Here is a 57,671-nt window from a genome sequence, read left to right as displayed (position 1 = left end):
TGTTGATGAAGTAAGGAGACAGGTAACCACGGTCGAACTGCATACCTTCAACAACATCTAGCTCGTCGTGTAGCGCCTGGCCTTCTTCAACAGTGATAACTCCATCACGGCCAACTTTTTCCATCGCTTCAGCAATGATGTTACCTACGGTCGCATCAGAGTTAGCAGAAATAGTACCAACCTGGGCAATCGCTTTGGTGTCGGCACATGGTACAGACAGGGCTTTTAGCTCTTCTACTGCCGCAACAACAGCTTTGTCGATACCGCGCTTCAGATCCATCGGGTTCATACCCGCAGCAACCGCTTTAAGACCTTCGTTTACGATAGCCTGTGCAAGAACTGTTGCCGTAGTTGTACCGTCACCCGCCGCGTCATTCGCTTGTGAGGCAACTTCTTTAACCATTTGTGCGCCCATGTTCTGGAACTTGTCTTCCAGCTCGATTTCGCGCGCAACAGATACACCGTCTTTAGTGATAGTCGGTGCACCGAATGATTTGTCCAGTACCACGTTACGGCCTTTAGGGCCCAGTGTTACTTTTACTGCGTCAGCCAGAACGTTGACACCTTCTAGCATTTTGATACGTGCGTCGTTACCAAATTTAACGTCTTTTGCAGCCATGTCTTTCTTCCTTTCTTAATTCTTTATTCGAGGTGAACGGATTATTCAACGATTGCCATGATGTCGTTTTCAGACATGATCAGGACTTCTTTACCGTCGATCTTTTCAGTCTTCGTGCCGTAGCCTTCAGCAAAGATCACAGTATCACCAACTTTAACGTCCAGCGGCTGAACCGTGCCGTTCTCTAGAATGCGGCCATTGCCTACAGCCAGTACTTTACCGCGAGTCGATTTTTCAGCAGCAGAGCCTGTTAGCACGATGCCACCAGCAGACTTAGATTCAACTTCTTGGCGCTCAACGATAACTCGGTCATGTAAAGGACGAATGTTCATCGGTCGTCTCTCCTGATTTTGGTAATATCCATAGATTAATAAGGTAAACGCAAAACGTTTACTTTTTCTGATACATAAACATGTTGGGTCTTTTTTTGAGAACCCAAGTCCTGCAGCGCTATTTTTTCAAAATTTTCTGACAGAATTTTTGCCCGATCACACTCTTTGCATTAGGGTAAGCGGGCATTCTTTTCCCGAGACGACCATGGCAGACAACAACCAGCCAGATTTGACACGGGCTCAGAGCAGCAGGCCTGACAAACACGGGCTGCTCTCCGAGCCAATCCCAGATGTCCTCAAGCGCCTGACGGTACCGATGATCTTCGGTATGGTGGCGATTTTAATGTTCAATCTGGTCGATACCTTTTTTATATCCCTGCTTGGCACCGAAGCGCTGGCAGCGGTAAGCTTTACCTTCCCGATCACCTTTGCCATCAACTGTATTACCATGGGGATCAGTGTCGGGATTTCCACCAGCATCGGCCGCCTGCTCGGTAGCGGTGATACCCGCAGCGCGGCTCGGCTGACCACCCACGGCCTACTGCTGGCCGTGATTATGATGGTACTTGCCTCGACGTTAGGTGTGCTGACTATCGTGCCGCTGTTTAGCCTGATAGGTGCGCGGGCGGACTTGCTGCCTATCATCAACGACTATATGTCTATCTGGTACCTGGCGATTCCGCTACTGGTGATCCCGATGGCGGGCAACAGTGCTATCAGGGCTACCGGTGATGCCAAAACCCCGGCCAAGATCATGATCCTTGCCGGTGCGATCAACGGCGCGCTGGATCCCTTATTGATCTTCGGCATCGGGCCATTTCCTGAACTTGGGGTGAAAGGGGCGGCCATTGCTAGCGGGATCAGTTGGGCCTTTGCCCTAGCCGGTTCGCTGCATGTGCTTATCAAGCGCGAGAAACTGGTTGCGCCACCGCAGTTATCCCGCCTATTGAATGACTGGCGGCAAATCCTGCAAATCGGGACCCCGGCAGGGCTATCCAATGCCCTCAACCCGCTGTCAGGAACCTTGCTGATGGCCCTGCTGGCTATCCAAGGCACCACTTCCGTGGCAGCCTATGGCGCTGCGATGCGGATAGAGTCCATCCTGATCACCGTGATGATGGCTTTGGGCTCAGCCCTGATGCCATTCATGGCGCAGAACCTCGGCGCTGACAAGCCGCTGCGGGCCTTTGCAGCCCTGTTTACGGCAATGCGCTTTGCCATTATATTCCAGCTGCTGATTTTCATCATGATGGTGCCGCTGAGCTGGCCGCTGTCATCGATGTTCAGCCAAGACCCGGCGGTACAGTCGCAGCTGTGGCACTATCTGGTCGTTGTCCCGGCTAGCTATGGCCTGCAAGCGGTCTGCATGTTGCTGATCAGTGCCCTCAACGCGATGCACCGCCCGGTAGATGCCTTGATCTGGAACCTGCTACGCCTATTTGCCCTACTGCTGCCGCTGGCTTGGCTAGGCAGTGCCCTTCACGGTACCAAGGGGCTGTTTGCCGGCATTGCAATCGCCAATGCGCTAAGCGGCCTGGCAGCCTATCTATACGCCCTCAGACTTCGCCGGCGCTGGCATCAAGAGCCAGCCAACAAATAGGTAAATTAATCCGCTGTTACAAATATGAACAGCATTAACAAAAAAGACAGCCGAGGCTGTCTTTTTTTATGTCCTTTGTTGCAATGTACTATGGCACTTAGCGCAGACGCGGTTTGTCGTCATCATCCTTGTTGCCGTCTTTGCGTTCGAACTCTCCGTCGAACACATCTCCGTTCTGGCCACGGTCTTGGCCATTAGGGCCAAATGGGCCGCCTTGCTGACCAAACGGGTCTTGCTGATCGAACCCTTGGCCCGGACCGAAACCAGCACTGAAACCGGCACCGGATGACATGCTTTGCACCTTGACCCGGCTCATCAATTGCTTGGCGAGCCAAGCACGTGGGCCCGGTAGCAATACCGCCATACCCATCGCATCGGTCATGAACCCCGGCGTTAGCAACAGCACACCCGAGACGGCAAGCATCACCCCTTCCACGATTTGCTGGGCAGGCAACTCCCCTTTCTGCAAGCGGCTTTGCACCGACATCAGAGTCGCGATGCCCTGGCTACGCACCAGCGAAGCACCGACGACCGCCGTCACCAGCACCAGTCCCACTGTCGGCCACAGGCCGAGGAAACCACCGACCTGGATGAACAGGGCGATTTCGACAATCGGCACGACAATAAACAAAAACAGTAATATCGGAAACACAGTTTTCCCCTTGCTGGTGAGCAGTAATTTGAGTCAAGTTGTAACACATTGGTGTCACACTACAGAAATCTCTTCGGCTTATAACAAATATTGGGAGCAGACAGCCATTTTTCAACTCTTTTCTATAGGGTTTCAATGTAACGATTGATTACAATAAAACTGCTGCGATTAATCCAACACCAATTTCACATTTTGTCATATTTGGTCATTTTTAATCATAAAGCATGGGTGAGTTATTAACAGTGTTTGTGAGCAAGATCTCGTTTCTGTGCAAATGTTTTCAGTCCATTTAAAAAAGTGATCTGGGTTATGTTTTTACCCCTAAAGGGGAGTATTATCGGCAGCAGACAATAGGTGTCAGGTACGATCATCTAGCCAAACTCTCTGCGGAATGGATTCTAAAGTTTCAGAATTGGCTCAATATTTGAATTTAATTAGCAGATTCCACTAAGGCTACGTCATGTCTCAGATGATTGATCTAGAAAAAAATGAAGCAATGGTAAACAACGTTGCAACTCGTATCGAAGAAGATCTACTAGGCGAACGCCAAGTTCCAGCCGACGCTTACTGGGGTATCCACACCCTACGTGCTGTAGAGAACTTCAATATCTCTAAAACTACAATCTCTGACGTTCCAGAGTTCGTTCGCGGTATGGTTTTCACCAAGAAAGCAGCTGCAATGGCGAACAAAGAACTGGGCGTTATCCCATCAGAAGTTGGCGAATACATCGTTAAAGCGTGTGATGTGATCCTTGAAACAGGTAAGTGCATGGATCAATTCCCGTCAGACGTATACCAAGGCGGTGCCGGTACTTCTGTAAACATGAACACCAACGAAGTTATCGCAAACCTTGCTCTTGAGCTAATGGGCAAAGAGAAAGGCGAGTACGACATCGTTAACCCGAACGACCACGTTAACAAGTCTCAGTCGACTAACTGTGCTTACCCTACTGGTTTCCGTGTAGCGGTATACAACAGCATCATGACTATGCTTGAAGCTCTTGAGTACCTAAAAGGTGCTTTCGATGCGAAAGACAAAGAATTCGCTGATGTACTGAAAATGGGCCGTACCCAGCTTCAGGACGCAGTACCTATGACTGTAGGCCAGGAATTCCACGCGTTCGGCGTACTAATCAAAGAAGAAATCAAAAACCTTCAGTACACAGCGCAACTGCTTCTAGAAGTAAACCTAGGTGCAACCGCTATCGGTACTGGCCTAAACGCGGCAACAGGTTACCAGGAACTTGCAGTACAGCGCCTAGCTGAAGTGACTGGCCTACCTTGTGTACCAGCAGAAGACCTAATCGAAGCAACCTCTGACTGTGGTGCTTACGTAATGGTTCACGGTGCACTTAAGCGTACCGCGGTTAAACTGTCTAAGATCTGTAACGACCTGCGCCTTCTTTCTTCAGGTCCTCGTGCTGGTCTTAACGAAATTAACCTACCAGAAATGCAAGCTGGCTCTTCTATCATGCCAGCGAAAGTAAACCCAGTTGTGCCAGAAGTGGTAAACCAGGTTTGCTTCAAAGTCATCGGTAACGATACAACCATCACTTTCGCGGCAGAAGCGGGCCAGCTACAGCTGAACGTTATGGAGCCAGTGATCGGTCAGGCACTGTTCGAGTCTATCGAAATCCTGAAGAATGCGTGTATCAACCTACGTGACAAGTGTATCGACGGCATCACTGTGAACAAAGAAGTATGTGAAAGCTTCGTGTTCAACTCTATCGGTATCGTGACTTACCTAAACCCATTCATTGGCCACCACGAAGGTGACATTGTAGGTAAGATCTGTGCTGAAACCGGTAAGAGTGTCCGTGAAGTGGTTCTAGAGCGTGGTCTTCTAACTGAAGAGCAGCTAGACGACATCTTCTCGGTACAGAACCTGATGCACCCAGAATACAAGGCTAAGCGTTACAACTAAGTTGTAACCAATAAACAGCCCGGCGGATTTTCAGGATGAGGATCCGCCTTTTTTTGCTACAGATTTCCCCCTTTTATTTTTTTAACTTTAAGACAGGACAATCATATGGTTGGTGTAGAACTATTAGTCGTTCTCGCGTTCATTTTCTTGGGCGCCCGAATTGGTGGTATTGGTATTGGTCTGGCAGGTGGCGCCGGTGTTATCGTGCTTTCCCTGCTGTTGGGTATGCCAACAAGCCAAAGCTATATCCCAATTGACGTAATCCTTATCATCATGTCTGTTATCACTGCAATCGCTGCTATGCAGGTTGCCGGTGGTATGGATTGGCTGGTTGAACTAGCCGAAAACTTCCTACGTAAGAACCCGAAGCGTATTACTTTCTACGCACCTATCGTGACTTACCTGATGACCCTAATGGCAGGTACTGGCCACACGGCGTTCTCAACGCTTCCAGTTATCGCTGAAGTAGCAAAAGAGCAAGGTATCCGTCCTTCACGTCCGCTATCTATCGCTGTTGTTGCTTCTCAAATCGCGATCACCGCATCGCCTATCTCCGCAGCGGTTGTCTTCTTCTCTGGCATTCTTGAACCGCTCGGAGTGGGCTACCTAACCCTACTGGCTATCTGTATCCCAACAACCTTCATCGCATGTATGGTTGGTGCGTTCGTTGCTAACTTCCTAGGTTGTGAGCTAAAAGATGACGTTGTTTACCAGGAGCGTCTGGAGAAAGGCCTGATCAAGCTACAGGGTTCAACCAAGCGTGAAATCCCAGCTTCTGCCAAGAAAGCGACCTTCATCTTCCTAGGCGCTATCCTAATCGTTGTTGCTTACGCTGCGGCTATCTCTGGCTCTGTTGGCCTAATCGAAAACCCAGCCCTAGGCCGTAACGAAGCTATCATGACATTCATGCTGGCGGCAGCAGCGGCTATCGTGTTCACGACTGGCATCGATGCAGCGAAAATCCCAGCGGCACCAACATTCCGCTCTGGTATGACAGCATGTGTATGTGTACTTGGTGTTGCATGGCTTGGCTCTACGTTCGTAAACGGCCACGTTGACGGCATCAAAGAAGTAGCGGGCTCCCTACTGAGCGACTACCCATGGATGCTAGCACTGGTTCTATTCTTTGCTTCTATGCTGCTTTACTCTCAGGGCGCAACGACAACTGCGCTAATGCCTGCAGCATTGGCTATCGGTGTTGCTCCGCTAACAGCTATCGCTTCTTTCGCGGCAGTAAGTGCGCTATTCGTACTACCGACTTACCCAACGCTACTTGCAGCCGTTGAGATGGATGACACAGGTTCTACCCGTATCGGTAACCTAGTCTTCAACCACCCATTCTTCATCCCGGGTGTGGTTACTATCGCAACGTCTGTAGCGCTAGGCTTCGTATTCGGTGGCATCATCCTGTAATTAAGGATAATTGCTCCCTATCAAGGTCGCCTACGGGCGGCCTTTTTTATTGCCTGAGGCATTAGGCATTAGGCATTAGGCATTAGGCATTAGGCATTAGGCATTAGGCATTAGGCATTAGGCATTAGGCATTAGGCATTGTGAGCACCTACTAACAGCAATCAAGTAATAAATGAATTTAGTCAGGCAGTGTATGATTTAGGCGCACGAAAATAACTCGGTTTTGACAACCAAGAGAAGCGAAAGTATAGGATATGAAAAGTGTGGTTCAGGATTCGAACCGAGAAGAAAGGTTACAATAGAAATTTAATGTCTCCGCCCCATCCTAGGGCGAAGACAGAGAACAAATACGGATTCCCGACGTATTTGCTCATTCCGGTGGTGACGTCAATCCCAACATCCCGACCGGATTCATGTCTCTTTTTGCTACAGAGCAGGCCAAGACAGGAAAGCCTGCCCACTAATAGTAGTCATTGAGGCAACTTGGTGATAGAGGTAAAAGCGTTATGCAGCGATGCAAAAATGGTATGAAGTTAGACGACCTGCGCACCCTGATTGCGATTGCCCAACACGGAAGTTTCAGAGCAGCCGCCAGTGCATTAGATATTCCCCCAACGACCCTGAGCCGAAGGCTCCAGCGGTTGGAAGATACCCTGGGTAGCCAACTGGTGATCCGGGACAGCCGCAATGTGTCGCTGACCCCGCTTGGCCGCGACTACTTCGAGCGTTGCCAACCGTTGCTGGCACAACTCGAGTCCGCGACCGCCGAGCTGCACGACAGCAGCCATAAAGAACCGCAGGGCGCGCTGCGCGTCTCCGCGCCGGTCGGCCTACTGACGTATCGGCTAATGCCGCTATTCAACCAGTTCCTTGCCCAGTACCCGGCAATCTCCCTGTCTCTGACCCATCTGTCCAACCAGCACCATGACTACAGCCCAGAGCAGTATGATGTGGTCTTTCGTGTCGGCCAGCAGCCAGACTCCAGTTTTGCCGCCGCCAATATCGGCGAGTCACAGCGGGTACTGGTCGCCAGCCCGGCCTATCTTGCCAGCCAGGGAGCACCGGCCCATCCGGACGAACTCAACGACCATGCCCGTCTCGCCAGCGTACCGGAGTTTGAGTGGGCACTAACTAACAAGAAGAACAGCCAGGAAACCATCTGGATTAACTCACCAGTCAAGATGGCTATTGCCGATCTCAATAGCATCAAACAAGCCGCCATCCAGGGGCTGGGGATCGCCAGCCTGCCCAACTATGTCGTCGCCGATGCCATTGCCACAGGCCAACTATCGAGCATGATGGAAAACTGGTACTCGCCGCCCCGTCCTATCTACATGCTCTACCAGCGCTTGGGCTATGTCCCTGCCCATATCCAGATCTTCACTGACTTCATGCGTGATGCGCTCGACAATAGCCAGCAGGCTATCGCAAGCAAATGAAACCAAACACTGATTAACTCGGTCTGACAGAGTATAGTTAATTCATGGCGCACGATTTCGCTGCGCCAAACTAGCTGTTCTTTCCCTGCCGCCGCTTTTGGTAGGGCAACTCATAGACGAGCCAGATTTAATGACGCTATTACAAAGACTTCAATGTGCAGCAGGCCAGTTCGCATGGCGCCGGACATTACCCCTGCTTGCCTTGCTCAGCCTGTTGGTGCTCAGCCTACCGGCTTCGGCCCTAAAACTGCCGGGCTTCAGCAGTTCACCCAATAGCTTTGTTGCTGTTGATGAAGCCTTCAGCTTCAACTTCACCCAGCAAGGCGATCAAGTTTATCTCGACTGGCAAGTCAAGCCAGGCTACTACCTCTACCAACACCAGTTGTCTGTCAGTTCGGACACGGCAACCCTGGGCACGGTTTATATCCCCGCAGGCAAGCCTTACCACGACGAGTTCTTTGGTGAGGTCAACATCTATACCGAACCACTGACCCTGACTGTCCCTGTGGTGCAAGCCGCCGATACCGATACCCTGATTGTCCGCTACCAGGGCTGCGCCGAAGCCGGCTTCTGTTATCCGCCGGAGGTCCGCCAAGTTCCGCTTAGTGCCGTTATGGCCGCCGCCAATGCCGCACCTGTTACACCACCTGCAACAGGCAACCAAGCGCCTCAGCAAACCGGCGCCGAAAGCAATGTAAGTACAAACTCACAGCCTATGTCCGCAACCAGCGCACCAGCTTCCGAGCAGGACAAGCTAGCCAGCGACTTGGCCGATCAATGGTGGACGCCGTTGGTCTTCCTAGCACTGGGGATTGGTCTTGCTTTCACCCCCTGCGTGCTGCCGATGTACCCAATCCTAAGCGGTATCGTGCTTGGCAACGGGCAGCTCAGCCACGGCCGGGCCTTCCGCCTTGCCTTTATCTACGTCCAGGGTATGGCGCTGACCTATACCCTTCTCGGCTTGGTGGTCGCCTCTGCGGGGATGCAGTTCCAAGCCGCGCTGCAACACCCGTATATCCTGGTTGGCCTGAGCGTACTGTTCGTCGCGCTGGCAATGTCGATGTTCGGCATGTACACGCTGCAACTGCCGAGCAGCGTCCAGACTTGGCTCAACGGCCTGAGCAACAAACAGCAAGGCGGTAGCAGTGGCGGCGTATTCGCTATGGGGGCTATCTCCGGGTTGGTCTGTTCACCATGCACCACCGCGCCGCTGTCCGGTGCCCTGATCTATGTCGCCCAGAGTGGTGATTTGCTGACGGGGGCTGTGGCTCTTTATGCTCTCGCTATAGGTATGGGGATCCCGCTCATCCTTGCCGCGATGTTCGGCAACAAGCTGCTGCCGAAAGCGGGCAACTGGATGAACCATGTCAAAGCCTTCTTCGGCTTTGTCCTGCTGGCCGTACCGCTGTTCCTGCTTGAGCGTATCCTGCCGGGCTTCCTGATGCCTTACCTGTGGTCGCTGCTCGGTATTGCCGCCTTTGGCTGGCTCTACCATGTCAAAAACACTCTGGCAGTATCATGGCGCAGCAGCACGCTAGCCGTGGTAGCGATTGTCGGCCTGTTTATCTCGGTTCAACCGCTATATCCATTACTTACGGGCAACAGCCCCCCTGTCGCTGCCAAAGAGGAAGTGAAAGTAGAATTCAGGCGCGTCAGCAATATCGATGACCTGGCCCTCGCGCTTGAAGAAGCCAAAGCCAGACAGTTACCGGTGATGTTGGATTTCTATGCCGACTGGTGCGTAGCCTGTAAAGAATTCGAGAAGTACACCTTCCATGACCCGGCAGTGGCCAAGCAGCTTGGCAACTTTGTCTTGCTGCAAGCCGACGTCACCCAGAGCTCGCCGGCCGATATCGAGCTGCTGCAGGAAATGGATGTACTCGGCCTGCCGACTTTAGATTTCTGGGATAGCCAAGGAAACCGGATGGAAGGCGCCCGCCTAACCGGCTTTATGAAAGCCGAGCCTTTCCTTGCACACCTAACCAACCACCAGCTAGCCCGTTAAGCGTAGCGGGCTAACAGCCACGATTTGAGCAGCGGTTTCCTCTCCCGGAAACCGTTTCTCACAGCTCCGAAATACCCTACTCCGCCTGCTTACCCTAACGCTTTGACCACCTTTTCTCTCGCTACGGCACTGCCGGTTACACCGCACTGACAAACTGGTCTGATCCAGTTCAGATCTTGAGTGTTAACAAATTGATCTAGTCTTAAGGCAGTGATAGCGTTATTAAAAACAACAAAATGTGATTGCCATGGACGCCCAGTACACGATAGTGATTGCCGATGACCACCCGCTGTTCCGTAATGCACTGTTTCAATCCGTGCATATGGCGATCAGCGGGGCCAACCTGCTCGAAGCTGACTCGCTCGACAGCCTGCTGACCTTGCTCGACAAAGAGGACGATGTCGACCTGCTCCTGCTTGATCTGAAAATGCCCGGTGCCAACGGCATGTCGGGGCTGATCCAGCTCCGCAGCCAGTACCCTGACCTGCCAATTGTAGTGATTTCCGCCAGTGAGGAACCCAGCGTGATCCGCCAGGTACGCAGCCACGGCGCGTTTGGTTTTATCCCCAAATCCAGTGATATGCGGGCACTGATCAGCTCGCTCAACCAGGTGCTTGATGGCGAACCGGTGTTCCCGGAAGGGCTCGGCGAGGATAACGATGAATTGACCGAGCTAACCGATAAAATTGCCGCCCTCACCCCGCAGCAGTACAAGGTACTGGGGATGCTGTCCGACGGCTTGCTCAACAAGCAAATCGCCTATGAACTCAATGTCTCCGAAGCAACCATCAAAGCCCATATGACCGCCATTTTCCGCAAGCTTGGGGTCAAGAACCGCACCCAGGCAGTAATCTTGCTGCAGCAGATGGACATTAACCCGTAATTTTTTTCATTACCCTGTTAGACTTTTGGCTAATGTAACATTTTCACAACATCCTCAATTTCCGCCTGACTTCACAAAATCGCTGCTAAGCCAGCGATTTTGCCGTTTTTTCCTCGACTAAAGTTGCACTGTTTCCTTGACCATTCATTGCTATTGTCAATGCGTAACATTTCATTAACGTGATTTATGACGACGTGGAAGGAGAAGGCAATGGCGTTCGAATCAACAGAACATGCTCAAGCCTACTGGAAGGAAAACTTGGGAATTATGGGCACGCTGCTGGCCATCTGGTTTGTAGTGTCTTACGGCGCAGGCATCTTATTTGTCGATGCGCTCAACACCATTCAACTGGGCGGCTTCAAGCTTGGGTTTTGGTTTGCACAACAGGGGTCAATCTATACCTTTGTTGCCCTGATTTTTGTCTACGTAGCGCGTATGAATGCGCTCGACAAGAAATACAACGTACAAGAAGACTAGGGGTTTAGAACATGGATATTCAAACTTGGACGTTTATTCTCGTCGGCATCACATTCGCACTCTACATCGGTATCGCTGTCTGGGCCCGAGCCGGGTCAACCAGTGAGTTCTACGTCGCCGGTGGCGGTGTCCACCCGGTCGCCAATGGTATGGCGACAGCGGCAGACTGGATGTCGGCAGCCTCTTTCATTTCGATGGCCGGTATCATCTCATTCGTCGGTTACGATGGTGCGGTCTACCTAATGGGCTGGACAGGTGGCTACGTACTGTTGGCGCTATGTCTGGCACCTTACCTGCGTAAGTTTGGCCAGTTCACCGTGCCTGATTTTATCGGTGAGCGTTACTACTCCAAAACTGCGCGTATGGTGGCGGTCTTCTGTGCCATCTTCGTTTCCTTTACCTATGTTGCAGGCCAGATGCGTGGCGTGGGCGTGGTATTCTCACGATTCCTCGAGGTGGATATCAACCTAGGTATCATCATCGGTATGGGGATTGTGTTCTTCTATGCCGTACTTGGTGGCATGAAAGGCATCACTTATACGCAGGTGGCTCAGTTCTGTGTTCTCATTTTCGCCTTCCTTGTCCCGGCTATCTTCACTTCAATCATGATGACCGGCAATCCGTTCCCGCAAATTGGTATGGGGTCGACCATCTCAGGCACCAATGTCTACCTGCTGGATAAACTTGATGGCTTAACCGAGGAGCTCGGGTTTACCGCCTATACCGAAGGTAACAAGAGCATGGTGGATGTGTTCTTCATCTGTGCTGCCCTAATGGTTGGTACCGCAGGCCTGCCACACGTTATCATCCGCTTCTTCACGGTACCGAAAGTGCGCGATGCACGTATCTCTGCTGGTTGGGCACTACTGTTCATCTCATTGCTATACACCACAGCACCAGGTGTAGCTGCGTTTGCCCGTGTCAACATGATTGAGACCATCAATGGTCCTGACATGCAGGGTGTTGCTGCTGCAGATGCGCCAAGCTGGTATAAGAACTGGGAAAGTACCGGCCTAGTTGGCTGGGAAGACAAGAATGGCGACGGCAAGATGTTCTACTCGGGCGATGAGCGCAACGAGATGACCATCAACCGTGACATCATCGTACTGGCTTCTCCTGAGCTGGCGAAACTACCGAACTGGGTGGTTGCATTACTGGCAGCCGGTGGTCTGGCAGCCGCACTATCAACCGCAGCAGGCTTGCTACTGGTTATCTCGACCTCGATATCCCATGACTTGCTGAAGAAAGGCTTCAAGCCCAATATGACCGACAAACAGGAGCTGCTCGCCGCACGTCTCGCTGCCGTTGTCGCCATCGTGGGTGCGGGTTACCTCGGTATCAACCCGCCGGGATTCGTGGCACAGGTCGTAGCCTTCGCCTTCGGCTTAGCAGCAGCGTCCTTCTTCCCTGCGATTATCCTAGGCATCTTCTACAAGAAGATGAACAAAGAAGGGGCGATTGCCGGTATGCTGACAGGTATTGCCTTCACAGCCAGCTACATCATCTACTTCAAGTTCATCAACCCAGCAGCGAGCACACCGGAAAACTGGTGGTTCGGTATCAGCCCTGAGGGTATCGGTACGCTAGGTATGTGTGTGAACTTCGTGGTCTCGATTGTCGTGAACAAGTTTACGGCTGAAGTACCGAAAGATGTGCAGGATATGGTGGAGTCTATCCGCTATCCGAAAGGTGCTGGTGCTGCGCATGATCACTAATCAAACATCCTGAAAAGTAAACCAAAACGGAGCCTTTGTGGCTCCGTTTTTTTCGTACACAAATAACACTCTCTAACATGCAATTGAGAGCTACAGTTTTGCGCTCGCCTTCTGGTGCTGGTTAAGCAGTGCCCTCAACTTGAGTGGTTTGACCGGCTTACTGATAAAACTAAAACCGTGCCCTTCAATCATGGTCTTTGTCTCCTCGGTCCTATCGGCACTGATCACCGCGCCACGGAAACACTTACCGAGTTTCAGGGTGCATTGCTGCAGCACCTGCAAGCCAGTTTCTCCGTCGGTAAGGTGGTAATCACTCAAGATGAAATCAGGCTGCCAACCGTCAGCCAACTGCTGCATCGCGGCGGTGACCGTTTCGGCCAGGCGGATCTCGCACCCCCAGCGGGCCAGCAGGGTTTCCATCCCCAGCAAAATATCCGGCTCGTTATCGACGCACAGCACTTTGAGCCCAGCCAGTGGGGCAGGTGCTTTTTCTGCCAGCGCTGGTTTCTCCGGCGCTTCAACCAACACACCCCGCCTTACCCCGAGGGCAAATACCGTGCCCTTGCCCGGCCATGAGCGCAGCGACAGGGAGTGATCCAGCACCCGGCTGATCCCGCGGGCAATGGCAAGGCCTAGTCCCAAGCCGTGATCAACACCGCTGCGTTCGATGCGGGTAAACTCATCAAAAATATGGGCCTGCTTTTCCTCAGGAATCCCCGGGCCGTTATCCCACACCTCTACCTGCAACACACTGCCACTGCGGCGAACGCCTAACACCACCTTACCCTTCGGGTTATAGCGGAACGCGTTGGTCAGGAAGTTCTGCAGTGCCCGGCGCAGCAATTTTGGATCCGAGTAGATCACGGCATTGCAGGGGACAACTTCGAAGGTGATCCCCTGCTCACGGGCCAAGGCGCCGAATTCGGCACTGAGGGTATCAAGCACCTCGCTGATCCGAAACGCATGGACATTGACCTGCAATTTGCCGGACTCCAACCGGGAAACATCCAGCAAGTCTCCAATCAAGTCTTCCGCTGCACCAAGCGCGCTTTCAATATGGCGAGCCAGCTTGGCCGCTTCTTGCTCCTTTGCCACTTCCGCCAGCGAGGACGAAAATAGCCTTGCGGCATTGAGCGGCTGCATCAAATCATGGCTCACCGCCGCCAAAAACCGCCCTTTGGAATGGGCCTGCAGTTCAGCCTGCTGGGTGGCACTGACCAACTGGCGGTTAAGGCGTTCGAGTTCACTAGTCCGCTGCCTTACCCGCTCTTCCAAGGTTTCATTGGCTTCTTGCAGGGCTTTCTCAGCATTACGGAACTCGGTGATATCGGTAAAGCTCATCACGAAACCGCCGCCTGGCATCGGGTTGCCCTGCACCTCAATCACCTGCCCATCGGGACGAATACGTGAGGATGTATGAGCCGTACCGCGCTGCAGGTGCTCGACCCGCTTGGCAACATGGCCTTCAGGATCGCCCGGGCCACAAAGGCCTAGCTCTGCATTGTGGCGGATGACATCGGCAATCGGCCTACCAACCTGAATGAGGCCCGGCGGGAAAGTGAACATCTCGGTATAGCGCTGGTTCCAGGCCACCAGCCGCAGCTGCTTGTCGACCACGGCGATACCCTGGCTGATATGCTCAATCGCCCCCTGCAGCAGGCCTCGGCTGAAATCAAACAATTCCGAGGCCTCATCGACAATTGTCGCGACTTCTTCCAGTTGCATCTTGCGCCCCTGCAGCGCCGATGTCAGGACCAAGCGGGCAGAAGACGCCCCGAATACCCCAGCCAAAACCCGTTCGGTATGTCGGATCAGGGTAGAAGGCGCTTGCTGTTGTGGTAGAAGCGCTTCATGGCGCTGCTCACCAAACTGGCGGAAGGCATGGCGAATGCGTTTGCGGCCAACAAACCTTGCTGCCAGCATTTCCAACTCGGCGACCGTTACGCGGGTCTGGTACAAGCTGCTGTCACCACTCTCCGGCAACGGTGCGCCGACAAACGAAGCAGCCTGAAGCCTTTCAGTCAAACTTGAACGGGTCAGTAAGGACACACTTACATATAATCCAATATTGACCAACAGGCTCAGTAGCATGCCCCAGTCAACACTCGATAACTTACCGAGCACCGGCCAATTCGGCGGCGCCAGTAGCCACAGCAAGATATTGGTCTGTGGTGTGCCAGCCAGCATATTGGTCTGGCCCATCATGGTCACGCCCCAAATGGCGATACCGCCCAGCAGGCCTGCATAGACACCATTACAGTTACCCTCACGCCAATAGATCCCGCCCAGTAGCGCTGGGGCAAACTGGGCAATCGCCGCAAATGACAGCAAGCCAATGGCTGACAACGACGGGATTTCTCCCAATATCTGGTAGAAGCCCCACGCTGCCAGCAACAAGAGCAGAATGAGACCACGGCGAATGTTGAGCAAGATCCCCGAGAAGGCGTGGTGGTTACGGCCGGAGATCCGCATCCGGCGCAGCAGCATCGGTAGCACGAGATCGTTGGAAACCATGATGGCAAGGGCGATGGTCGAGACAATCACCATCCCGCTCGCTGCCGAGGTCCCGCCGAGGAAAGCCAGCAAGGCAATGCCTTCGGCACCATGCAACAGTGGCAAATTAATCACATAGGTATCGGCGGCGATATGGGGCAGCCATACCTGACCAGCCAACGCCAACGGGATAACAAAGATCCCCATCAGCACCAGGTAACCCGGGAATACCCAGCGCGCCCGGTGCAAGTCCTGCGCTCTTTCATTTTCGACTACCGTGGTATGGAACTGGCGCGGCAGGCAGATAATCGCGGCCATGGTGAACAGGGTATGGATCAGCAAACTACCAATATGGGGAGTAGTAGGTTGAAGCAGTTCACGGCTTGCCGTTGCCAGATCCGGAATATCAAACAGCAAAACGACGGCGAATACCCCAACCACCAAGAACGCCACCAATTTGATAATGGATTCGAATGCGACTGCCATCATCATGCCGCGGTGGTGCTCGGTACTGTCGATATGGCGGGTACCAAACAAAACAGTGAAGACGGCTAACGCCACCGTTACCACCCAAGCCGTATCGAGGGAGCCTTCTGTGCCCCCCATCTCCTGACCGAGGTTCGGTGCAACCAACTCCAACCCCATGGTGATACCACGCAGTTGCAGGGCGATATAGGGCAGTATGCCGACGACGGCAATCAGCGTAACCAGAACGGCAAGCCCTTGCGATTTACCGTAACGGGCCGCAATAAAGTCAGCAATAGAGGTAATGTGTTCGCGCTTGGCGATCAGTATTAGCCGGGCTAGCACCCGCCAGAAGAAAGTGAACACCAAAATCGGCGCGATATAGATAGGAAGGAAGGACCAGATATTCTGGCTGGCTTGGCCAACCGTGCCGTAGAAGGTCCAGGAAGTGCAATACACGGCAATCGACAGGCAGTAAATCCAAGGCCGCCAGCGTGACATCCACTGTTTTTTCCGGTCCCCGTACCAGGCTATCCAGAACAACAGTCCCAAATAGGCCAGTGTGACCGGCACGACAATCCATCCCTGTGCCATGCTTTATCTCCAACTAATTGATTATACCCAAATGATTTGAATATATTGTGAGCACCAGTGTAACCAAACCACTGGCACTCACCAATCAGCAGGATCACAGTTCTTGGCTGCAGCGTGCTACAACCAAGGCTGAATTACTGGTTATCGGCCACTTCACCCGCTTGGGCAAACTGGCGCCGGGCCTTGGGCTCGACTTTCATCAACAGCGCCGGGATCCCCATCGCCGCCATCAGCCAGAAGATGTTGGCACCCCACAGACCGTAGAGCCAGCCGCTCAAAGCGGTCATCAGGGCCATGAAAGCCCCCATCGGCAAGGCGTTATACAATGCCTGCAGGGCGACCATCTGGTTGCTCTGGGCTTTCTGGATATAGCGGATAGTGGCCAGGTGACAGGCGGCGAACGTCACCCCGTGCAGCGCCTGGGCGGCTACCAGCAAAGGGAGTTCTGTCATGCTGGCCGTGATCCCCCAGCGGATCAGCACACCAACAGCGGCCAGACGGAACATACCGACCACCGACCAACCAGCAAAGAGGCGCTTGCTCATAGCAAAGACGGCGACTTCCGCGACCACCGAGAAGCTCCATAGGTAACCAATCACATCTTCGCTGTAGCCCACTTCCTTCCAGTAAATGGCACTGAAGCTGTAGTAAGCGGCATGGCTGCCCTGCAACAAGGCGATAATGGTCAAAAAGCGAAGGACTGCCGGATCACGCATCAACTGCATCAAGGCAGGACGTGGCTGGTCGTGGCTACCTGGCTCTGAGACCGGCAGGATAGTCGGCTGGCGCATACCCAGCACCAGTGCCCCGACCAAACCCGCAGCCGCTACCCAAGGGATCACATCCGGGCTGTATTGCGCCGCCAGCAAACCGACCACGGTAGAGCCTGCGATAAAGGCAACCGAGCCCCATAGGCGTGTTCGACCATAGTCGAGGTGGCCTTCTTTGGCGTAGTGGTTTGCCAACGCATCCGACAGCGGCACGATAGGCCCGACCATCATATTATAAATTACCGTCATGACAGTAAGTGCCCACAAACTACCACCACAATAGATATAGGCGATACAACTGATGAGCGCTGCCAAACCGAAGCCACGCAGGGCTGGGATAAGATGCTCGACTTTGTGGATACGGGGAGTAATAACCAGGTTAGCTAGGCAACGGACACCAAAGCCCAGCCCCAGCAACAGGCCAATATTGGAGGCACTGACCTCGAGATGCGCCAACCACAACGCCCAGAACGGAAGATAAACACCATAATTAAAGAAAAACCCCAGCAGGTACTGTGAGGTCCAACCGTAAGGGCTACTACGAAACATGCCTTGTCCTATCGTACTGAAAAAATCTGGGCGTTATTATGCCTCTAATGGAACATAGCCCCAATGAAATTATCCGCCCTTTTTCTTTCCCCCATTTCATTGCCGGCTGTACTTTGCAGGACAACCTTTTTTTTGCCGATAGTAGACTAAAGTCGTCTGGAGCTTTTGCGTTATCAAGCAGACACTGCATACAGTGCCCATCGTTCCGGAGAGCCGACATGTCCGACAGCTTTGATACCTCCCTGCCCCCTTTTGACCGTCTCAGTAGCGAGCAGCAACAACGCCTGGTCGACTCACTGGATGTGGCCTACTACCGCCATGGGGATATCCTGGTTGAGGCCGGCAAACCCAGCGAGCAATTGCACATCATTATCAAGGGCAGCGTTGAGGAAAGTGCTGCGGACGGCAGCGAAATCTATGCCCATTACACTAGCGATGACCTATTCGATGTCCGCTCCCAGCTAGAGCCATCATGCCGCCACCGTTATACCGCACTGGAAGACACCTTGTGTTACCTGGTTCCCAAGCCACTGTTTCTCGACCTCTATCATGGCAACAGCCAGTTCGCCGCCTACTTCGACACTAGCCTGGCCCGCCGCCAAGAATTACTGGAAGAAGCCCAGCGCCAGCAGAATTTGGCGGAATTCATCCTGACCCGGGTCGACAGCAGCAATATCCAACCTTGCCTGCTCTTACCGCGCAGCTGTGATTTGCACGCTGCGACGGTGAAATTGCAGCAACATGGCATGGATGCCGCCTTGGTCGAAGCGGGAGACGAGCAGCCTTACGGCATCATTACCCGCACCAATTTGCTCCATGCTGTTATGCTCGACAACCTGCCCATCTCCACCGCAATTGGTGAGGTTGCTACCAGCCCGGTGATCAGTGTCAGTAAAGGCGACTACCTGTTCAATGCGATGCTGGCGATGACCCGGCACAAGGTCAAACGGGTATCGGTCACCGACGGTGAGGAATTGGTGGGTATGCTGGATCTGACCCAGGTACTGAGCCTGTTCTCCACCCACTCCCATGTCCTGACCTTGCGGATCGCCCGTGCGACGACTGTTGAGGAACTCTCGCTGGCTGCGAGCAGCCAATCCCGTTTGGTGGCAACCCTATTCAACAATGGCATCCATACCCGTTTCGTGATGGAACTCATCGCGGCTGTCAACGAGCAGATCATCGAGAAAGCTTTCCGCTTGGTGGTCCCGCAGGCCCTGCAAAACCATTGCTGCTTGGTCGTCATGGGCTCGGAAGGACGTGGCGAGCAGATTCTCAAGACCGATCAAGACAACGCCCTGATCATCGAAGACGGTGTCGAATGGCCGGGGTTGGCCGATACCATGGAAGCCCTTACCCATACCCTGCACCAACTGGGCTACCCGCTCTGTCCGGGCAAGGTCATGGTCAATAACCCTAAATGGGTCAAGCACCAAAGTGAGTGGTTACATACCTTGCAAGGTTTTGCCCGAAAAGGGACCGAGAATGAAATGATGGATTTGGCAATCCTTGCCGACAGCCATGCCGTAGCCGGTAACCCCGAACTGTTACGCCCAATCAAACAGCAGCTGCACCGGCAAATGGCCGAGCAAGAATTGCTGCTGACCACCTTCACCCGCCCAGCCCTGAGGTTTAGCGTCCCGCTGTCATTGTTTGGCAAGCTCAAAACCGGAAAGGACGGGCTGGATATCAAACGCGGCGGGATCTTCCCGATTGTCCACGGAGTAAGGGCACTGGCACTTGAGCATGGCATCGAGGACAACAATACCTTCACCCGCCTCGAACAACTGGCCCAGCGTAAGGTGCTGGAGAATGATACTGCCTCCAACCTCAGCGAAGCCCTCAAGCTGTTCATCAAATTGCGCCTGCGCCAGCAACTGGATATCCCTGCCGGTGGGTTGCAGCAGCACCTCAATGTCGAGCGACTCAACCGCGCCGACCGTGACTTGCTGCGCCACAGCCTGCATGTGGTGAAAAAGTTCAAGGAATGGCTCGGGTACCACTACCAGATCCGCGACTAACACCAGCCAAGGAGCATGATGATGATTAATACCCTGAGACGCTGGTGGTACCGCCATAAATTCAAGGACAGCCAGTACCATGACCTATTCTCCCGCTACCGCGGCACCGAACTGGTTTCACTCGATTGCGAAACCACCAGCTTGGATCCGCACAGCGCCGAACTGGTCACCATTGCCGCGACCCGGATCCAGGACAACCGTATCCTCACTAGCCAGTCTATCCACCTCACTTTGCGGGCACCGGCCAGCCTTGATGCTGGCTCGGTGGCGATTCACCGCATTCGTCATCAGGATCTCAACCAGGGGCTGGAAGAAGGCCAGGCACTAGAAAAATTACTGGCCTTTATCGGCAACCGCCCACTGGTTGGCTACCATATCCGCTATGACAAAACGATCCTCGATCGCTACTTCCAGCGTCACTTCGGCTTCCCGTTACCCAACAAAACGATCGAGGTCAGCCACCTCTATCACGAGCAGCTCGAGCGCCAACTGCCCAATGCCTATTTCGACCTCAGCCTCGAGGCAATCAGCCGCCCCCTCGACCTGCCGGTACCGCCGCGCCACGATGCCCTGCAGGATGCGATTGCCGCTGCGATGATCTACGTTCGGCTAAAACACGGTGATCTGCCTCACCCTGTTGCTAGGCAAGCTTAACCGCCAGCGAAAGAAAATAAATTAATCAACACCTTACAGGGCAATCAAGTTGCGTTTTATCAGCGATAAAGCGCAAGTTTTTGACTGCAACAACACTGCAAAACGGGCCTTTTCCCCACATTTTGCCCGCTCTCATCCTAAAGTCTAATTGAGACCTGCGGCGATCTGTCGGAAGTTATTAATCACGCAAGCCAAAACCTGCATACAGAATAATCCGGTCCAGTACGGACATTAACGGAACACAAGGAGAAAGAAATGAGTGAGGTTCATGTGTATCCAGTAAACCAGGACATCGCAGCCAACGCCCATGTTACCGATGAGCAGTACCGTGAAATGTACCAGCAGTCTGTGATCAACCCGGAAGGCTTCTGGCGCGAGCACGGCCAGATTGTTGACTGGATCAAGCCATTCAGCCAGGTCAAGAACACCTCGTTTGATACCGGCCATGTCAGCATCAGCTGGTTCGAAGACGGCACCCTCAATGTGTCAGCCAACTGTATTGACCGCCACCTCGCGACCCGTGGCGACCAGCCAGCGATTATCTGGGAAGGCGATGACCCATCTGATGATGCCACCCTCACCTATAACGAGCTGCACGAGCAAGTGTGCCAGTTTGCCAACGCCCTGAAGAGCCAAGGTGTACGCAAAGGCGATGTGGTTTGCCTTTACATGCCGATGGTTGCCGAAGCCGCTGTTGCCATGCTGGCCTGTACCCGCATCGGTGCCGTCCACACGATTGTATTTGGTGGTTTCTCACCGGAAGCCCTCGCTGGCCGTATTACTGATTCCAATGCCAAAGTCGTGGTCACTGCCGATGAAGGGATCCGCGGCGGCCGTGCGGTACCACTGAAGAAAAACGTTGATGATGCGCTGGCCAACGACGAGGTCACCAGCGTAGAGAAAGTGATTGTTTTCAAACGCACCGGCGGCAACGTTGAGTGGGACAGTAGCCGTGATGTCTGGTGGCATGAAGCCACAGCGGTTGCCTCTTCCCATTGTGAGCCTGAAGAAATGAATGCCGAAGACCCGTTGTTCATTCTCTACACCTCAGGTTCAACCGGCAAGCCAAAAGGCGTGCTGCACACTACCGGTGGCTACTTGGTGTATGCCACTATGACCTTCAAATATGTCTTCGACTACCAGGAAGGTGATATCTACTGGTGTACCGCGGATGTGGGCTGGATCACCGGCCACAGCTATCTGGTTTACGGCCCGCTGGCCAACGGGGCAACCACCCTGCTGTTTGAAGGTGTGCCAAACTACCCTTCGACCAGCCGCATGAGCGAAGTGGTCGACAAGCACAACGTCAATATCCTTTATACCGCACCGACAGCTATCCGTGCCCTGATGGCAAAAGGTGACGAGGCGATTGCCGGCACCAAGCGTTCATCGCTACGTATCATGGGTTCGGTCGGTGAGCCTATCAACCCTGAAGCATGGGAGTGGTACCACCGTACCATAGGTGACAGCCGCTGCCCGATTGTCGACACCTGGTGGCAAACCGAAACCGGTGGCATCCTGATCACCCCACTACCTGGGGCAACAGCCCTTAAGCCGGGGTCGGCAACCCGTCCGTTCTTCGGGGTACAACCAGCATTGGTCGACAACATGGGTAACATCCTTGATGGTGCTACCGAGGGTAACCTGGTGATGATCGATTCCTGGCCGGGACAAATGCGTACCCTATGGGGCGATCACGATCGCTTCGAGCAAACCTACTTCTCGACCTTCAAGGGTATGTACTTTACCGGAGACGGTGCCCGCCGCGATGAAGACGGCTACTACTGGATCACCGGCCGTGTTGATGACGTACTGAATATTTCTGGCCACCGAATGGGGACGGCTGAAATCGAGTCGGCACTGGTAGCCTTCGACAAGATTGCTGAAGCGGCAATTGTTGGGGTACCGCACGATATCAAGGGCCAGGCCATCTACGCCTATATCACTCTCAACGATGGTGAAATCCCATCGGCGGAACTGCACAAAGAAGTCAAAGACTGGGTCCGTAAAGAAATCGGCCCGATTGCAACACCGGACTTCCTACACTGGACCGATGCACTGCCGAAAACCCGCTCGGGCAAAATCATGCGCCGTATCCTGCGTAAGATTGCCACCGGCGACACTGCAACATTGGGGGATACCTCCACCCTGGCTGACCCAAGCGTGGTAGAGAAACTGATCGCCGAAAAGCAGAAAGTACTGTGATTTTTCGCTTTCAATGAATAAAAGCCGCCCCAGTTCACATTGCGGGCGGCTTTTTTGATCCAGTGCTAAAAGTTACATTTCAGTCGCAACTAGCTATTGTCACCTGCCTCAGGGTCACGCATAGTGCTAGCTGCTACATATTCCATTCTTCCCCCTCAATCGCCAAACAGCGTACATATGTACAAATTAAAATGTGGTGATTAGACCAGTATTTTGCTGCGATTTGCGGTGAATTCTCTATAATTGCTCATCAAGCATGTTTTGGCAGACAACATCGGAACACAGGGAAGCAACATTTCAGCTTTTTGCACGTTGCTAGAGTAAAACCTCAAATACAAGTGATATAACGTCAAGATGTCGACCGTTCAACGAATTTTACTGATCAATGGCCCGAACCTGAACCTACTGGGTTTGCGTGAGCCGGGACATTACGGCCAGCAGTCTCTGGCCCAGATCGTAACGCACTTAACTGCCAAAGCCTCCGAGTTAGGCGTGACGCTAGACCACATCCAATCGAATGCGGAACACGAAATCATCAATGCAATCCACCAAGCCCATGGCAAGGTCGATTTCATTCTGATCAATCCCGCTGCCTTTACCCACACCAGCGTTGCTATCCGCGATGCCCTGTTGGGGGTCAGCATCCCGTTCATTGAAATACACCTGTCTAATGTTCATGCCCGGGAACCATTCCGCCACCACTCCTACCTGTCAGATAAGGCTGTCGGGGTGATCTGCGGCCTGGGCCCAGATGGTTATGAATTCGCCCTGCAAGCTGCGGTACGCCGCCTGCAAGCAGACGCCAACTGAACATAAAAGAGAAAGATAAATGGATATTCGTAAAATCAAAAAACTGATTGAGCTAGTAGAAGAGTCTGGTATTGCCGAGCTAGAAATCTCTGAAGGTGAAGAGTCAGTGCGCATCAGCCGTGCTACTGCCCCAGTCGCAGCACCAACTCAAGTGTTTGCTGCTCCTGCACCTGTTGCAGCTCCTGCCGCTCCGACTGCCGCTCCGACTGCCGCACCAGCCGCTGCTCCTGCAGCTGAGGCTCCAGCCGCAGCTGCAACACCTGCTGGCCACCAGGTTCTGTCGCCAATGGTAGGTAGCTTCTACCGTGCGCCAAGCCCAGATGCGAAACCATTTGTTGAAATCGGCCAATCTGTCAATGCGGGTGATACCCTTTGTATCGTCGAAGCAATGAAGATGATGAACCAGATCGAAGCTGACAAAGCCGGTACGGTTGTAGCTATCCTGGCAGAAGACGGCGATGCCGTTGAGTTCGACCAGCCGCTAGTTATCATCGAGTAACCGGGGCCTTTTATGCTAGATAAAATTGTAATTGCTAACCGAGGCGAGATTGCGCTGCGTATCCTGCGCGCATGTAAAGAGCTCGGTATCAAGACCGTCGCGGTGCACTCAACCGCTGACCGCGATCTCAAGCACGTACTGTTGGCTGACGAAGCGATCTGTATTGGTCCTGCCAAGAGTACCGAGAGCTACCTGAACATCCCTCGCATTATCAGCGCAGCGGAAATTACTGGCTCGGTGGCTATCCACCCAGGCTATGGTTTCCTGTCTGAAAACGCCGATTTTGCCGAGCAGGTTGAGCGCTCTGGCTTCATTTTCGTCGGCCCGAAAGCAGACACCATCCGTATGATGGGTGACAAAGTTTCTGCTATCACCGCGATGAAAAAAGCTGGCGTTCCTTGTGTACCAGGCTCTGACGGCCCACTTGATGACGATGAAGCCAAGAACAAAGCCTTTGCCAAGCGTATCGGCTACCCGGTTATCATCAAGGCATCAGGCGGCGGCGGTGGCCGTGGTATGCGTGTGGTCCGTAGCGAAGCAGAGCTTATTGAAGCTATCCAGATGACCCGTGCCGAAGCGAAAGCGGCCTTCAACAACGATATGGTTTACATGGAGAAATTCCTAGAGAATCCCCGCCATATCGAAGTTCAGGTACTGGCTGACGGCCAGGGCGGAGCTATCCACCTTGGTGAGCGTGACTGTTCTATGCAGCGCCGCCACCAGAAGGTTGTGGAAGAAGCGCCAGCGCCGGGTATCACCGAAGAAATGCGCAAGTACATCGGTGAGCGTTGTACTCGTGCATGTATCGAAATCGGCTACCGCGGTGCCGGTACCTTCGAATTCCTGTACGAGAACGGCGAATTCTACTTCATCGAGATGAACACCCGTATTCAGGTTGAGCACCCAGTGACCGAAATGGTTACCGGCGTTGACCTGATCAAAGAGCAGTTGCGTATCGCCGCTGGCCAGCCTCTGTCGTTCACCCAAGATGACATCAAGATCAAAGGCCACGCCGTTGAGTGTCGTATCAACGCCGAAGATCCTGAGCGCTTCCTACCTTGCCCTGGCAAGATCGAACGCTTCCACGCTCCGGGCGGTATGGGCGTACGTTGGGAATCGCACATCTACACCGGCTACAGCGTGCCACCGTTCTACGATTCAATGATCGGCAAGCTGATCACCTTCGGTGAGAACCGTGACGTGGCTATTGCCCGCATGAAGAACGCCCTTGGTGAGATGATCATCGACGGTATCAAGACTAATGTTCCTCTTCAGCAGGAAATCATGGCGGACGAGAACTTCCAGCACGGTGGTGCCAATATCCACTACCTCGAGAAGAAACTCGGCCTTCAGTAAGGTTGATACCTTCAAGTAAAAAGCTGCTTCGGCAGCTTTTTTTATTTCTTTGCACCGCATTTGCCCTCCCTTCCTAGCGCTCCCTGCTAACTTTTGCCACAATAGCCCCCTTATATTTGTATGAAGAATGAGCAATGGGACACACCTGCGCTGCCCCCTTGCTGCCCATCAACCGGAAACAACACCATGAAAACGCTGTCTGCGCGCTATCGCCAGGCCCACAAGGAAGCCAAATGGGCTGTTGGCCTCGCTCTGGCCTACTTCGCCTGGTGGTATTTCTCGGCCTATGCTTTTGCCCCTAATGGCATAGACGAAAGCCTGCCTACCCTATACTGGGGATTCCCGTTATGGTTCCTACTGGCCTGTATTATCGGCCCGATCCTGTTCACCGTGCTCTGTGGCCTGATGGTGAAATATATCTACCGCGACATGTCGCTCGAGGTCGAGCAGGAGGCCGGTGATGAATAGCCAACTGCTGATCCCCCTCGTCTTGTACCTGATGGCCGTGTTCGGCCTTGCCATCTACACCCGCCGTCACCGTAGTAATGGCAGCGGCTTTCTCAACGAATACCTGGTCGGCAACCGCAGCATGGGCGGCTTTGTCCTTGCCATGACGCTGGCGGCGACCTATGCCAGTGCGAGCTCATTCATCGGTGGGCCGGGAGCCGCCTACAAAATGGGCCTTGGCTGGGTGCTGCTGGCAATGATCCAGCTACCTGCAGCCTGGCTGACTCTTGGGGTACTCGGCAAGAAATTTGCCATCGAAGCGCGCCGCCACAACGCATTGACGTTGAACGATATTCTCTATGCCCGCTATAAAAACCGTGGGGTGGTGATCTTCGCCTCGCTGGCCCTGCTGCTGGCATTTTTCGGTACCATGGTGGTGCAGTTTGTCGGCGGTGCCCGATTGCTACAAACCGTCACCGGCCTGTCCTACCATCACGGCTTGATCCTGTTTGCCGCCACCGTCGGTCTCTACACCACTATCGGTGGCTTCCGTGCCGTAGTGATGACCGATACCGTGCAGGGGATCATGATGATCATCGGTACCATTGCACTGCTGGTCGGTATCGTCCATGCCGGTGGCAGCATCGGTGAGATGATGGGCGAACTGCACCGTATTGATCCGGCACTGGTCACCCCGTTCGGCCCGGACAACTTCCTCAGCCAACCTTTCATGCTCAGTTTCTGGGTACTGGTCTGCTTCGGCGTCATCGGCCTGCCCCATGCTGCGGTGCGCTGCATGTCCTATAAATCCACTGGCTCCTTGCACAAAGGCATGGTGATCAGCACCGCGATGGTCGCCTTCCTGATGCTCGGTATGCACCTTGCCGGCGCGCTGGGCCGTGCCATCGTGCCGGACATCGCTAGCCCGGATCAGATCATGCCGACCCTGATGATGACGGTGCTACCACCGGTCGTTGCGGGTGTATTCCTAGCCGGGCCGATGGCCGCCATCATGTCGACCATCGACTCCCAGCTGATCCAAGCCTCCGCCACCCTGCTCAAGGATTTGTACCTCAACTACATCAATCCGAAAGCCGCTGAGGGGCCGGAAGCTGAAAGCCGTCTGCCGAAATTATCGCTATGGGTCACCGGTATTTTCTCGCTGCTGGTCTTTGTTGCCGCGACCAACCCGCCGGATATGATCATCTGGCTCAACCTGCTGGCTTTTGGTGGGATGCAGGCCGTCTTCCTGTGGCCGCTGGTTTTGGGCCTGTACTGGAAAAAAGCCTCGGCGACCGGTGCCTTTGCCTCTATGGTCAGCGGACTGGCCTGTTATATCGCTCTATCGCTGCTCAAGCCCGATTTGGGCGGTATCCATGCCATTGTACCAACCCTCGCGATTGGCCTTGTCACTTTCGTCCTAGGAAGCCTAGTAAGGCCGGTTCCGCAACAGACCTTGCAACAGGTCTAAAACAACCTCCAGATAGCACCTTCGGGTGCTATCTTTTTTTTAACTGGCTAAAAATCATGCTAGACTCCGCATCCTTGAATTTAGCTAACCTAAAAGCGAAATAACCATGCCTTGGATTCAAATCAAACTGAACGCGACGGCTGAGAATGCTGAAGCTATCGGCGATATGCTGATGGAAGAGACGGGCGCAGTCTCGGTTACCTTCCTTGATGCCCAGGACACACCTGTTTTCGAACCACTTCCGGGTGAAACCCGCCTGTGGGGCGATACCGATGTGGTCGGCCTGTACGATGCAGAAACGGACATGAATTTTGTCCTTGAGATGCTCAACAACAGCCCGCTGATTGCCGACGATTTTGCCCACAAAATCGAGCAGTTGGAAGACAAGGACTGGGAGCGCGAGTGGATGGACAACTTCCACCCAATGCGCTTTGGCCGTCGCCTGTGGATTTGCCCAAGCTGGCGTGAAGTCCCTGAGCCGGATGCGGTGAACGTGATGCTGGACCCGGGCCTTGCCTTCGGTACCGGTACCCACCCAACCACATCACTTTGCCTTGAGTGGTTGGACGGCCAAGACCTGACAGGCAAAACCATCATCGACTTTGGTTGTGGCTCCGGCATCCTGGCCATTGCTGCCTTGAAGCTGGGCGCAAAGAAGGTGATCGGTATCGATATCGACCCACAGGCTATCCAAGCCTCCCGCGACAATGCCGAGCGCAACGGCGTGGCAGAAAACCTGGAGCTGTACCTACCTCAGGACCAGCCTGAAGGTATCCAGGCTGACGTGGTTGTCGCCAACATCCTGGCCGGCCCGCTACGCGAGCTATCGCCGGTGATCAAGAGCCTGGTCAAAGACGGTGGCCTGCTGGCGATTTCTGGCGTGCTGGAGAGCCAGGCTGAAGACGTTGCGACCTACTACAGCGACGAGCTGACGCTTGACCCAATTGCGGCCCGTGAAGAGTGGTGTCGCATCTCTGGGCGCAAAGCGTAATAGACTTTTTCCTCTTCGATAAACAGTCAATTGATTGAAAAAAGTACAGTTTTGAAAATCAAAACCTAAATGCTCAATTATTGGCCTTTTCAGGAGGGGAAAAAATGCGTAAAATGCGCGCCCTTACTGGCATAGTCAGGAATAGACGTTTGAAGATCGGTCCTTATCAACTTAACAACCAGCTGATAGTCGCCCCAATGGCAGGTGTGACCGATCGGCCATTTCGCGAATTATGCCTGCGCTACGGGGCAGGTATGGCTGTGAGCGAAATGATGTCGTCTAACCCAGACCTGTGGAAAACGTCCAAGTCCCAGAACCGCATGGTACATGAAGGCGAGTCAGGGATCCGCTCGGTGCAAATCGCTGGCGCAGATCCCAAACTGATGGCCGAGGCGGCGCAGTTCAGTGTTGAAAACGGTGCGCAAATCATCGATATCAACATGGGCTGCCCAGCCAAGAAGGTCAACAAACGCCTGGCAGGCTCTGCCCTGCTGCAGTACCCAGATCTGATCGAAGATATCCTTCGAACGGTGGTCGATGCGGTTGATGTCCCGGTGACGCTCAAAACCCGTACCGGCTGGGATCTTGAAAACCGAAACTGTGTCGATATTGCCAAACGTGCCGAACAATGTGGCATCCAGGCATTGGCCCTGCATGGCAGAACCAAGACCTGTATGTACAAAGGCGAGGCAGAATACGATTACATCAAGGCAGTGAAAGAAGCGATCTCGATTCCGGTGATTGCGAACGGTGATATCGACTCACCGGAGAAGGCACGCTTTGTACTGGATTACACCGGTGCCGATGGCTTGATGATTGGCCGCCCTGCGCAAGGTCGGCCGTGGATTTTCCAGGAAATCCACCATTACTTAACAACTGGCGAACACCTGCCGGCTCCATCATTCGATGAAGTTGGTAGCATCATGCTGGGCCACGTCCAGGAGCTCCACCGTTTCTACGGCGAGTACCTGGGTTTGCGTATCGCGCGCAAGCACGTGGGCTGGTATTTGAAAGAGCATGCCCCAGCAGGTGATTTCCGCCGGACCTTCAACGCACTCGAGGATGCCCAACAGCAACTCGATGCGCTGCAAGGCTACTTCGACAACGTTGCATAAATACGAGAAGAGCTTACAGAATATGTTCGAACAAAATCTGACTTCCGAAGCATTGACAGTAACTACTGTTACTTCACAGGACCAAATCACACAGAAGCCACTTCGTGACTCTGTTAAGGCGTCACTGAAAAACTACCTGGCTCAACTAAACGGTCAGGAAGTCGATGATCTGTACGAGCTAGTGCTTGCTGAAGTTGAGCAGCCACTACTGGACACCATCATGCAGTACACCCGTGGTAACCAAACCCGCGCGGCAACTATGATGGGCATCAACCGCGGTACTCTTCGCAAGAAACTGAAAAAATACGGCATGAACTAATCAACCGCTTTCGGTTATCTGATTGCGAAAGCCCAAACCAGGCAACTGGTTTGGGCTTTTTCTTTATCGGCCCTTCCCTTCTCAATATTAAGACTGCCCATAATATCGGTTGAACCATACTGCTTCTCTGTACGTTAAAAGCTTGGCAATCACTACAACGAGGCGATAACGATGAAATCCATGCTCTGTGTATTCAACCGCTCACTACTGTTTGTTGTTATGCTATTTTCCGGCATGGCAATGGCAGGCCACCACGAAGCAAGCGAAGCCGAAAAGAACCTAGTTCAGGTCGCCGCCAATAACGATGACTTCCAGACCTTGGTCATGGCAATCAAAGCGGCCGATTTGGTTGGCACTCTGGAAGGTAAGGGGCCATTTACGGTGCTGGCCCCAACTGATGATGCTTTTGCCAAACTCCCTGACGGCACGCTTGCTGCGTTGCTCGAACCAGAAAACAAAGAAAAACTGCAGGCTATCCTTACCTACCATGTATTGCCTGGCGCCATCTCTTCAGAGGAAGTGGTCAAGCTGAAACTACCTGAAACCGTGCAAGGCAGTACCGTCGCGATTGAAACTGATGACGATGGCAAGGTGACTATCAATGGCGCGAACGTCATTTTAGCTGATGTGCCAGCAAGCAACGGCGTCATCCACGTCATCGACACCGTATTGTTGCCACCGGAACCAAAAGAATAAGTGCCAGCGACAACAACAAAAAAGCCAGCAAAACATGCTGGCTTTTTTAGTCTCGCTTTAAAGAAAATAAGCGGCTAGAGGTAATCACACAGGTAGGCAGTCGGCTCGGACACCTTCACATCAAACGAAGAGTCACCAGGGACTTCAAAATCATCGCCGGCATAGTAGGTTTCCCACTCGATATGGCCGGGGAGTTTCACCGTCAGGGCACCCTTGACCACCGTCATACGCTCCGGCGCAGCCGTACCGAACGTGTACTCACCCGCTGCCATTACGCCGACACTGGCGCGCTCGCCAGATGTTTCAAACCCCAGGGATTTAACCTGGCCATCAAAATACTCATTCACTTTCAACATGACTTTCCCTATCAATAACAAGGCGATACTTTGACGCTACCACAACTTTACCAGCTGCCCAATAAAATTTGTCGGTTGGGCGCTAATTTAGGTTAATGCTCGGGGCAACTGGCCCGCCCGCTGCAACAGCGCTCTTCATTCTGTTGGCCTGTCTGCGACTCATCGTCCCCCAACGCTTCGAGGATAGAGCAGTGGCTGGCATCGTCATCAACATGGCCGCAGCAGGCATCATTGATTTTCTTCAGCGCGTGACGGATACGTGACAACTCCGCCATCTTGCGATCAACCTCATCCAGCTTGGCCTGGGTGATCGCCTTGACCTCGGCACAGCTATGCTGGCTGGCCTCGAGACGGATATCCAGCAACTCCCTTATTTCATCAAGGCTCAGGCCAACGGCCTTGGCCCGCAGGATAAAATGAATCCTGGATAAGTCATCCTCACTATACAGCCGGTAACCGCTATCACTGCGTCCGGCAGGGACCAACAAACCGTTCTTCTCGTAAAACCGCAAGGTATCGCTACTGACCCCACAGTGCTTAGCCAGCTGGCCAATCAAATACATACCGCCCCAACCTTCAGTGATCAGCAAACAACAAAAAGCAAACGTTTGCGTAGTGGTGGAATTAATGTAAAATATGCCGCGTTGATCACAATACATCAACGGCAGCACAGTGTGTATCTTCGATTCTAGCCGAGGGTATTTACCAAAATCCAGTCACTCACCCGCTGGCTTTTGGCAAATAGTCCTCCGTGTTTACAAAGAGATGGTTGCAATGGAAAACGCTCGTCCTATCCGCCGTGCGCTAATTAGCGTGTCAGACAAAACTGGTATTGTTGAGTTCGCCCAGGCGCTTGCCGATCGTGGTGTCGACATCCTGTCCACTGGTGGCACAGCCCGCCTGCTTGCCGAACAGGGTATCAAGGTGACTGAAGTTTCCGATCACACTGGCTTCCCTGAAATGATGGACGGTCGCGTAAAGACCCTGCATCCAAAAATCCACGGTGGTGTACTGGGCCGTCGCGGCACTGACGATGCCGTCATGGGCGAGCACGGTATCGCTCCAATCGATATGGTTGTTGTGAACCTATACCCATTCGCAGCCACGGTTGCCAACCCAGATTGCACTCTGGAAGATGCGGTTGAAAACATCGATATCGGTGGCCCGACAATGGTTCGCTCTGCCGCGAAGAACCACAAAGACGTGACAATCATCGTTAATGCCCACGACTACGATCGCGTCCTGACCGAAATGGCAGCCAACGAAGGCTCACTGACCCACGCAACCCGCTTTGACCTAGCAATTGCAGCATTTGAGCACACTGCGGCCTACGACGGCATGATCGCCAACTACTTTGGTACTATGGTGCCATCATACGGCGACAACAAGGAAGGCGACGAGGAGTCTAAATTCCCACGTACTTTCAATCAGCAGTTCGAGAAGAAGCAGGACATGCGCTACGGCGAAAACAGCCACCAGGCTGCTGCCTTCTACGTAGAAAGCAACCCGGAAGAAGCCTCGGTTGCAACTGCTCGCCAGATCCAAGGCAAAGCCCTGTCTTACAACAACATCGCAGATACTGATGCGGCGCTGGAATGTGTGAAAGAGTTCGACCAACCAGCTTGTGTGATTGTAAAACACGCCAACCCTTGTGGTGTAGCGCTGGGTGACAACATCCTTGAAGCCTACGACCGCGCATTCAAGACTGACCCAACGTCTGCATTTGGCGGCATCATCGCATTCAACCGTGAACTAGACGCTGCTACGGCAACGGCTATCACTGAGCGTCAATTCGTTGAGGTGATCATTGCACCGTCTGTTTCAGCTGAAGCAGTAGAAATTGTTGCAGCCAAGAAGAACCTTCGCCTACTTGAGTGTGGTGAGTGGACAACCAAGACAACCGGCTTTGACGTCAAGCGCGTTAACGGCGGCCTACTTGTTCAGGACCGTGACCAGGGTATGGTGTCTGAAGCTGACCTTAAGGTGGTTTCTAAGCGCCAGCCAACAGAAGAAGAGCTGAAAGATGCCCTATTCTGCTGGAAGGTAGCGAAATTCGTGAAGTCTAACGCGATTGTTTACGCCAAAGGCGATATGACCATCGGTGTGGGCGCGGGCCAGATGAGCCGCGTTTACTCAGCGAAAATTGCCGGTATCAAAGCGGCTGACGAGAATTTGGAAGTTGCAGGTAGCGTAATGGCTTCTGATGCCTTCTTCCCGTTCCGTGACGGTATCGATGCGGCTGCTGAAGCGGGCATCAAATGTGTTATCCAGCCTGGTGGCTCGATGCGCGACCAGGAAGTGATCGATGCTGCCGACGAGCACGGCATGGCGATGATCTTTACCGGCATGCGCCACTTCCGCCACTAATCACGCAAGCCCGGGGTACGCCCTGGGCTTTGTCATATTTAGATTTCGCCTTTGAATATCAGATGATATGCCAAAGGCTTTCATGATTTTAATGCAAGCCATTTTCTAAGTTCAGGTAAATGGCACAGCAATAAGGGATTAAAGATGAATGTATTGATTATTGGTGCCGGCGGTCGTGAGCACGCGCTGGGCTGGAAAGCCGCACAAAACCCAAACGTTGAAACCGTTTTTGTTGCCCCTGGCAACGCCGGTACGGCTCTGGAGCCTAAACTGGAAAACGTCGATATCGGCGTTGAGGACATCGAAGCTTTGGTTGCCTTTGCTAAAGAAAAAGCGATTGAGCTGACCATTGTTGGCCCGGAAGCACCATTGGTTATCGGCGTGGTAGATGCTTTCCGCGCAGCTGGCCTACCAATCTTCGGCCCTACTGAAGCCGCAGCCCAGCTAGAAGGCTCTAAAGCCTTTACCAAGGACTTCCTGGCCCGCCACCAGATCCCAACCGGCGCCTACGCCAACTTCACCGAAATCGAGCCGGCTTTGGCTTACGTTCGCGAGCAAGGCGCGCCTATCGTGGTTAAGGCTGACGGCCTTGCTGCCGGTAAAGGTGTTATCGTTGCGATGACCCTTGAAGAAGCAGAAGACGCTATCAAGGACATGCTAGCGGGCAATGCCTTCGGCGAAGCGGGTAGCCGAGTGGTTATCGAAGAATTCCTGGAAGGCGAGGAAGCGAGCTTCATCGTGATGGTTGACGGCGAGAACGTCTTACCAATGGCCACCAGCCAGGACCACAAGCGTGTCGGCGACAAAGACACCGGCCCTAACACTGGCGGTATGGGTGCTTACTCACCGGCACCCGTTGTTACTGCGGAAATCCACAACCGCATCATGGAAGAGGTGATCTACCCAACTGTGCGCGGTATGGCGGCAGAAGGTCACCCTTACACTGGCTTCCTTTACGCTGGCCTGATGATTGCTGCAGACGGTACGCCGAAAGTTATCGAGTACAACTGCCGCTTCGGCGATCCTGAAACCCAACCAATTATGATGCGTATGGAATCGGATCTGGTTGAGCTTTGCCTGATGGCAATTGACGAGAAGCTGGACCAAGCAGAATCCAAGTGGGACCCACGCGCCTCTATCGGTGTAGTACTGGCTGCAGGCGGCTATCCGGCAAGCTATGCCAAGGGCGATGTGATCAGCCTGCCAAGCACAGACGCGGAAGGCCAGAAGATCTTCCATGCAGGCACAGCAACCAACGCCGAAGGCGAGATCGTGACCAACGGCGGTCGCGTATTGTGTGCAACAGCCCTAGGCAACTCGGTATCTGAAGCCCAGCAGCGTGCCTACGAGCTAACCAAGCAAGTAAGCTGGAACGGTATGTTCCACCGCAACGACATCGGCTACCGTGCCGTTGCCCGCGAGCAGCAAGATAGCTAATCGCCACAAGCTGACGCTCGCCCATCAAAAAACGCGCCCAAGGGCGCGTTTTTTCATTCAGGCCATCACATAGGCCCAACCCCACAGGATCAGTTCGTCAGCAAAACAGGCGCACTCAGGCAGGATGGCTGGTTGTCGGTTAGCATCAACAGCGTATTTGCCGTCAAGGTGCCTCGGCGGACCTGGCCGATCACTGCCATATACCCGTCCAACTGAAGGTCCTGCAGTTGCTGCTCTAAATAATCAGGTAATTCGGGCTTGAAGTTCACCTTGAGCTGGCGCTCATCACCACAGCGGTAGAACTGCCCCTGCTTCCAGAAACCCTGCACCAGTGACAAATCATCCTTACGCTGCTGCTTGACCACATCCGTGCCATGCTTGGCCTCCTGGACCAACTGCTGCAGTTGGTCACCGCTAAGCGGGATAAGCTCATCACCGAGGGTATAGCGCTGAAAAACAGCATTGCCTAAGGTGTCGTAACGTACATGCAGGGAAAACGGCTTAATTTGCTGCTCGTCGAGCTGCCTGCCTTCACGCTTGATTTCACGCAGCTTGCCATCGCGCCAACGGTAATCAGTGCGGTAATCACCATAATCACCGGCCATTACGCGGTCAGCCAGACTGACTGGACGATTTTGCTGTGAGGTAAACCAATAGATTGACGTGCTATCACCGAGGCTCTGGCCACCGGTATGGGTCACGACTGGCGTAAGGTTGTTTTCGGGGACTGTTGGATTGGAGGCGCATCCCGCTAATAGCGAGAGGGTAAGAAAAGTCAGTAGTCGCTTCATGGAAAAACTCCGCCAGATAGATACCTGGCGGAGTATAGATTATTTCACTGAGTCTTTCAGTGCTTTACCAGCAACGAAAGCTGGTACGTTCGCGGCTGCGATCTGGATTTCCTGACCCGTTTGTGGGTTGCGGCCAGTACGCGCTGCACGGTGGTTTACTTTGAAAGTACCGAAGCCGATTAGTTGAACCTGGTCACCTTCTTTAAGCGCGTCAGTGATACCGTCTAGCGTAGACTCTAGAGCAGCTTTAGCTTGAGCTTTAGAAAGATCTGCTTTTTCAGCGATCAGGTCAATCAGTTGGGTCTTGTTCATTAGGTTTCCCTTCTAAGGTTTTTTCTTAAGACGCATCAACTCTAATTCAAAAGAAGCCCGTGTGGCAAAGGTTTGTCAGCCTTGATGTGGTTAGGTGCGGGCTCTTTAACCATAAACTGAGCGCAAGTTCACAAAATGTTACTAATATGAGGGGTGAAATAGTTGTATTTATTCGCTTCAACACCGATTAATATAGGCGTAATCCGTTAATTATTACTAAGGTAAGCATGATACTCCTTACGATTTACATCGCTGTTGCGATTGGTGTTTCGTTTATTTGTTCAGTCCTGGAAGCTGTTCTTCTCAGCATCTCCCCTAGTTACATTGGTACCCTGCGCCAGCAAGGCCACCCAGCAGCAGACCGCTTGGCTGCCCTGAAAGACAACATTGACCGCCCGCTAGCGTCAATCCTAACCCTCAATACCATTGCCCACACCATTGGTGCGGCAACAGCCGGTGCTCAGGCTGCAGTGGTATTCGGTAGCCAATGGCTAGGTGTTTTCTCCGGCGTACTGACGATTGGTATTTTGCTATTTTCCGAAATTATCCCGAAGACAATCGGTGCAACCTACTGGCGTCAGCTAGCACCCGCTTCGGCATCGACCCTGCGCTGGATGGTTTGGGCCCTAACCCCGTTCGTCTGGGTTTCCGAGCAGATCACCCGCCGCCTATCCCGTGGCCATGAGGCTCCGAAAATGCGAGACGAACTATCAGCGATGGCCATGCTGGCCAAAGAGTCGGGCGAACTGGCTGAAGGCGAGTCCAAAATCATGACTAACCTGCTGCAGTTCCGCGATGTCAGCGTCACCAAAATCATGACACCGCGCCCGGTACTTTTCCGTGTGGATGCCGAGCAGCCGATCAACGAGTTCCTGTCGCAGCACAAAGATAGCCCGTTCTCGCGCCCGTTGGTCTACAGCGAGCAGAAAGACAATATCCTAGGCTTCGTCCACCGCCTTGAGCTGTTTGCCGAAAGTCAGGCTGGCCGTGGCCAGAAAGAGCTAGGGACCCTGATGCGCCCGCTGCCGGTCATCATGAACAATGCCAGCGTGCCAAAAGCGTTCGAGCAGCTAATGAAAGAGCGCTCCCAGCTGGTCTTGGTTGTCGATGAATACGGTACAGTTCAAGGTCTGGTGACCATGGAAGATATCTTTGAGCACCTAGTCGGTGAAGAGATTGTCGATGAAGCCGACAAAAACACCGACATGCAGCAACTGGCCTACCAGCGCTGGGAAAAGTGGAAGAAAACCCACGGCGTTATTGAAAGCAAAGACGACGAGTGATCTCACCAGCAGTAAGTGCCCGCACTTGCTAACCGCATAACCACGAAAGGGGCCTAATGGCCCCTTTCTCTTTTCTCAACACATCACTAATTTAATTCAAGACTGTACCGCCAACACAGGCCGTGTTGCCCTGCTCGCCACAACACCTATCGCCACCACCACCAAGCTAGGGACCACCCAGCCTGCATAATCGTTATAAAGCGGTAAATATTGCGCTAACCAATGATCCATCTCTGCAGGCATCTTGCCTAGGATATGCAAGGCATCCACACTGCCGAAGGCCAGTGCCGCGATTACCGCAGCCATCACCGCCGGAGTCGCCAAGCGGCGGCGCAACGGGGCAACTACCAACAGGGCAATGGCAACTGGGTGCAGGGCCACAACCACCGGCAGGGTGATCGCCAACAGCTGATCCAAACCAAGGTTGGCTACTAGCCCAGCAACGATCATTGTTACCCATACACTGCGCGAGTAAGTCACTGGCTGGAATGTACGGCTGTAAAACTCGCTCCCTGCGGTGGTAACACCAATCGCAGTGGTCGAGCAGGCCAAAATCATCACGACGCCCAAGAGAACACTACCCAAGGTACCGAAGTGGGTCAGGGTAAATGCCGTCAGGATCTCGCCACCATTACCGAAGGCCGAACCTAGACTGGCACTGGTTGACCCAATATAGGCCAAAGACAGGTATACCAAGGCCATCGCCACGGCATACATGACAGCAGCCATTAGGGTGTATTTGGCGGTCGCTTTCGGGCACTCCACACCCATTTCGCGGATTGCTCGGAAGATGATCCAGCCAAAGCCAATCGAACCCAGCGCATCCATGGTCATGTAGCCTTGGGTCAGCCCCTCGGCAAATGCTTTGTCCTGATATGGCCCGACCGCAGCCAAGGTTTCACCTGCGGGGGACATGAAGGCAGTAACCGCCAGCACAGATAGAATCACCACCAGCATCGGGGTCAACCACTTGCCAAGCGTATCGACCAACTTGCCAGGGTAAAGTGCAAACACAATCGCTGCCAAACAGAATACGACAGTGAACGGCAGCAACGCCGCCTCGCCGACAAAGGGGGCAAAACTAAACTGGTAGGCAACAGTAATGGCTCGCGGGATCACAAAGGCAGGGCCAATCACGATAAACACCATCACCCAAAAGCCAATGGCAACAGGCTTGGGCAGGGCCGCTGTCAGGTTATCGGAGCCATTAACCAACGCCACCATCACCAAAGCCAGTGCTGGCAGACCAACCCCAGTTAGCAAGAATCCCGCCATGCCGGAAATAAAGTGTTCTCCGGCCTGTAAGCCAAGGAACGGAGGGAAGATCAGGTTGCCAGCACCAAGGTACATAGCGAAAGTCATAAAGCCCAAGGCGGCGATGTTGCGTGCACTTAACATAGTTATCCTCTAGCGCGTCGGCTTGAAGGAAACTAAGGGGAATTCAGGTGAGAACATTGACCTATCAGCTTCGCTTCAAGCTGACAGGAAAATTGAGATGCGGCCTGTCAGCCCCAGATAAGACCCAGAGAGAGCAGGAGGAGCAGGCTAGCCGCAACGGCTTTGAAGCCCTTGCAGGAAACAGCAATGTTGATAGCTGATACTGGCATAACTCGTCCTAGCTGACAGGAAAAAACTGGAAAACAAGCTGTTTTCCGCGACACCTTTGTTATAAACGCCGGTAACGGAACAATACAAGCAGAAAAATAAAATAAGTGGAATGGATTGGCACCTGCATACAAGTCAGGATAAATCACTAAGAATTAAATCATTAATCGACATTTAAAACTTCACAAAGCCATTACATCTCCACAGGGGACCGCTATCGCTTTACTCCAGCAGGGAATTGCCAAGTCCATCAGGCACAAAAAAAGGCCCCACAGGGCCCTTCTCTATTCAATGCAGGTCGCTTACAGCTCGATACCGATATTGCTGACCGGATCTTCGCGCAACTCCTGGCGCAAACCTTTGATCAACTCAATATCACGACGCTCAGCTTCTTTCAGCGCACGGAAAATAGCCCACTGCATGTCCCACTCGGCACATACCGCTTCATTTTCTTTCTGGTTTTCATTGGTGATTTCAACACCGGTCTGGGCCAACTCAAGATCCGCCACGGTCGCAGCAGACAGCGAGCTCAGCTTCGCCAATGTTTCCAACATCAGGTCACGGTCCAGCATGGCATGAAGCAAATCAGCCAGTGCCGCACAGGCATCAATCGCTGGGTTTACCGCATACAGATCGTAATCTTCTGCATTCGGTACCAACTCTTCGAGTTTCTCTAGCTGCTTCTCGAAGTTAATCTTAGCCGTTTTTACGGTCAAAATTTCCCAGATACTGTCCAGAATCGAACGGTATTTCTGCTCATCCGCGAACTCCGTTTGCTGACAGAAGAACGCATAGTTGGGATACATTCGTTCACACAGTGACACCATAAAGGTAATGTGTTGCCATGGTTCTAATTTTTCTAAACGGAGCTGAACTGGATTCTTTAGCATGGGATAATCCGCAATTGTGATTTGCCACGGATCTTACTTGTATACCCCTGCTACTGCAATACATGGAACGCGGATAACCCCGTGCCAGCACCAAGGAGCGAAGATGCATAAACTGATGATTGTCTCCCGCCAGCAAACGGCCTATAAAACCCTGCTGGCCGAGCAACCAATAGCCGGTCTGACACTAACCCAGCAGCCCAAAGAAGCCACAATTTTGCTGGCCGATCCACCAAAGGTCGCACCGCTGCTCGACGAGTTTCCGGCCCTTGAGTGGATCCAATCAACCTTTGCTGGCATCGATGCCTTGACCAAAGCAAGCCTACGCCAGGACTATAGCCTAACCAATATCCGTGGTTGCTTCGGCCAGTTGATCAGTGAATACATTCTGGGTTGGGCCATCGCCCACCAGCGCCGTTTCAATACCTACCAAAGCCAACAGCAGGCCAATCACTGGCAGCCCCACCCTTACACTTCCCTCGCCGGCAAGACGATGGTGGTACTGGGTACCGGCAGCATCGGTAGCCACCTCGCCCGCTCAGCCAAGGCCCTAGGGCTTGAGCTTATCGGGGTCAATCGTACAGGCCAATCCGGTGAGCCTGCTTTCGATACGATTGTTCCACTTACCAAGCTCAACCAGGCGCTTGAAACGGCAGACTTCCTGATTTCGACCTTGCCGGCGACGGCTGATACCGACGATATACTCAATGCCACCAGCCTGAGCCATTGCCGCCAGGCTGTGTTGTTCAACGTTGGGCGGGGCAACGCCCTGTGCGAAACTGGCCTGCTCAGCGCCTTGGACAGCGGTGCAATCGCACACGCTTTTCTTGATGTTTTCAAACAGGAGCCACTGCCCCAAAGCCACCCGTTTTGGCGACATCCTGCTATTACCATTACCCCGCACATTGCCGCGGAGAGTTTCCCCCACCAAGTCATGGCTATTTTCCGCGATAATGCCCAGCGTTGGCTCAGCCAACAACCGCTGCGTTATGCCATAGACTTTCAGCAAGGCTACTGATGCCTTTCACGGAGCTTATATGAGTTCTTCAGCCGACAAGCAACAACTTGATAACCTGCTCGATCAAATACGCCAGTGCACGATCTGCCAAGATCATCTCCCGCTAGGCCCAAGGCCGGTCATCCAAGCCGCCAGCAGCGCTCGCTTGATGATCATAGGGCAGGCACCGGGTACCAAGGTTCATGACACCGGGATCCCGTGGAACGACCCAAGCGGCGATCGCCTCCGCCGCTGGCTGGAACTCGACCGCGAAACCTTCTACAACCCCGAACACATTGCCATCATGCCGATGGGATTGTGCTACCCCGGTCGCGGAAAGTCTGGCGACCTGCCCCCACGTCCCGAATGTGCACCACAGTGGCACCCACAAGTCTGGCCGCTATTACCTGATATCGGCATGACCCTGCTAGTCGGCCAGTATGCCCAGCAGCGCTACCTCAAGGACAAACCCAAGACCCTGACCGAAACCGTCAAAGCGTGGCGTACCTGGGCGCCAGAATTCATCCCGATGCCGCACCCTTCGCCGCGCAACACCCTGTGGCTGAAGAAAAACCCGTGGTTCGAGGAAGAGGTGGTGCCGTATATCCGCGAGTATGTGCATAGGCATTTGGAAAAGCGAGGTCCTAGGTTCTAGGGTTCTGGGTTCTGGGTTCTGGGTTCTGCAACTTGTGTGAAAAGCATTTAATGTCAAATTCTTGCTTTCGCTCTTCCTAGGAGCTAGGACCCGCTTTTCCTAGGACCTCTAAATAAAAAAACCCACACAGCAAGCTGTATGGGCTTTTAAGACTTTTTCCGGGGCCCTAGCAACCTAGTACCCTGAATCCGCTGTTATTTATGATACGGCTTTGACAGCTCGTGTACCGCGTCAACGAATACGCCTGCGTTCTCTGGCGGCACATCCAGGTGGATACCGTGGCCTAGGTTGAACACGTGGCCAGTACCACCGTCACCGAACCCTTCAAGGATAGTGGCAACTTCCTGGCGGATACGCTCAGGCTGGGCGTAAAGCATTGATGGGTCCATGTTGCCCTGCAGGGCCACTTTATCGCCCACACGCTTCTTGGCATCGGCAATATTGATGGTCCAGTCAAGGCCAACGGCATCACAGCCTGTGGCAGCTATTTGCTCTAGCCACATACCACCGTTCTTGGTAAATAGGGTCACAGGCACACGGCGACCGTCGTTTTCACGGATCAGGCCATCGACAATCTTGTGCATGTAGCGCAGCGAGAACTCGTTGTAGTCGCGCGGGGTCAATACGCCACCCCAAGTGTCAAATACCATTACCGACTGGGCACCGGCCTTGATCTGTGCGTTCAGGTACTCAACCACGCTGTCTGCCAGCTTATCCAGCAACAGGTGCAGGGTTTGCGGCTCGGCATACATCATCTTCTTGATTTTGGTGAACGCTTTTGAGCTACCGCCCTCAACCATGTAGGTAGCCAGTGTCCACGGGCTACCCGAGAAACCAATCAGCGGCACTTCGCCTTGCAGGTCCTTGCGGATCTGGCGAACAGCATTCATCACGTACTGCAGTTCACCTTCAGGATCTGGCAGGCCAATCTTGTCGACGTCAGCCTTACAGGTGATAGGACGTTCGAATTTCGGTCCTTCACCGGCTTCAAAATAAAGTCCCAAGCCCATCGCATCAGGGATGGTCAGGATATCGGAGAACAGGATCGCCGCATCAAGCGGGAAACGGCGCAAAGGCTGTAGTGTTACCTCACTGGCAAGCTCAGCATTTTTACATAGCGACATGAAGTCACCGGCTACACTGCGAGTCGCGCGGTATTCAGGTAGGTAACGCCCTGCCTGACGCATCATCCATACCGGGGTGCAATCGACTGGCTGCTTCAATAAAGCGCGAAGGTAGCGGTCATTCTTTAGTTCGCTCATTTAGGACTCCATGGTTTTATTATGCGCGTATTGTATCACTCCGGGCGGTCAACAAAAGGGGCCATTTGTTAACCGGATCAAGTTTACAGTAACAATCTGGTCACCAGATTTGCGACTTCCTGACCTATCGTGGTACAAAATCTGCGCGCTAGCAATAATAACAATGACTTTGCTCGTAGAAGGCAAAATAACTGCACCTTACCCCTCCTCGCGGAGGGTTTTTTTATTCTGGCTCGATGGCTGTTAGCCTTCATCCCCTTCCATTAATACCAAGGTCTGCTCAATCAATGCCCTGGCAATCGTTCCTGGCGGGGCGAGATCCGGTAAAGTCTCTTTTGTCGCCCAAATCGCATCGCTAAGTTCTGCATAATCCGGGTTCAGCACACCACTTTGGTAGTCGGCCAAAAAGCCCATCATCAAGTTGGACGGGAACGCCCAGGGCTGACTACCGAAATACCGTATGTTAGTCACAACTATCCCGGTTTCTTCCAATACTTCCCTGGCAACACACTGCTCCAGCGTCTCCCCGGCTTCGACAAACCCTGCGACTACCGTATACATGCCGGTTTTGTGGCGCGGATGCTGGGCCAACAGGATCTTGTCCTGTTTCCGTACCGCGACAATGACGCATGGTGACAATCGCGGGTAATGGTGGCTATGGCATCCCTGACAAGCCATGGCAAGCTCGGCATAGGCAATCTGACATTCGCTACCACATTGTGGACAAAAGCGCTGAGAGTGCAGCATATGCGATAACTGGATAGCCCGCCCGGCAAGGTTGAACAACTCACCATCGATGGTCAGCAGTGCCCGTAGGCTATCAAACCCGGCTTCATCAATACCCTCTGGCGCTTCGAGCCAGTAAACGGGGAAGCCTTGGTATCGGCCAACCTCCACCACATTTTCAAGATCAAACCCTACTTCGCACGGCTCTTTGAGTGGAAGTTGTTGATCTTCCATGTAGAGCTGGCGATCTTTGACTATGCACCAATAGCCTTTTTCTTGTTTTTTTAACATCAACGTCACATCCATCCTTGCAGGGTATCGCTTTTACTGGCAATCTAAAGTTAATACGGAAAAGGATCCGTAATTCAAGGTTCTCTTTTTTAAGAGATTAACAGGTATTGTTTCCAGTACCCTGTCTCGGTACTGTAGATCATGAGGGCATGGTCATGTTAAGTAAATTCGAGCAAGTACAAAAACAATGGGGCGGCACCAGTGACGTCATTGACCACTGGCTGATGTCTCGGCAACAATTGCTGATCGATTACTGCAAGTTAGCTGGACTTCCCCCGTTCGAAAGTAATAACCGCCAACTTCCAACCGCTACCCAGCTGCAACTTTTCAGCCAGCAACTGGTCGACTACATCTCCGAAGGCCACTTCAAAATCTACGATATGGTCATGGAGCGCTGGAATGCAACCGGCTTTTCACCAACAGAAGAAATCTCCCAGCTCTACGCACAAATCACCCAAACCACCGACCCGTTGCTGAACTTCAGCGACAAATACACCGACATGGGTGATGATGATGAGCTACCCGACTTTGACAATGACCTGTCTGCCATCGGCGAGCTGATTGAAATCCGCTTTGCCCTTGAGGATAAACTGATCGAACTGATCAGCGAGAGCCTAGCCTTCCCTCCGGGCGCCTAGGCTACATTACCTGTCCTCACCTGCCACCAGCCTGGTTTACCTATCAGGCTGGTCATTCTTTTATACGCCTTATTCCTGCATCCTGCAAAAGCATAGCTTGGTATTACCCTTGCCCGCAGCCATTTCCCTCTACCCTTTCAATTATTCTTCTACTGCCAGGCAAACCCAAGCCCAAATTGCAGGCAATAAAAAAGGGCACCCGAAGGTACCCTTTTATTCAATGCGTTAGCTGACGATTAGTTTTCGTCGCTTAGGCCTGCGTTCAGTAGCGCAGCAAGATCTTGCGATGCCTGCTCTGCATCTACCTGAGGTGCAACTGGCTCAAGCTCTGCATCACGCTGGCGCTGACGGTTCTGGTGGTACGCGAAACCGGTACCAGCAGGGATCAGACGACCAACAATTACGTTCTCTTTCAGGCCACGTAGGTCATCACGCTTACCAGAAACCGCAGCTTCTGTTAGTACGCGAGTCGTTTCCTGGAACGATGCTGCCGAGATGAACGACTCAGTTGCAAGCGACGCTTTGGTGATACCTAGTAGGTCACGCTCAAACGTTGCTGGCAGCTTGCCTTCGGCTTCTAGCTTACGGTTCGCGATAGTGACGCGAGAGAACTCAACCTGCTCACCAGGTAGGAACTCAGAATCACCAGAAGACAGGATAGTTGCCTTACGTAGCATCTGACGAACGATAGTCTCGATGTGCTTATCGTTAATCTTAACGCCCTGTAGACGGTAAACTTCCTGAACCTCGTTCACGATGTATTCTGCAACGGCGTGAACGCCACGCAGACGTAGGATATCGTGTGGAGCCTCTGGACCATCGGCGATTACATCACCCTTCTCAACCTTCTCACCTTCGAATACGTTCAACTGGCGCCACTTAGGAACCATTTCTTCGTATGCGTTACCTTCTGCAGGTGTGATGATCAGACGACGCTTGCCTTTAGTCTCTTTACCGAACGATACGGTACCAGTGATTTCAGCAAGGATCGCAGGCTCTTTAGGCTTACGTGCTTCGAATAGGTCAGCAACTCGTGGTAGACCACCGGTGATATCTTTCGTACCGCCAGATGCCTGTGGGATACGTGCTAGCGTATCACCGATACCAACCATTGCGCCGTCTTCTAGCTGGATGATTGCTTTACCCGGTAGGAAGTACTGAGCTGGCATTTCAGTGCCGGCGATCATTACATCGTTACCGTTTTCGTCAACCAACTTAACGGTTGGACGCATGTCTTTACCTGCACCGGTACGCTCTGCAGCGTCTAGTACGGTAATCATAGACAGACCCGTTAGCTCATCAGTCTGACGAGAAACAGTCACACCATCAATCAGGTCAACGAACTGGATACGACCAGCTACTTCGGTGATGATTGGCATTGTGTGCGGGTCCCAGTTAGCAACAACTTCACCAGCTGCTACTTCTGCGCCGTCACCTTTAGTCAGGTGAGAACCGTATGGCAATTTGTAGTTCTCTTTCGTACGGCCGAACTCATCGATGATGGTCATTTCAGTCGCACGGGAAGTGATTACTAGCTTGCCTTCGTTGTTGGTTACGAACTTAGCATTCTGAAGTTTCAGAGAACCTGTGTTCTTAACCTGGATGCTGTTCTCAGCCGCTGCTGCAGATGCCGCACCACCGATGTGGAACGTACGCATTGTCAGCTGTGTACCCGGTTCACCGATTGACTGTGCTGCAACAACACCAACCGCTTCACCTTGGTTCACTAGGTGACCACGTGCAAGGTCACGACCGTAACAGTTCTTACAACAACCGAAGTCATTCTGACAGGTAACTACAGAACGTACTTTCACCTGGTCAACAGAGTTCGCTTCTAGGATCTCACACCACTTCTCATCAAGAAGCGTGTTACGAGGAGCTAGAACTTCGTCTGTACCCGGCTTGATAACGTCTTCTGCAACCACACGGCCAAGAACGCGATCACCAAGTTGCTCTTTAACGTCACCACCCTCGATCAGAGGCATCATGGTGATACCTTCGTGAGTGCCACAGTCATCAGACGTGATTACAACGTCCTGAGCAACGTCTACTAGACGACGTGTTAGGTAACCGGAGTTCGCAGTCTTAAGTGCGGTATCGGCTAGACCCTTACGAGCACCGTGAGTAGAGATGAAGTACTGAAGTACGTTCAGACCTTCACGGAAGTTCGCCGTGATCGGTGTTTCGATGATTGAGCCATCCGGCTTAGCCATCAGACCACGCATACCCGCTAGCTGACGAATCTGTGCTGCAGAACCACGAGCACCTGAGTCGGCCATCATGTATACGCTGTTGAACGATTTCTGCTGCTCTTCTTCGCCATCACGGTTGATAACAGTGTCAAAAGACAGGTTATCCATCATCGCCTTAGCAACCTGCTCGTTGGCTGTTGCCCAGATATCGATAACTTTGTTGTAACGCTCGCCCGCGGTAACAAGACCTGACTGGAACTGCTCCTGAATTTCAGCAACTTCAGCTTCAGCTTCGGCGATCTTGGTGTATTTCGCTTCTGGTACAACCATGTCGTCGATACCAACAGAAACACCAGAAAGTGCCGCGTAAGCAAAACCTGTGTACATGATCTGGTCAGCGAAGATAACAGTATCTTTCATGCCCAGTTCACGGTAACAGGTGTTAAGCAGTTTAGAGATCTGCTTCTTACCAAGAGCTTCAGTGTTAACAAGGCTGTAAGACAGACCTTTCGGTACGATTGTCCAAAGCATTGCACGACCAACAGTCGTATCAACCAGCTTGGTGTCAGCAACTAGGTTGCCTTGCTCATCAGCGTGGTGTTCAGTGATACGAACCTTAACGCGAGCGTGTAGCTCAGCATTACCTGTACGGTAAGCTTTTTCAGCTTCAGCAGGACCTTCAAGGTACATGCCTTCGCCTTTCGCGTTGATTTTTTCACGAGTCATGTAGTAAAGACCCAATACAACGTCCTGAGAAGGTACGATGATCGGATCACCAGATGCTGGTGAAAGGATGTTGTTGGTAGACATCATCAGCGCACGTGCTTCTAGCTGTGCTTCCAGAGTTAGAGGTACGTGTACCGCCATCTGGTCACCATCGAAGTCGGCGTTATATGCCGCACACACTAGTGGGTGAAGCTGAATCGCTTTACCTTCGATCAGTACTGGTTCGAATGCCTGGATACCCAAACGGTGCAGTGTTGGTGCACGGTTAAGCATTACTGGGTGTTCGCGGATCACTTCGTCTAGGATATCCCAAACAACCGCTTCTTCGCGCTCTACCATCTTCTTAGCAGCTTTGATCGTTGTCGCTAGACCACGAGTCTCTAGCTTGCCGTAGATAAATGGTTTGAATAGCTCAAGTGCCATCTTCTTAGGAAGACCACACTGGTGCAGGCGTAGGTATGGACCTACGGTGATAACAGAACGACCTGAGTAGTCTACACGCTTACCAAGTAGGTTCTGACGGAAACGACCCTGCTTACCTTTGATCATATCAGCCAAAGATTTCAGAGGACGCTTGTTCGAACCTGTGATAGCGCGGCCACGACGACCGTTATCAAGCAATGCATCAACAGACTCCTGCAGCATACGTTTTTCGTTACGTACGATGATGTCAGGGGCTGCTAAGTCCAGTAGGCGCTTCAGACGGTTGTTACGGTTGATAACGCGACGGTACAGATCGTTCAGATCTGAAGTTGCGAAACGACCACCATCTAGCGGTACCAACGGACGTAGGTCCGGCGGAAGTACTGGCAGTACAGACAGGATCATCCACTCTGGGTTGTTACCTGACTGTAGGAATGCTTCTACCAGCTTAAGACGCTTGGTTAGCTTCTTACGCTTGGTTTCAGAGTTAGTTTCTTCTAGCTCTTCGCGCATCAGCTCAATTTCAGCATTCAGGTCCATGTTGGCCAGAAGTGCCTGAACGGCTTCAGCACCCATCTTCGCGTCGAACTCGTCGCCCCACTCTTCAAGTGCATCCAGGTACTGTTCTTCAGACAGCAGCTGGCTACGCTCAAGGTTGGTCATACCTGGTTCGATTACCACGTAAGATTCAAAGTAAAGTACACGCTCGATGTCACGTAGCGGCATGTCCATTAACAGACCGATACGAGATGGCAGTGACTTAAGGAACCAGATGTGGGCTACAGGAGAAGCTAGCTCAATGTGACCCATGCGCTCACGACGCACTTTAGTCTGAGTTACTTCTACACCACATTTTTCACAGATAACACCACGGTGCTTCAGGCGCTTGTACTTGCCACAAAGACACTCGTAGTCTTTTACCGGGCCAAAGATACGTGCACAGAAAAGACCGTCACGCTCAGGCTTAAAAGTACGGTAGTTGATGGTTTCTGGTTTTTTAACTTCACCGAAAGACCATGAACGGATCATGTCTGGTGAAGCAAGACCGATTTTGATTGCATCAAATTCTTCAGTCTTGTGTTGTGCTTTCAGAAACTTAAGTAAGTCTTTCACATTCGGCTCCTGTGAGGAGTTGACCCATAAAGGCGCCAGTCTGCTGGCGCCTTCATATTTATACCGGAGTAACTAATAAATCTTGGTATGAACCGAGGCTTATTCGTCTTCCAGCTCGATGTTGATACCCAACGAGCGGATTTCTTTCAACAATACGTTGAACGATTCCGGCATACCAGGTTCCATACGATGGTCGCCATCGACGATGTTCTTGTACATCTTCGTACGGCCGTTAACGTCATCCGACTTAACAGTTAGCATTTCCTGTAGGGTGTATGCGGCACCATATGCTTCTAGTGCCCACACTTCCATCTCACCGAAACGCTGACCACCGAACTGAGCTTTACCACCCAGCGGCTGCTGAGTAACAAGGCTGTAAGAACCGGTAGAACGGGCATGCATCTTGTCATCAACCAAGTGGTTCAGTTTCAGCATGTACATGTAACCTACAGTTACAGGACGCTCAAACTTGTCACCAGTACGGCCATCAAACAGAGTCAGCTGACCAGATTCTGGTAGGTCACCCAATTTCAGAAGTTCTTTGATAGACGCTTCTGGCGCACCGTCGAAGACAGGTGTCGCGATTGGTAGACCGTTACGCAGGTTACCGATCAGAGTACGTACTTCATCATCGCTTAGTGCGGCAATGTCTACGTTCTGGCGCGTGTCGCCCAGATCGTACACTTTCTGCAGGAAGTTACGGAACTGGTGTAGTTCCTGCTGCTGCTTAAGCATCTCGTTGATCTTGTCACCGATACCTTTCGCTGCAAGACCCAAGTGAGTCTCCAGGATCTGACCGATGTTCATACGAGACGGTACACCCAGCGGGTTAAGTACGATATCTACTGTCTGACCTTTTTCGTCGTACGGCATGTCTTCAACAGGACAAATCTTCGAGATTACACCCTTGTTACCGTGACGACCCGCCATCTTATCACCAGGCTGGATACGACGCTTAACAGCTAGGTAAACCTTAACAATCTTAAGGACACCCGGCGCTAGGTCATCACCCTGCGTGATCTTACGGCGCTTGGTTTCAAATTTCTTATCGAACTCAGCTTTCAGCTCGTCGTACTGTTCGGCTAGCTGCTCAAGCTGGTTCTGCTGTGCTTCGTCATCAAGAGTCTGTGCGAACAGCTTCTCGCGGTCCATTGAAGACAGTTTGTCTTCGCTGTAACCAGCGGCAAGAAGAAGAGTACGAACACGAGCAAGAAGACCACCCTCAAGGATCTGGAATTCTTCAGTGATGTCTTTCTTCGCTTCTTTCAGCTGCATCTCTTCGATTTCTAGCGCACGCTTGTCTTTCTCAACGCCGTCACGGGTAAATACCTGAACGTCGATGATAGTACCAGACACAGAGTTAGGTACGCGTAGAGAAGAGTCTTTCACGTCAGACGCTTTCTCACCGAAGATAGCACGTAGTAGCTTCTCTTCAGGAGTTAGCTGAGTTTCACCCTTAGGTGTCACCTTACCAACTAGGATGTCGCCACCCTTAACTTCAGCACCGATGTAAACGATACCTGACTCATCCAGCTTAGATAGCGCTGCTTCACCCACGTTCGGGATATCGGCAGTGATTTCTTCCGCACCTAGCTTAGTATCACGCGCCACACAAGATAGCTCTTGGATGTGGATAGTTGTCAGGCGGTCTTCCTGTACAACACGCTCAGATACAAGGATGGAATCCTCGAAGTTGTAACCGTTCCAAGGCATGAACGCGATACGCATGTTCTGGCCAAGGGCTAGTTCACCAAGGTCGGTAGATGGACCGTCAGCTAGTACGTCACCACGAGCAACAGGCTCACCCGGCATCACAGTTGGACGCTGGTTGATACATGTGTTCTGGTTAGAACGGGTGTACTTGGTCAGGTTGTAGATGTCGATACCCGCTTCGCCTGGTACCAACTCGTCTTCGTTAACCTTGATAACGATACGAGAAGCATCTACTGACTGAACCATACCGCCACGTTTAGCTACGGCTGTAACACCGGAGTCAACCGCTACGTTACGCTCGATACCTGTACCTACTAGCGGCTTGTCAGCACGTAGAGTAGGAACTGCCTGACGCTGCATGTTCGCACCCATAAGGGCACGGTTCGCATCATCGTGCTCTAGGAACGGGATCAGAGAAGCAGCCACCGATACAACCTGGTTGGTTGCAACGTCCATGTACTGGACATGGTCACGTGGGTGCAGACCTGATTCACCCTTCTGGCGGGCAGTGATCAGTTCGTCAGCGAAAGAGCCGTCATCGTTAAGCGCGGCGTTCGCCTGAGCGATTACGTAGTGGCCTTCTTCGATAGCAGATAGGTAGTCGATTTCTTCGGTTACCTTGCCGTCGATCACTTTACGGTATGGAGTTTCCAAGAAACCGTAAGGGTTACACTGAGCAAATGCTGACAGTGAGTTGATCAGACCGATGTTTGGACCTTCCGGCGTTTCGATCGGACATAGACGACCGTAGTGGGTCGCGTGTACGTCTCGAACCTCAAAGCCAGCACGCTCACGAGTCAGACCACCTGGACCAAGCGCCGAGATACGACGTTTGTGAGTAACTTCTGACAGTGGGTTGTTCTGGTCCATAAACTGAGACAGCTGAGAAGAGCCAAAGAACTCTTTAACTGCCGCAGAAATTGGCTTGGCATTGATTAGGTCTTGAGGCATTACTGCGTCTAGATCGCCAAGGCTTAGGCGTTCTTTAACAGCACGCTCAACACGTACCAGACCAACTCGGAATTGGTTTTCAGCCATTTCGCCTACAGAACGAATACGACGGTTACCAAGGTGGTCGATATCATCAACTTCACCTTTACCGTTACGGATATCGATCAGACGACGCATTACATCGATGATGTCTGCGTGGTCTAGGGTACCCTGACCTGTAGACTCTTCACGACCTAGCGAGCTGTTGAACTTCATTCGGCCCACAGCTGATAGATCGTAGCGATCTTCAGTGAAGAACAAGCTTTCGAAAAGCTGTTCTGCTGCTTCACGCGTTGGTGGCTCGCCCGGGCGCATCATGCGGTAGATTTCTACCAGTGCGCTTAGACGGTCGGTCGTGCTGTCGACACGGATAGTGTCAGACATGTACGGACCGTAATCTAGATCGTTCGTAAACAGAACTTCTAGAGATTTGTAACCTGCCTGAGATAGCAGAGCTAGTGTTTCCAGGCTTAGTTCCTGGTTAGCTGCTGCGATCAACTCGCCGGTTTCCTCGTTCACGTAATCACGTGATGCGATTTTACCCACGATGTATTCAACAGGGACTTCGATGTGGTCAACACCGTCTTTACCTAGCTGGCGGATATGGCGAGCGGTAATACGGCGGCCTTGCTCAACGTAAACCTTGCCGTTGGCTTCGATATCGAAGCTGGCGGTTTCACCGCGTAGACGCTCAGGTACCAGTTCCATCACAAGAGACTTGCCCTGTACTTCGAAGTTTACTTTCTCGAAGAACATGTCAAGGATCTGCTCGGTGGTGTAACCTAGCGCGCGCAGGATGATTGAAGCAGGAAGCTTACGACGACGGTCGATACGTACGAATACGTTATCCTTAGGATCAAATTCGAAATCCAACCATGAACCACGGTATGGGATTACGCGTGCGTTATAAAGCACTTTACCTGAGGAGTGGGTCTTACCCTTATCGCTGTCGAAGAAAACACCCGGGCTACGATGTAGCTGGGATACGATAACCCTCTCGGTACCGTTAATAACGAATGTACCGTTATCTGTCATGAGCGGAATTTCGCCCATGTAAACTTCTTGTTCTTTAATGTCTTTGACTGTGCCAGCTGGCGCGTCTTTATCGTACATGACAAGACGAAGCTTCACACGAAGTGGTGCAGAGTATGTTACGCCACGAATCTGACATTCTTTAACATCGAAGACCGGCTCACCGAGACGATAGCTAACGTATTGCAGCTCGGAATTGCCGTTATAGCTCTGAATTGGGAAAACAGAACGAAAGGCAGCTTCTAGACCGTAATGCCCTTCTGGATCCTGCTCGATGAACTTTTTAAAAGACTCAAGCTGGATCGACAGCAAGTATGGTACATCCAAAACTTGTGGACGCTTACCAAAATCCTTACGGATACGCTTTTTCTCGGTATAAGAGTAAACCATAGGTTCCTCAGATCGCTGATAAGTGATCCAAACTGCTCAAAACGAGGAGCAGTGACTAATAACACTGTTTTTGTAGGAACAGCTCCGCGAGAGCAGGACTGTTTTTTGCATGGAGAGTGGTCGCAAAACAATGTGAAAACACCACTACCCTACAGCGCAAAAAGGCCGGTGGCTTTTTAGCCACCAGCCATTAGCCAATTAAGGCTAAGAAATTAAGTAATTATTACTTAACTTCAACAGAAGCACCAGCTTCTTCTAGCTGAGCTTTAAGAGCTTCAGCTTCAGCTTTGTCAACACCTTCTTTCAGAGGTGCTGGAGCGCCGTCTACTAGAGCTTTAGCTTCTTTAAGACCTAGGCCAGTCGCGCCACGTACAGCTTTGATAGTTGCAACTTTGTTTGCGCCAGCGCCAGTTAGGATTACGTCAAATTCAGTTTGCTCTTCAGCTGCTTCTGCAGCTGCGCCGCCCGCTACTACTGCTGCTGCAGCAGAAACGCCGAATTTTTCTTCCATAGCTTCGATTAGCTCAACAACCTGCATTACAGACATTTCTGCAACTGCGTCTAGGATTTGCTCGTTAGTGATAGACATAACAATTCTCTTTAAAAGTCAACAATTAGTTTAAATAGCAATCAGTGAAAAGCAAGGGCTATTAAGCCGCAGCTTCTTCTTTCTGATCGCGAACAGCTGCGATAGTACGTACCAGCTTACCAGCAGACGCTTCTTTCATGCACATCATTAGGCGTGCAATCGCTTCGTCGTATGTTGGTAGAGTTGCTAGTACTTCAACGTCAGCAACAGCGCCTTCGAATGCAGCTGCTTTGATCTCGAAATCTTTGTTCTCTTTAGCGAAGTCTTTGAAAAGACGCGCTGCAGCACCTGGGTGCTCGTTAGAGAAACCGATCAGTGTAGGACCTACGAAAGTCTCAGTAAGACATTCGAAATCAGTACCTTCCACTGCACGACGAGCTAGTGTGTTACGAACAACTTTCAGGTAAACGCCGTTTTCACGAGCTTGTTTACGTAGAGAAGTCATCGCACCCACAGCAACGCCACGAGAGTCAGCAACAACTGCAGACAGGGCACCATTGGCAGCTTCGTTGACTTCAGCAACAATTGCTTTTTTGTCTTGAAGGTTCAATGCCATTGGATTTGCTCCTGGATTAAGCCGGGTTCCCCCGGACAATACACCACTCACTGCCAGTATGGCAGGAGAGTTTTTACGGCGCAGATCCAAGAAAGATATTACATCAATCATGTTCTGGCACCGTCTACGTAGGTGATATTAAGTCAGCTCTAGGAGTTGACGCCTACGGTCTTTGACGAAGGCTGTTACCGAGGCAACAGCCTTAGCCATGAATTCGGAAGCGGCAAATTATACACTAATTTGCCGATTCTGCAAATTACTGTGCGTTAGTTTCCAGAGTATTCTGGTCTAGCGCTACACCTGCACCCATAGTGGTAGAGATGCTAACTTTCTTGATGAAAGTACCTTTAGCTGAAGAAGGCTTAGCTTTCTTCAGAGCAACTAGAAGAGCTTCTAGGTTCTCTTTTAGTTGAGCAGCGTCGAAGTCCACTTTACCGATAGTAGTGTGGATGATGCCGTTCTTGTCGTTACGGTAACGAACCTGACCAGCTTTAGCGTTCTTAACAGCTTCAGCAACGTTAGGAGTTACAGTACCAACTTTAGGGTTTGGCATTAGACCGCGTGGACCAAGAATAGTACCAAGCTGACCTACAACGCGCATTGCATCTGGAGATGCGATAACTACGTCGAAGTTCATCTCGCCTTTCTTAACCTGAGCAGCAAGTTCTTCCATACCTACTAGGTCAGCGCCAGCTTCTTTAGCAGCTTCAGCGTTTGCACCCTGAGTGAATACCGCTACGCGGATTTCACGGCCAGTACCGTTTGGTAGTACAGTTGCACCACGAACGTTCTGGTCAGATTTACGTGCATCGATGCCAAGGTTAACAGCAACGTCAACGCTTTCAGTAAATTTAGCAGTAGCTAGTTCTTTAAGAAGAGCAACAGCTTCGTTGATGTCGTACTCGCGGTTAACATCAACTTTCTCGCGGATTACGCGCATACGTTTAGTAAGTTTTGCCATTGTCTTAACCCTCTACCACTAGACCCATTGAACGAGCAGTACCAGCAATCGAACGCTTCATAGCTTCGATGTCAGCACCAGTCATGTCCGCAGCTTTAGTTTCTGCGATCTCTTGGATCTGAGCGTCAGTTACAGTACCAACTTTCTCAGTGTTCGGACGGCCAGAACCAGACTTAACGCCAGCAGCTTTCTTAAGAAGAACAGCAGCAGGTGGAGTCTTAGTGATGAACGTGAAAGAACGGTCGTTGTATACTGTGATAACAACTGGAGTCGGTAGACCTTTCTCGATTGAGTCAGTCTTAGCGTTGAACGCCTTACAGAATTCCATGATGTTCACACCGTGCTGACCTAGTGCAGGACCAACCGGTGGACTTGGGTTTGCCATACCAGCTGCAACTTGCAGCTTGATGTAAGCTTCTACTTTTTTAGCCATTGCTATTTACCTTAATTTGGGTTCAAACGTCCACTCTCTAGAAGTAGACTCCCCGTCTAACGAAAGGGCGCGAAATTATAGTCCAATTCCACGCCCTTGACAACTAAAACTGACTATTTATTGATCAGCTTTTTTCAACCTGGCCAAATTCCAATTCTACTGGAGTGGCACGGCCGAAGATCGATACCGATACTTTCAGGCGGCTCTTGTCGTAATCGACTTCTTCCACCACACCGTTGAAGTCAGCGAACGGTCCGTCAGTAACACGAACAACTTCACCTGGTTCGAACACAGTTTTGTGTACAGGTGATTCGCTTGCTTTCTCAAGACGGTTAAGAATAGCATCGGCCTCTTTATCAGAGATCGGAGCCGGACGGTCAGATGTACCGCCGATGAACCCCATTACACGAGGGATACTACGTACCAGATGCCATGTCTCATCGTTCATCACCATCTGTACCAGCACATAGCCAGGGAAGAACTTACGCTCGCTCTTACGGCGCTGGCCAGCACGAACTTCTACAACTTCTTCAGTTGGGACAAGCACTTCTTCAAAGTACTCTTCCATGCCGTGCATTTTAATATGCTCACGTAGGGATTGTGCTACACGACCTTCAAAACCAGAGAAGGCCTGTACTACATACCATCGTTTTTTTGGAGCTTCGCTCATGAACTCTTACCTCACACACCGGTAACTAGGCGGACTAGACGGACCATGATGCCGTCGATGCCCCACAAGGCTAACGCCATAATGACAGTGACAGCTAAAACGATAAAGGTTGTCTGCGTAGCTTCCTGACGAGTAGGCCATACTACCTTGCGGACTTCCATGCGCGATTCGCGGGCAAACGCAATCGCGGTTTTACCTTTTGCTGTAAGTGCGGCAACACCACCCGCTGCAGCCACAAGGACAACAACAGCAGCGGCGCGAAGCACTACAGAAACATCACTGTACAGGTAATTACCAACCACAGCGGCAGCTAGCAGAGCAAATACAGCGACCCACTTAAGGCCGTCCATACCGCCGGAGCTGCTTTGGTTTTCGGCATTCGCTTTCATACAACCAACCTGTAACTAGTCTCAATATAGACGAAAATAACCCCGCATTTGCGAGGCTGATAATGAAGGAAAGCACTAAGGCCTTAATTACAAACAAAAACTTCATCATAATAAAAAGTTTCTCTGCAGGCTTGAGCAAAAAATATGCAAAACCAAGCAACAGCGCAGAAAAAGGGCATCAAATGATGCCCTTTTTAGTACCTAGTCGTCAAATATTATTCAACGATCTTAGCTACAACACCAGCACCAACGGTACGGCCACCTTCACGGATTGCGAAGCGTAGACCTTCGTCCATCGCGATAGGAGCGATTAGAGTAACAACCATTTGGATGTTGTCGCCAGGCATAACCATTTCTACGCCTTCTGGTAGTTCGATAGTACCAGTTACGTCAGTTGTACGGAAGTAGAACTGTGGACGGTAGCCTTTGAAGAATGGCGTGTGACGGCCACCTTCGTCTTTAGACAGAACGTATACTTCTGACTCGAAAGTAGTGTGCGGAGTGATAGAACCTGGCTTAGCAAGAACCTGACCACGCTCAACTTCGTCACGCTTAGTACCACGTAGAAGAACACCAACGTTCTCACCAGCACGGCCTTCGTCAAGAAGCTTACGGAACATCTCAACACCAGTACAAGTAGTAGTAGTGGTCTCTTTGATACCGATGATTTCTACTTCGTCACCTACAGTGATGATACCCTGCTCAACACGACCAGTTACAACAGTACCACGGCCCTGGATTGAGAATACATCTTCGATAGGTAGGATGAACGGACGGTCGATCGCACGCTCTGGCTCTGGGATGTAGTTGTCTAGTGCTTCAGCTAGCTCAACAATCTTGTCTTCCCACTCTTTCTCGCCGTTTAGAGCGCCAAGAGCAGAACCCATGATTACTGGGCAGTCGTCACCTGGGAAGTCGTACTCAGAAAGAAGTTCACGAACTTCCATCTCAACTAGCTCTAGAAGCTCTTCGTCATCAACCATGTCACACTTGTTCATGAACACGATGATGTAAGGGATACCAACCTGACGGCCTAGTAGGATGTGCTCACGAGTCTGAGGCATTGGGCCGTCAGTTGCAGCAACAACTAGGATACCACCGTCCATCTGCGCAGCACCAGTGATCATGTTTTTAACGTAATCGGCGTGTCCTGGGCAGTCTACGTGTGCGTAGTGACGAGTTGGAGTATCGTACTCTACGTGAGAAGTAGAGATTGTGATACCACGCTCGCGCTCTTCTGGAGCGTTATCGATAGATGCGAAGTCTTTAGCTTCACCACCGTATACTTTTGACAAAGTAGTACAGATAGCAGCAGTTAGAGTAGTTTTACCGTGGTCAACGTGGCCGATAGTACCAACGTTAACGTGCGGTTT

The 57,671-nt window shown here is 52.2% G+C and carries 49 protein-coding genes (1 of these 49 running past the window's edge); 27 read left to right on the top strand and 22 right to left on the bottom strand.

The genetic code is table 11. The features are described 5' to 3' along the window. Both groL and BIZ37_RS01690 read right to left on the bottom strand, forming a co-directional pair. Positions 1 to 619, bottom strand: the start of a protein-coding gene (gene groL / locus BIZ37_RS01695; RefSeq protein WP_039459780.1) for a chaperonin GroEL. It extends 1,028 nt beyond the left edge of the window; the window shows 619 of its 1,647 coding nt (coding positions 1-619); it begins with the start codon at positions 617 to 619; its stop codon lies beyond the left edge, outside the window. Between the two features lie 41 nt (positions 620 to 660). Then, positions 661 to 951 (bottom strand): co-chaperone GroES, encoded by a 291-nt coding sequence (locus BIZ37_RS01690; RefSeq protein ID WP_036832752.1) that lies wholly within the window; start codon positions 949 to 951, stop codon positions 661 to 663. Positions 952 to 1,156: 205 nt separating this feature from the next. Between BIZ37_RS01690 and BIZ37_RS01685 the strand changes: the two genes are divergently transcribed. Then, positions 1,157 to 2,551, top strand: a complete 1,395-nt coding sequence (locus BIZ37_RS01685) for an MATE family efflux transporter (protein ID WP_187460035.1) — start codon at positions 1,157 to 1,159, stop codon at positions 2,549 to 2,551. A 97-nt stretch (positions 2,552 to 2,648) separates the two neighbouring features. Here the strand turns inward: BIZ37_RS01685 and BIZ37_RS01680 are convergent, their stop codons facing one another. Continuing rightward, positions 2,649 to 3,203 carry an FxsA family protein gene (locus tag BIZ37_RS01680; RefSeq protein WP_187460034.1) on the bottom strand — a complete coding sequence of 185 codons (555 nt, stop codon included), beginning with the start codon at positions 3,201 to 3,203 and terminating at the stop codon, positions 2,649 to 2,651. Between the two features lie 460 nt (positions 3,204 to 3,663). Here BIZ37_RS01680 and aspA point away from each other — a divergent pair, with 460 nt between their 5' ends. The 7 genes from aspA to BIZ37_RS01645 all read left to right on the top strand — a co-directional run bounded on the left by aspA (position 3,664) and on the right by BIZ37_RS01645 (position 13,059). Then, positions 3,664 to 5,127 carry an aspartate ammonia-lyase gene (aspA, locus tag BIZ37_RS01675; protein WP_107301455.1) on the top strand — a complete coding sequence of 488 codons (1,464 nt, stop codon included), beginning with the start codon at positions 3,664 to 3,666 and terminating at the stop codon, positions 5,125 to 5,127. 105 nt (positions 5,128 to 5,232) lie between these two features. After that, positions 5,233 to 6,540 carry an anaerobic C4-dicarboxylate transporter gene (locus BIZ37_RS01670; protein WP_187460033.1) on the top strand — a complete coding sequence of 436 codons (1,308 nt, stop codon included), beginning with the start codon at positions 5,233 to 5,235 and terminating at the stop codon, positions 6,538 to 6,540. Between the two features lie 506 nt (positions 6,541 to 7,046). Beyond that, on the top strand, positions 7,047 to 7,979 hold the full coding sequence (locus BIZ37_RS01665) for a LysR family transcriptional regulator (RefSeq protein WP_187460032.1): 933 nt from the start codon (positions 7,047 to 7,049) through the stop codon (positions 7,977 to 7,979). Between the two features lie 130 nt (positions 7,980 to 8,109). After that, positions 8,110 to 9,984 carry a protein-disulfide reductase DsbD gene (locus tag BIZ37_RS01660; RefSeq protein WP_187460031.1) on the top strand — a complete coding sequence of 625 codons (1,875 nt, stop codon included), beginning with the start codon at positions 8,110 to 8,112 and terminating at the stop codon, positions 9,982 to 9,984. Positions 9,985 to 10,231: 247 nt separating this feature from the next. Continuing rightward, positions 10,232 to 10,867, top strand: a complete 636-nt coding sequence (locus BIZ37_RS01655; RefSeq protein WP_187460030.1) for a response regulator transcription factor — start codon at positions 10,232 to 10,234, stop codon at positions 10,865 to 10,867. A 210-nt stretch (positions 10,868 to 11,077) separates the two neighbouring features. Next, positions 11,078 to 11,344, top strand: coding sequence for a DUF4212 domain-containing protein (locus BIZ37_RS01650; RefSeq protein WP_107301506.1), 267 nt, complete (start codon positions 11,078 to 11,080; stop codon positions 11,342 to 11,344). A gap of 11 nt (positions 11,345 to 11,355) precedes the next feature. After that, positions 11,356 to 13,059, top strand: coding sequence for a sodium:solute symporter family protein (locus tag BIZ37_RS01645; protein WP_187460029.1), 1,704 nt, complete (start codon positions 11,356 to 11,358; stop codon positions 13,057 to 13,059). Positions 13,060 to 13,149: 90 nt separating this feature from the next. On the opposite strand, the gene BIZ37_RS01640 is transcribed toward BIZ37_RS01645, so the two are convergent. Both BIZ37_RS01640 and BIZ37_RS01635 read right to left on the bottom strand, forming a co-directional pair. After that, on the bottom strand, positions 13,150 to 16,611 hold the full coding sequence (locus BIZ37_RS01640; protein ID WP_187460028.1) for a PAS domain-containing hybrid sensor histidine kinase/response regulator: 3,462 nt from the start codon (positions 16,609 to 16,611) through the stop codon (positions 13,150 to 13,152). A 134-nt stretch (positions 16,612 to 16,745) separates the two neighbouring features. Then, positions 16,746 to 17,930 carry a 3-phenylpropionate MFS transporter gene (locus BIZ37_RS01635; protein ID WP_107301509.1) on the bottom strand — a complete coding sequence of 395 codons (1,185 nt, stop codon included), beginning with the start codon at positions 17,928 to 17,930 and terminating at the stop codon, positions 16,746 to 16,748. Between the two features lie 218 nt (positions 17,931 to 18,148). On the opposite strand from BIZ37_RS01635, the gene BIZ37_RS01630 reads away from it, so the two are divergent. The 12 genes from BIZ37_RS01630 (at position 18,149) to BIZ37_RS01575 (ending at position 30,514) form a co-directional block, all read left to right on the top strand. Further along, complete coding sequence (locus BIZ37_RS01630; protein ID WP_187460027.1) at positions 18,149 to 19,951, top strand: putative nucleotidyltransferase substrate binding domain-containing protein; 1,803 nt, start codon at positions 18,149 to 18,151, stop codon at positions 19,949 to 19,951. A gap of 24 nt (positions 19,952 to 19,975) precedes the next feature. Then, positions 19,976 to 20,605: a 3'-5' exonuclease gene (locus BIZ37_RS01625; protein ID WP_187460046.1), complete on the top strand. Its 630-nt coding sequence runs from the start codon at positions 19,976 to 19,978 to the stop codon at positions 20,603 to 20,605. A gap of 255 nt (positions 20,606 to 20,860) precedes the next feature. Further along, entirely contained in the window at positions 20,861 to 22,810 is a 1,950-nt protein-coding gene (gene acs / locus BIZ37_RS01620) for an acetate--CoA ligase (protein WP_187460026.1), read from the top strand. 354 nt (positions 22,811 to 23,164) lie between these two features. Next, entirely contained in the window at positions 23,165 to 23,620 is a 456-nt protein-coding gene (gene aroQ, locus BIZ37_RS01615) for a type II 3-dehydroquinate dehydratase (protein ID WP_187460025.1), read from the top strand. 19 nt (positions 23,621 to 23,639) lie between these two features. After that, on the top strand, positions 23,640 to 24,119 hold the full coding sequence (gene accB / locus BIZ37_RS01610) for an acetyl-CoA carboxylase biotin carboxyl carrier protein (RefSeq protein WP_187460024.1): 480 nt from the start codon (positions 23,640 to 23,642) through the stop codon (positions 24,117 to 24,119). Between the two features lie 12 nt (positions 24,120 to 24,131). Continuing rightward, complete coding sequence (gene accC, locus BIZ37_RS01605; RefSeq protein ID WP_107301211.1) at positions 24,132 to 25,475, top strand: acetyl-CoA carboxylase biotin carboxylase subunit; 1,344 nt, start codon at positions 24,132 to 24,134, stop codon at positions 25,473 to 25,475. A 186-nt stretch (positions 25,476 to 25,661) separates the two neighbouring features. After that, positions 25,662 to 25,943: a YhdT family protein gene (locus BIZ37_RS01600; protein WP_107301212.1), complete on the top strand. Its 282-nt coding sequence runs from the start codon at positions 25,662 to 25,664 to the stop codon at positions 25,941 to 25,943. Further along, a complete protein-coding gene (panF, locus tag BIZ37_RS01595) occupies positions 25,936 to 27,393 on the top strand; it encodes a sodium/pantothenate symporter (RefSeq protein WP_187460023.1) in 1,458 nt (485 codons plus the stop codon). The genes BIZ37_RS01600 and panF overlap by 8 nt, the downstream gene beginning before the upstream one ends. A gap of 106 nt (positions 27,394 to 27,499) precedes the next feature. Then, the gene (gene prmA, locus BIZ37_RS01590) at positions 27,500 to 28,384 is read left to right on the top strand and encodes a 50S ribosomal protein L11 methyltransferase (protein WP_107301214.1); all 885 of its coding nucleotides are present in this window, start codon (positions 27,500 to 27,502) and stop codon (positions 28,382 to 28,384) included. 149 nt (positions 28,385 to 28,533) lie between these two features. Next, positions 28,534 to 29,499: a tRNA dihydrouridine synthase DusB gene (gene dusB / locus BIZ37_RS01585; protein WP_170114940.1), complete on the top strand. Its 966-nt coding sequence runs from the start codon at positions 28,534 to 28,536 to the stop codon at positions 29,497 to 29,499. Between the two features lie 22 nt (positions 29,500 to 29,521). After that, entirely contained in the window at positions 29,522 to 29,818 is a 297-nt protein-coding gene (gene fis / locus BIZ37_RS01580) for a DNA-binding transcriptional regulator Fis (RefSeq protein ID WP_005372656.1), read from the top strand. Positions 29,819 to 29,998: 180 nt separating this feature from the next. Next, complete coding sequence (locus tag BIZ37_RS01575; protein WP_187460045.1) at positions 29,999 to 30,514, top strand: fasciclin domain-containing protein; 516 nt, start codon at positions 29,999 to 30,001, stop codon at positions 30,512 to 30,514. Between the two features lie 74 nt (positions 30,515 to 30,588). Here BIZ37_RS01575 and BIZ37_RS01570 read toward each other — a convergent pair whose 3' ends face one another. Both BIZ37_RS01570 and zntR read right to left on the bottom strand, forming a co-directional pair. Next, entirely contained in the window at positions 30,589 to 30,870 is a 282-nt protein-coding gene (locus BIZ37_RS01570) for a pyrimidine/purine nucleoside phosphorylase (RefSeq protein ID WP_107301215.1), read from the bottom strand. Positions 30,871 to 30,962: 92 nt separating this feature from the next. Further along, a complete protein-coding gene (gene zntR, locus BIZ37_RS01565) occupies positions 30,963 to 31,433 on the bottom strand; it encodes a Zn(2+)-responsive transcriptional regulator (protein ID WP_187460022.1) in 471 nt (156 codons plus the stop codon). A 211-nt stretch (positions 31,434 to 31,644) separates the two neighbouring features. Between zntR and purH the strand changes: the two genes are divergently transcribed. Together purH and purD are read left to right on the top strand one after the other, a co-directional pair. Continuing rightward, on the top strand, positions 31,645 to 33,237 hold the full coding sequence (gene purH / locus BIZ37_RS01560; RefSeq protein ID WP_107301217.1) for a bifunctional phosphoribosylaminoimidazolecarboxamide formyltransferase/IMP cyclohydrolase: 1,593 nt from the start codon (positions 31,645 to 31,647) through the stop codon (positions 33,235 to 33,237). 144 nt (positions 33,238 to 33,381) lie between these two features. After that, positions 33,382 to 34,674, top strand: coding sequence for a phosphoribosylamine--glycine ligase (purD, locus tag BIZ37_RS01555; RefSeq protein WP_187460021.1), 1,293 nt, complete (start codon positions 33,382 to 33,384; stop codon positions 34,672 to 34,674). Between the two features lie 89 nt (positions 34,675 to 34,763). Here purD and BIZ37_RS01550 read toward each other — a convergent pair whose 3' ends face one another. Next, complete coding sequence (locus BIZ37_RS01550; protein ID WP_187460020.1) at positions 34,764 to 35,465, bottom strand: DUF1481 domain-containing protein; 702 nt, start codon at positions 35,463 to 35,465, stop codon at positions 34,764 to 34,766. Positions 35,466 to 35,504: 39 nt separating this feature from the next. After that, positions 35,505 to 35,777, bottom strand: coding sequence for a nucleoid-associated protein HU-alpha (hupA, locus tag BIZ37_RS01545; RefSeq protein ID WP_107301220.1), 273 nt, complete (start codon positions 35,775 to 35,777; stop codon positions 35,505 to 35,507). A gap of 227 nt (positions 35,778 to 36,004) precedes the next feature. On the opposite strand from hupA, the gene BIZ37_RS01540 reads away from it, so the two are divergent. Further along, a complete protein-coding gene (locus BIZ37_RS01540; RefSeq protein WP_107301221.1) occupies positions 36,005 to 37,060 on the top strand; it encodes a CNNM domain-containing protein in 1,056 nt (351 codons plus the stop codon). Positions 37,061 to 37,156: 96 nt separating this feature from the next. On the opposite strand, the gene brnQ is transcribed toward BIZ37_RS01540, so the two are convergent. Continuing rightward, positions 37,157 to 38,458, bottom strand: coding sequence for a branched-chain amino acid transport system II carrier protein (gene brnQ / locus BIZ37_RS01535; protein WP_187460019.1), 1,302 nt, complete (start codon positions 38,456 to 38,458; stop codon positions 37,157 to 37,159). 47 nt (positions 38,459 to 38,505) lie between these two features. Here brnQ and BIZ37_RS01530 point away from each other — a divergent pair, with 47 nt between their 5' ends. After that, complete coding sequence (locus tag BIZ37_RS01530) at positions 38,506 to 38,658, top strand: hypothetical protein (protein WP_187460018.1); 153 nt, start codon at positions 38,506 to 38,508, stop codon at positions 38,656 to 38,658. A 309-nt stretch (positions 38,659 to 38,967) separates the two neighbouring features. Here BIZ37_RS01530 and BIZ37_RS01525 read toward each other — a convergent pair whose 3' ends face one another. After that, entirely contained in the window at positions 38,968 to 39,555 is a 588-nt protein-coding gene (locus BIZ37_RS01525) for a YjaG family protein (RefSeq protein ID WP_107301223.1), read from the bottom strand. A 103-nt stretch (positions 39,556 to 39,658) separates the two neighbouring features. On the opposite strand from BIZ37_RS01525, the gene BIZ37_RS01520 reads away from it, so the two are divergent. After that, positions 39,659 to 40,570, top strand: a complete 912-nt coding sequence (locus BIZ37_RS01520; RefSeq protein ID WP_187460017.1) for a D-2-hydroxyacid dehydrogenase — start codon at positions 39,659 to 39,661, stop codon at positions 40,568 to 40,570. A 19-nt stretch (positions 40,571 to 40,589) separates the two neighbouring features. Further along, positions 40,590 to 41,204, top strand: coding sequence for a uracil-DNA glycosylase family protein (locus BIZ37_RS01515; protein ID WP_187460016.1), 615 nt, complete (start codon positions 40,590 to 40,592; stop codon positions 41,202 to 41,204). Between the two features lie 194 nt (positions 41,205 to 41,398). Here BIZ37_RS01515 and hemE read toward each other — a convergent pair whose 3' ends face one another. Together hemE and nudC are read right to left on the bottom strand one after the other, a co-directional pair. After that, positions 41,399 to 42,466 (bottom strand): uroporphyrinogen decarboxylase, encoded by a 1,068-nt coding sequence (gene hemE / locus BIZ37_RS01510; protein WP_107301226.1) that lies wholly within the window; start codon positions 42,464 to 42,466, stop codon positions 41,399 to 41,401. Between the two features lie 243 nt (positions 42,467 to 42,709). After that, positions 42,710 to 43,483, bottom strand: coding sequence for an NAD(+) diphosphatase (nudC, locus tag BIZ37_RS01505; protein ID WP_187460015.1), 774 nt, complete (start codon positions 43,481 to 43,483; stop codon positions 42,710 to 42,712). Positions 43,484 to 43,632: 149 nt separating this feature from the next. Here nudC and rsd point away from each other — a divergent pair, with 149 nt between their 5' ends. Then, positions 43,633 to 44,121: a sigma D regulator gene (rsd, locus tag BIZ37_RS01500; protein ID WP_187460014.1), complete on the top strand. Its 489-nt coding sequence runs from the start codon at positions 43,633 to 43,635 to the stop codon at positions 44,119 to 44,121. Between the two features lie 236 nt (positions 44,122 to 44,357). Here the strand turns inward: rsd and rpoC are convergent, their stop codons facing one another. The 9 genes from rpoC to tuf all read right to left on the bottom strand — a co-directional run. Beyond that, a complete protein-coding gene (gene rpoC, locus BIZ37_RS01495) occupies positions 44,358 to 48,575 on the bottom strand; it encodes a DNA-directed RNA polymerase subunit beta' (protein WP_187460013.1) in 4,218 nt (1,405 codons plus the stop codon). Positions 48,576 to 48,674: 99 nt separating this feature from the next. Continuing rightward, positions 48,675 to 52,700 carry a DNA-directed RNA polymerase subunit beta gene (gene rpoB / locus BIZ37_RS01490; RefSeq protein WP_187460012.1) on the bottom strand — a complete coding sequence of 1,342 codons (4,026 nt, stop codon included), beginning with the start codon at positions 52,698 to 52,700 and terminating at the stop codon, positions 48,675 to 48,677. Positions 52,701 to 52,923: 223 nt separating this feature from the next. Continuing rightward, complete coding sequence (gene rplL, locus BIZ37_RS01485) at positions 52,924 to 53,289, bottom strand: 50S ribosomal protein L7/L12 (protein WP_187460011.1); 366 nt, start codon at positions 53,287 to 53,289, stop codon at positions 52,924 to 52,926. Between the two features lie 61 nt (positions 53,290 to 53,350). Further along, the gene (gene rplJ / locus BIZ37_RS01480) at positions 53,351 to 53,845 is read right to left on the bottom strand and encodes a 50S ribosomal protein L10 (RefSeq protein WP_036817332.1); all 495 of its coding nucleotides are present in this window, start codon (positions 53,843 to 53,845) and stop codon (positions 53,351 to 53,353) included. 256 nt (positions 53,846 to 54,101) lie between these two features. After that, positions 54,102 to 54,806 carry a 50S ribosomal protein L1 gene (rplA, locus tag BIZ37_RS01475; RefSeq protein ID WP_107301232.1) on the bottom strand — a complete coding sequence of 235 codons (705 nt, stop codon included), beginning with the start codon at positions 54,804 to 54,806 and terminating at the stop codon, positions 54,102 to 54,104. A 4-nt stretch (positions 54,807 to 54,810) separates the two neighbouring features. Further along, entirely contained in the window at positions 54,811 to 55,239 is a 429-nt protein-coding gene (rplK, locus tag BIZ37_RS01470; RefSeq protein WP_007462791.1) for a 50S ribosomal protein L11, read from the bottom strand. Between the two features lie 124 nt (positions 55,240 to 55,363). Further along, the gene (nusG, locus tag BIZ37_RS01465) at positions 55,364 to 55,909 is read right to left on the bottom strand and encodes a transcription termination/antitermination protein NusG (protein WP_039458779.1); all 546 of its coding nucleotides are present in this window, start codon (positions 55,907 to 55,909) and stop codon (positions 55,364 to 55,366) included. 11 nt (positions 55,910 to 55,920) lie between these two features. Next, on the bottom strand, positions 55,921 to 56,298 hold the full coding sequence (secE, locus tag BIZ37_RS01460; RefSeq protein ID WP_107301233.1) for a preprotein translocase subunit SecE: 378 nt from the start codon (positions 56,296 to 56,298) through the stop codon (positions 55,921 to 55,923). A 215-nt stretch (positions 56,299 to 56,513) separates the two neighbouring features. After that, the coding region (gene tuf / locus BIZ37_RS01455; protein ID WP_187460010.1) for an elongation factor Tu at positions 56,514 to 57,671 on the bottom strand (1,158 nt) is incomplete at its 5' end.

It is taken from the genome of Photobacterium sp. BZF1, from assembly GCF_014349205.1.
Classification (GTDB): domain Bacteria; phylum Pseudomonadota; class Gammaproteobacteria; order Enterobacterales; family Vibrionaceae; genus Photobacterium.
Note: the sequence above shows the minus strand (reverse complement) of the source record. Positions and strands in the feature narration are given on the sequence as shown.

Bases quoted from the DNA above. Each gene is read 5' to 3' on its own strand.
- BIZ37_RS01655 (WP_187460030.1), top strand. From the start codon at position 10,232: ATGGACGCCCAGTACACGATAGTGATTGCCGATGACCACCCGCTGTTC.
- BIZ37_RS01515 (WP_187460016.1), top strand. From the start codon at position 40,590: ATGAGTTCTTCAGCCGACAAGCAACAACTTGATAACCTGCTCGATCAA.
- accC (WP_107301211.1), top strand. From the start codon at position 24,132: ATGCTAGATAAAATTGTAATTGCTAACCGAGGCGAGATTGCGCTGCGT.
- BIZ37_RS01645 (WP_187460029.1), top strand. From the start codon at position 11,356: ATGGATATTCAAACTTGGACGTTTATTCTCGTCGGCATCACATTCGCA.
- rplL (WP_187460011.1), bottom strand. From the start codon at position 53,289: ATGTCTATCACTAACGAGCAAATCCTAGACGCAGTTGCAGAAATGTCT.
- BIZ37_RS01650 (WP_107301506.1), top strand. From the start codon at position 11,078: ATGGCGTTCGAATCAACAGAACATGCTCAAGCCTACTGGAAGGAAAAC.
- hupA (WP_107301220.1), bottom strand. From the start codon at position 35,777: ATGAACAAGACCCAACTGATTGACCTGATCGCTGAAAAAGCAGATCTT.
- BIZ37_RS01540 (WP_107301221.1), top strand. From the start codon at position 36,005: ATGATACTCCTTACGATTTACATCGCTGTTGCGATTGGTGTTTCGTTT.
- zntR (WP_187460022.1), bottom strand. From the start codon at position 31,433: ATGTATTTGATTGGCCAGCTGGCTAAGCACTGTGGGGTCAGTAGCGAT.
- aroQ (WP_187460025.1), top strand. From the start codon at position 23,165: ATGTCGACCGTTCAACGAATTTTACTGATCAATGGCCCGAACCTGAAC.
- BIZ37_RS01685 (WP_187460035.1), top strand. From the start codon at position 1,157: ATGGCAGACAACAACCAGCCAGATTTGACACGGGCTCAGAGCAGCAGG.
- BIZ37_RS01600 (WP_107301212.1), top strand. From the start codon at position 25,662: ATGAAAACGCTGTCTGCGCGCTATCGCCAGGCCCACAAGGAAGCCAAA.
- BIZ37_RS01670 (WP_187460033.1), top strand. From the start codon at position 5,233: ATGGTTGGTGTAGAACTATTAGTCGTTCTCGCGTTCATTTTCTTGGGC.
- brnQ (WP_187460019.1), bottom strand. From the start codon at position 38,458: ATGTTAAGTGCACGCAACATCGCCGCCTTGGGCTTTATGACTTTCGCT.
- panF (WP_187460023.1), top strand. From the start codon at position 25,936: ATGAATAGCCAACTGCTGATCCCCCTCGTCTTGTACCTGATGGCCGTG.
- BIZ37_RS01660 (WP_187460031.1), top strand. From the start codon at position 8,110: ATGACGCTATTACAAAGACTTCAATGTGCAGCAGGCCAGTTCGCATGG.
- aspA (WP_107301455.1), top strand. From the start codon at position 3,664: ATGTCTCAGATGATTGATCTAGAAAAAAATGAAGCAATGGTAAACAAC.
- BIZ37_RS01550 (WP_187460020.1), bottom strand. From the start codon at position 35,465: ATGAAGCGACTACTGACTTTTCTTACCCTCTCGCTATTAGCGGGATGC.
- purD (WP_187460021.1), top strand. From the start codon at position 33,382: ATGAATGTATTGATTATTGGTGCCGGCGGTCGTGAGCACGCGCTGGGC.
- BIZ37_RS01665 (WP_187460032.1), top strand. From the start codon at position 7,047: ATGCAGCGATGCAAAAATGGTATGAAGTTAGACGACCTGCGCACCCTG.
- rplK (WP_007462791.1), bottom strand. From the start codon at position 55,239: ATGGCTAAAAAAGTAGAAGCTTACATCAAGCTGCAAGTTGCAGCTGGT.
- purH (WP_107301217.1), top strand. From the start codon at position 31,645: ATGGAAAACGCTCGTCCTATCCGCCGTGCGCTAATTAGCGTGTCAGAC.
- fis (WP_005372656.1), top strand. From the start codon at position 29,522: ATGTTCGAACAAAATCTGACTTCCGAAGCATTGACAGTAACTACTGTT.
- secE (WP_107301233.1), bottom strand. From the start codon at position 56,298: ATGAAAGCGAATGCCGAAAACCAAAGCAGCTCCGGCGGTATGGACGGC.
- rpoB (WP_187460012.1), bottom strand. From the start codon at position 52,700: ATGGTTTACTCTTATACCGAGAAAAAGCGTATCCGTAAGGATTTTGGT.
- BIZ37_RS01635 (WP_107301509.1), bottom strand. From the start codon at position 17,930: ATGTTTCGTAGTAGCCCTTACGGTTGGACCTCACAGTACCTGCTGGGG.
- rplA (WP_107301232.1), bottom strand. From the start codon at position 54,806: ATGGCAAAACTTACTAAACGTATGCGCGTAATCCGCGAGAAAGTTGAT.
- BIZ37_RS01570 (WP_107301215.1), bottom strand. From the start codon at position 30,870: ATGTTGAAAGTGAATGAGTATTTTGATGGCCAGGTTAAATCCCTGGGG.
- BIZ37_RS01640 (WP_187460028.1), bottom strand. From the start codon at position 16,611: ATGGCACAGGGATGGATTGTCGTGCCGGTCACACTGGCCTATTTGGGA.
- accB (WP_187460024.1), top strand. From the start codon at position 23,640: ATGGATATTCGTAAAATCAAAAAACTGATTGAGCTAGTAGAAGAGTCT.
- BIZ37_RS01520 (WP_187460017.1), top strand. From the start codon at position 39,659: ATGCATAAACTGATGATTGTCTCCCGCCAGCAAACGGCCTATAAAACC.
- acs (WP_187460026.1), top strand. From the start codon at position 20,861: ATGAGTGAGGTTCATGTGTATCCAGTAAACCAGGACATCGCAGCCAAC.
- BIZ37_RS01525 (WP_107301223.1), bottom strand. From the start codon at position 39,555: ATGCTAAAGAATCCAGTTCAGCTCCGTTTAGAAAAATTAGAACCATGG.
- nudC (WP_187460015.1), bottom strand. From the start codon at position 43,483: ATGTTAAAAAAACAAGAAAAAGGCTATTGGTGCATAGTCAAAGATCGC.
- rsd (WP_187460014.1), top strand. From the start codon at position 43,633: ATGGTCATGTTAAGTAAATTCGAGCAAGTACAAAAACAATGGGGCGGC.
- rplJ (WP_036817332.1), bottom strand. From the start codon at position 53,845: ATGGCATTGAACCTTCAAGACAAAAAAGCAATTGTTGCTGAAGTCAAC.
- BIZ37_RS01630 (WP_187460027.1), top strand. From the start codon at position 18,149: ATGTCCGACAGCTTTGATACCTCCCTGCCCCCTTTTGACCGTCTCAGT.
- hemE (WP_107301226.1), bottom strand. From the start codon at position 42,466: ATGAGCGAACTAAAGAATGACCGCTACCTTCGCGCTTTATTGAAGCAG.
- nusG (WP_039458779.1), bottom strand. From the start codon at position 55,909: ATGAGCGAAGCTCCAAAAAAACGATGGTATGTAGTACAGGCCTTCTCT.
- BIZ37_RS01690 (WP_036832752.1), bottom strand. From the start codon at position 951: ATGAACATTCGTCCTTTACATGACCGAGTTATCGTTGAGCGCCAAGAA.
- prmA (WP_107301214.1), top strand. From the start codon at position 27,500: ATGCCTTGGATTCAAATCAAACTGAACGCGACGGCTGAGAATGCTGAA.
- BIZ37_RS01575 (WP_187460045.1), top strand. From the start codon at position 29,999: ATGCTCTGTGTATTCAACCGCTCACTACTGTTTGTTGTTATGCTATTT.